The sequence below is a fragment of the Paenibacillus sp. NPDC058071 genome (assembly GCF_042885235.1).
Lineage (GTDB): Bacteria > Bacillota > Bacilli > Paenibacillales > Paenibacillaceae > Pristimantibacillus.
Map to the genome: position 1 here is coordinate 94,131 of NZ_JBHVSK010000010.1, position 57,671 is coordinate 151,801.

General features: G+C 51.6%; 53 protein-coding genes, 4 tRNA genes and 1 riboswitch. Of the genes, 35 read left to right on the plus strand and 22 right to left on the minus strand.

The window, feature by feature from the left end; translation table 11 throughout:
- The first annotated feature begins 784 nt into the window (after positions 1–784).
- The 6 genes from ACFVTB_RS17460 (at position 785) to ACFVTB_RS17485 (ending at position 9,781) form a co-directional block, all read left to right on the plus strand.
- Positions 785–2,425 carry a type 2 periplasmic-binding domain-containing protein gene (locus ACFVTB_RS17460; protein ID WP_387751673.1) on the plus strand — a complete coding sequence of 547 codons (1,641 nt, stop codon included), beginning with the start codon at positions 785–787 and terminating at the stop codon, positions 2,423–2,425.
- 65 nt (positions 2,426–2,490) lie between these two features.
- Positions 2,491–3,447 carry an ABC transporter permease gene (locus tag ACFVTB_RS17465; protein WP_387751675.1) on the plus strand — a complete coding sequence of 319 codons (957 nt, stop codon included), beginning with the start codon at positions 2,491–2,493 and terminating at the stop codon, positions 3,445–3,447.
- Between the two features lie 10 nt (positions 3,448–3,457).
- The gene (locus tag ACFVTB_RS17470; protein ID WP_387751678.1) at positions 3,458–4,339 is read left to right on the plus strand and encodes a carbohydrate ABC transporter permease; all 882 of its coding nucleotides are present in this window, start codon (positions 3,458–3,460) and stop codon (positions 4,337–4,339) included.
- Positions 4,340–4,460: 121 nt separating this feature from the next.
- Positions 4,461–5,585 carry a glycoside hydrolase family 88 protein gene (locus tag ACFVTB_RS17475; protein ID WP_387751681.1) on the plus strand — a complete coding sequence of 375 codons (1,125 nt, stop codon included), beginning with the start codon at positions 4,461–4,463 and terminating at the stop codon, positions 5,583–5,585.
- 206 nt (positions 5,586–5,791) lie between these two features.
- Complete coding sequence (locus tag ACFVTB_RS17480) at positions 5,792–8,164, plus strand: helix-turn-helix domain-containing protein (protein ID WP_387751683.1); 2,373 nt, start codon at positions 5,792–5,794, stop codon at positions 8,162–8,164.
- A gap of 21 nt (positions 8,165–8,185) precedes the next feature.
- Positions 8,186–9,781 (plus strand): extracellular solute-binding protein, encoded by a 1,596-nt coding sequence (locus ACFVTB_RS17485; protein ID WP_387751686.1) that lies wholly within the window; start codon positions 8,186–8,188, stop codon positions 9,779–9,781.
- A gap of 24 nt (positions 9,782–9,805) precedes the next feature.
- Here the strand turns inward: ACFVTB_RS17485 and ACFVTB_RS17490 are convergent, their stop codons facing one another.
- Positions 9,806–10,981, minus strand: coding sequence for a GGDEF domain-containing protein (locus ACFVTB_RS17490; protein ID WP_387751689.1), 1,176 nt, complete (start codon positions 10,979–10,981; stop codon positions 9,806–9,808).
- A gap of 128 nt (positions 10,982–11,109) precedes the next feature.
- Between ACFVTB_RS17490 and ACFVTB_RS17495 the strand changes: the two genes are divergently transcribed.
- From ACFVTB_RS17495 to ACFVTB_RS17505, 3 genes are read left to right on the plus strand one after another with little or no spacing between them, the layout of a single operon-like run.
- Entirely contained in the window at positions 11,110–12,240 is a 1,131-nt protein-coding gene (locus ACFVTB_RS17495) for a glycosyltransferase family 4 protein (RefSeq protein ID WP_387751692.1), read from the plus strand.
- 3 nt (positions 12,241–12,243) lie between these two features.
- Entirely contained in the window at positions 12,244–13,563 is a 1,320-nt protein-coding gene (locus ACFVTB_RS17500; RefSeq protein ID WP_387751694.1) for a metallophosphoesterase family protein, read from the plus strand.
- Positions 13,538–16,912: an AAA family ATPase gene (locus tag ACFVTB_RS17505; RefSeq protein ID WP_387751697.1), complete on the plus strand. Its 3,375-nt coding sequence runs from the start codon at positions 13,538–13,540 to the stop codon at positions 16,910–16,912. The genes ACFVTB_RS17500 and ACFVTB_RS17505 overlap by 26 nt, the downstream gene beginning before the upstream one ends.
- Here the strand turns inward: ACFVTB_RS17505 and ACFVTB_RS17510 are convergent.
- Together ACFVTB_RS17510 and ACFVTB_RS17515 are read right to left on the minus strand one after the other, a co-directional pair.
- On the minus strand, positions 16,850–17,896 hold the full coding sequence (locus ACFVTB_RS17510; RefSeq protein WP_387751700.1) for a YkvI family membrane protein: 1,047 nt from the start codon (positions 17,894–17,896) through the stop codon (positions 16,850–16,852). The genes ACFVTB_RS17505 and ACFVTB_RS17510 overlap by 63 nt on opposite strands.
- Before the next feature lie 256 nt (positions 17,897–18,152).
- Positions 18,153–18,863, minus strand: a complete 711-nt coding sequence (locus ACFVTB_RS17515; protein ID WP_387751703.1) for a hypothetical protein — start codon at positions 18,861–18,863, stop codon at positions 18,153–18,155.
- A 217-nt stretch (positions 18,864–19,080) separates the two neighbouring features.
- On the opposite strand from ACFVTB_RS17515, the gene ACFVTB_RS17520 reads away from it, so the two are divergent.
- The 3 genes from ACFVTB_RS17520 to ACFVTB_RS17530 all read left to right on the plus strand — a co-directional run bounded on the left by ACFVTB_RS17520 (position 19,081) and on the right by ACFVTB_RS17530 (position 20,377).
- A complete protein-coding gene (locus ACFVTB_RS17520) occupies positions 19,081–19,650 on the plus strand; it encodes a xanthine phosphoribosyltransferase (RefSeq protein WP_387751706.1) in 570 nt (189 codons plus the stop codon).
- An 81-nt stretch (positions 19,651–19,731) separates the two neighbouring features.
- Positions 19,732–20,064 carry a hypothetical protein gene (locus ACFVTB_RS17525; protein WP_387751709.1) on the plus strand — a complete coding sequence of 111 codons (333 nt, stop codon included), beginning with the start codon at positions 19,732–19,734 and terminating at the stop codon, positions 20,062–20,064.
- A 97-nt stretch (positions 20,065–20,161) separates the two neighbouring features.
- The gene (locus tag ACFVTB_RS17530; protein WP_387751711.1) at positions 20,162–20,377 is read left to right on the plus strand and encodes a hypothetical protein; all 216 of its coding nucleotides are present in this window, start codon (positions 20,162–20,164) and stop codon (positions 20,375–20,377) included.
- A 101-nt stretch (positions 20,378–20,478) separates the two neighbouring features.
- Here the strand turns inward: ACFVTB_RS17530 and ACFVTB_RS17535 are convergent, their stop codons facing one another.
- The 3 genes from ACFVTB_RS17535 to ACFVTB_RS17545 form a co-directional block, all read right to left on the minus strand.
- Positions 20,479–21,855, minus strand: a complete 1,377-nt coding sequence (locus ACFVTB_RS17535) for a family 4 glycosyl hydrolase (RefSeq protein WP_387751714.1) — start codon at positions 21,853–21,855, stop codon at positions 20,479–20,481.
- Positions 21,855–22,799 (minus strand): carbohydrate kinase family protein, encoded by a 945-nt coding sequence (locus ACFVTB_RS17540; protein WP_387751717.1) that lies wholly within the window; start codon positions 22,797–22,799, stop codon positions 21,855–21,857. Before ACFVTB_RS17540 ends, ACFVTB_RS17535 begins: the two co-directional genes overlap by 1 nt.
- A 75-nt stretch (positions 22,800–22,874) precedes the next feature.
- Complete coding sequence (locus ACFVTB_RS17545) at positions 22,875–23,804, minus strand: sugar phosphate isomerase/epimerase family protein (protein WP_387751719.1); 930 nt, start codon at positions 23,802–23,804, stop codon at positions 22,875–22,877.
- A gap of 560 nt (positions 23,805–24,364) precedes the next feature.
- On the opposite strand from ACFVTB_RS17545, the gene ACFVTB_RS17550 reads away from it, so the two are divergent.
- From ACFVTB_RS17550 to ACFVTB_RS17560, 3 genes are all read left to right on the plus strand, one after another.
- Complete coding sequence (locus ACFVTB_RS17550) at positions 24,365–25,090, plus strand: GntR family transcriptional regulator (RefSeq protein ID WP_387751722.1); 726 nt, start codon at positions 24,365–24,367, stop codon at positions 25,088–25,090.
- A 258-nt stretch (positions 25,091–25,348) separates the two neighbouring features.
- On the plus strand, positions 25,349–25,723 hold the full coding sequence (locus ACFVTB_RS17555; protein ID WP_387751724.1) for a BlaI/MecI/CopY family transcriptional regulator: 375 nt from the start codon (positions 25,349–25,351) through the stop codon (positions 25,721–25,723).
- Between the two features lie 9 nt (positions 25,724–25,732).
- On the plus strand, positions 25,733–27,037 hold the full coding sequence (locus tag ACFVTB_RS17560) for a M56 family metallopeptidase (RefSeq protein WP_387751727.1): 1,305 nt from the start codon (positions 25,733–25,735) through the stop codon (positions 27,035–27,037).
- Here ACFVTB_RS17560 and ACFVTB_RS17565 read toward each other — a convergent pair.
- Entirely contained in the window at positions 27,027–27,218 is a 192-nt protein-coding gene (locus tag ACFVTB_RS17565; protein ID WP_387751730.1) for an aldo/keto reductase, read from the minus strand. The two genes, ACFVTB_RS17560 and ACFVTB_RS17565, sit on opposite strands and share 11 nt — an antisense overlap.
- Positions 27,219–27,276: 58 nt before the next feature.
- Positions 27,277–27,363: transfer RNA gene (locus tag ACFVTB_RS17570), tRNA-Leu, on the minus strand.
- Between the two features lie 166 nt (positions 27,364–27,529).
- Here ACFVTB_RS17570 and ACFVTB_RS17575 point away from each other — a divergent pair.
- Together ACFVTB_RS17575 and ACFVTB_RS17580 are read left to right on the plus strand one after the other, a co-directional pair.
- Complete coding sequence (locus ACFVTB_RS17575; protein ID WP_387751733.1) at positions 27,530–27,952, plus strand: Rrf2 family transcriptional regulator; 423 nt, start codon at positions 27,530–27,532, stop codon at positions 27,950–27,952.
- A gap of 292 nt (positions 27,953–28,244) precedes the next feature.
- A complete protein-coding gene (locus ACFVTB_RS17580) occupies positions 28,245–29,066 on the plus strand; it encodes a hypothetical protein (protein ID WP_387751736.1) in 822 nt (273 codons plus the stop codon).
- A gap of 105 nt (positions 29,067–29,171) precedes the next feature.
- Here ACFVTB_RS17580 and tlp read toward each other — a convergent pair whose 3' ends face one another.
- Positions 29,172–29,387: a small acid-soluble spore protein Tlp gene (gene tlp / locus ACFVTB_RS17585; protein ID WP_387751739.1), complete on the minus strand. Its 216-nt coding sequence runs from the start codon at positions 29,385–29,387 to the stop codon at positions 29,172–29,174.
- Between the two features lie 233 nt (positions 29,388–29,620).
- Here tlp and ACFVTB_RS17590 point away from each other — a divergent pair, with 233 nt between their 5' ends.
- The 5 genes from ACFVTB_RS17590 (at position 29,621) to ACFVTB_RS17610 (ending at position 34,020) form a co-directional block, all read left to right on the plus strand.
- Positions 29,621–29,752 (plus strand): hypothetical protein, encoded by a 132-nt coding sequence (locus ACFVTB_RS17590; RefSeq protein ID WP_387751742.1) that lies wholly within the window; start codon positions 29,621–29,623, stop codon positions 29,750–29,752.
- A 15-nt stretch (positions 29,753–29,767) separates the two neighbouring features.
- Positions 29,768–31,063 (plus strand): MFS transporter, encoded by a 1,296-nt coding sequence (locus ACFVTB_RS17595; protein ID WP_387751745.1) that lies wholly within the window; start codon positions 29,768–29,770, stop codon positions 31,061–31,063.
- 208 nt (positions 31,064–31,271) lie between these two features.
- On the plus strand, positions 31,272–31,553 hold the full coding sequence (locus tag ACFVTB_RS17600) for an ArsR/SmtB family transcription factor (protein ID WP_387751748.1): 282 nt from the start codon (positions 31,272–31,274) through the stop codon (positions 31,551–31,553).
- Positions 31,554–31,620: 67 nt separating this feature from the next.
- On the plus strand, positions 31,621–32,688 hold the full coding sequence (locus ACFVTB_RS17605; protein WP_387751751.1) for an LLM class flavin-dependent oxidoreductase: 1,068 nt from the start codon (positions 31,621–31,623) through the stop codon (positions 32,686–32,688).
- Between the two features lie 144 nt (positions 32,689–32,832).
- Entirely contained in the window at positions 32,833–34,020 is a 1,188-nt protein-coding gene (locus ACFVTB_RS17610; RefSeq protein ID WP_387751754.1) for an MFS transporter, read from the plus strand.
- A 195-nt stretch (positions 34,021–34,215) separates the two neighbouring features.
- Here ACFVTB_RS17610 and ACFVTB_RS17615 read toward each other — a convergent pair.
- Positions 34,216–34,302 (minus strand) — tRNA-Leu (locus ACFVTB_RS17615).
- Between the two features lie 176 nt (positions 34,303–34,478).
- Here ACFVTB_RS17615 and ACFVTB_RS17620 point away from each other — a divergent pair.
- Positions 34,479–35,264, plus strand: coding sequence for a divergent polysaccharide deacetylase family protein (locus ACFVTB_RS17620; RefSeq protein WP_387752049.1), 786 nt, complete (start codon positions 34,479–34,481; stop codon positions 35,262–35,264).
- On the opposite strand, the gene ACFVTB_RS17625 is transcribed toward ACFVTB_RS17620, so the two are convergent.
- Positions 35,229–35,906, minus strand: coding sequence for an N-acetylmuramoyl-L-alanine amidase family protein (locus ACFVTB_RS17625; RefSeq protein ID WP_387752051.1), 678 nt, complete (start codon positions 35,904–35,906; stop codon positions 35,229–35,231). The two genes, ACFVTB_RS17620 and ACFVTB_RS17625, sit on opposite strands and share 36 nt — an antisense overlap.
- 194 nt (positions 35,907–36,100) lie before the next feature.
- On the opposite strand from ACFVTB_RS17625, the gene ACFVTB_RS17630 reads away from it, so the two are divergent.
- Entirely contained in the window at positions 36,101–36,298 is a 198-nt protein-coding gene (locus tag ACFVTB_RS17630) for a YqzE family protein (protein WP_387751757.1), read from the plus strand.
- On the opposite strand, the gene ACFVTB_RS17635 is transcribed toward ACFVTB_RS17630, so the two are convergent.
- The 3 genes from ACFVTB_RS17635 to ACFVTB_RS17645 all read right to left on the minus strand — a co-directional run bounded on the left by ACFVTB_RS17635 (position 36,289) and on the right by ACFVTB_RS17645 (position 40,161).
- The gene (locus tag ACFVTB_RS17635) at positions 36,289–37,230 is read right to left on the minus strand and encodes a hypothetical protein (RefSeq protein WP_387751760.1); all 942 of its coding nucleotides are present in this window, start codon (positions 37,228–37,230) and stop codon (positions 36,289–36,291) included. The two genes, ACFVTB_RS17630 and ACFVTB_RS17635, sit on opposite strands and share 10 nt — an antisense overlap.
- Positions 37,231–37,397: 167 nt before the next feature.
- A complete protein-coding gene (locus ACFVTB_RS17640) occupies positions 37,398–38,342 on the minus strand; it encodes a YqhG family protein (protein WP_387751762.1) in 945 nt (314 codons plus the stop codon).
- A complete protein-coding gene (locus ACFVTB_RS17645; RefSeq protein WP_387752054.1) occupies positions 38,335–40,161 on the minus strand; it encodes a DEAD/DEAH box helicase in 1,827 nt (608 codons plus the stop codon). Before ACFVTB_RS17645 ends, ACFVTB_RS17640 begins: the two co-directional genes overlap by 8 nt.
- 273 nt (positions 40,162–40,434) lie before the next feature.
- Here ACFVTB_RS17645 and ACFVTB_RS17650 point away from each other — a divergent pair, with 273 nt between their 5' ends.
- Together ACFVTB_RS17650 and ACFVTB_RS17655 are read left to right on the plus strand one after the other, a co-directional pair.
- Positions 40,435–43,107, plus strand: coding sequence for an adenosylcobalamin-dependent ribonucleoside-diphosphate reductase (locus ACFVTB_RS17650; protein WP_387751765.1), 2,673 nt, complete (start codon positions 40,435–40,437; stop codon positions 43,105–43,107).
- 851 nt (positions 43,108–43,958) lie between these two features.
- Positions 43,959–44,507, plus strand: a complete 549-nt coding sequence (locus tag ACFVTB_RS17655) for a hypothetical protein (protein WP_387751768.1) — start codon at positions 43,959–43,961, stop codon at positions 44,505–44,507.
- Between the two features lie 102 nt (positions 44,508–44,609).
- On the opposite strand, the gene ACFVTB_RS17660 is transcribed toward ACFVTB_RS17655, so the two are convergent.
- The gene (locus ACFVTB_RS17660; RefSeq protein ID WP_387752057.1) at positions 44,610–45,434 is read right to left on the minus strand and encodes an AraC family transcriptional regulator; all 825 of its coding nucleotides are present in this window, start codon (positions 45,432–45,434) and stop codon (positions 44,610–44,612) included.
- Positions 45,435–45,640: 206 nt separating this feature from the next.
- Between ACFVTB_RS17660 and ACFVTB_RS17665 the strand changes: the two genes are divergently transcribed.
- Positions 45,641–46,543 (plus strand): DMT family transporter, encoded by a 903-nt coding sequence (locus ACFVTB_RS17665; protein ID WP_387751771.1) that lies wholly within the window; start codon positions 45,641–45,643, stop codon positions 46,541–46,543.
- 75 nt (positions 46,544–46,618) lie between these two features.
- On the opposite strand, the gene ACFVTB_RS17670 is transcribed toward ACFVTB_RS17665, so the two are convergent.
- The 3 genes from ACFVTB_RS17670 to msrA form a co-directional block, all read right to left on the minus strand.
- Positions 46,619–47,584, minus strand: coding sequence for an ABC transporter substrate-binding protein (locus tag ACFVTB_RS17670; RefSeq protein WP_387751774.1), 966 nt, complete (start codon positions 47,582–47,584; stop codon positions 46,619–46,621).
- A 211-nt stretch (positions 47,585–47,795) separates the two neighbouring features.
- Positions 47,796–48,137: a cupin domain-containing protein gene (locus tag ACFVTB_RS17675; RefSeq protein WP_387751777.1), complete on the minus strand. Its 342-nt coding sequence runs from the start codon at positions 48,135–48,137 to the stop codon at positions 47,796–47,798.
- 29 nt (positions 48,138–48,166) lie between these two features.
- Complete coding sequence (gene msrA, locus ACFVTB_RS17680; protein WP_387751779.1) at positions 48,167–48,688, minus strand: peptide-methionine (S)-S-oxide reductase MsrA; 522 nt, start codon at positions 48,686–48,688, stop codon at positions 48,167–48,169.
- Between the two features lie 214 nt (positions 48,689–48,902).
- Here msrA and ACFVTB_RS17685 point away from each other — a divergent pair, with 214 nt between their 5' ends.
- A complete protein-coding gene (locus ACFVTB_RS17685) occupies positions 48,903–49,457 on the plus strand; it encodes a guanylate kinase (protein ID WP_387751782.1) in 555 nt (184 codons plus the stop codon).
- A 28-nt stretch (positions 49,458–49,485) separates the two neighbouring features.
- On the opposite strand, the gene ACFVTB_RS17690 is transcribed toward ACFVTB_RS17685, so the two are convergent.
- The 4 genes from ACFVTB_RS17690 to ACFVTB_RS17705 form a co-directional block, all read right to left on the minus strand.
- Positions 49,486–50,127, minus strand: coding sequence for a YdcF family protein (locus ACFVTB_RS17690; protein ID WP_387751785.1), 642 nt, complete (start codon positions 50,125–50,127; stop codon positions 49,486–49,488).
- A 105-nt stretch (positions 50,128–50,232) separates the two neighbouring features.
- Positions 50,233–50,309: transfer RNA gene (locus ACFVTB_RS17695), tRNA-Pro, on the minus strand.
- A gap of 15 nt (positions 50,310–50,324) precedes the next feature.
- A tRNA-Thr gene (locus ACFVTB_RS17700) sits at positions 50,325–50,400 on the minus strand.
- Between the two features lie 75 nt (positions 50,401–50,475).
- Entirely contained in the window at positions 50,476–50,688 is a 213-nt protein-coding gene (locus ACFVTB_RS17705; RefSeq protein ID WP_387751788.1) for a YrzA family protein, read from the minus strand.
- 179 nt (positions 50,689–50,867) lie between these two features.
- A riboswitch (cyclic di-GMP riboswitch) is annotated at positions 50,868–50,959 on the plus strand.
- Positions 50,960–51,063: 104 nt separating this feature from the next.
- Between ACFVTB_RS17705 and ACFVTB_RS17710 the strand changes: the two genes are divergently transcribed.
- The 7 genes from ACFVTB_RS17710 (at position 51,064) to ACFVTB_RS17740 (ending at position 57,563) form a co-directional block, all read left to right on the plus strand.
- Positions 51,064–52,818 carry a methyl-accepting chemotaxis protein gene (locus tag ACFVTB_RS17710; protein ID WP_387751791.1) on the plus strand — a complete coding sequence of 585 codons (1,755 nt, stop codon included), beginning with the start codon at positions 51,064–51,066 and terminating at the stop codon, positions 52,816–52,818.
- Positions 52,819–52,970: 152 nt separating this feature from the next.
- Positions 52,971–53,360 carry a GntR family transcriptional regulator gene (locus tag ACFVTB_RS17715; protein ID WP_387751793.1) on the plus strand — a complete coding sequence of 130 codons (390 nt, stop codon included), beginning with the start codon at positions 52,971–52,973 and terminating at the stop codon, positions 53,358–53,360.
- A gap of 3 nt (positions 53,361–53,363) precedes the next feature.
- Positions 53,364–54,062: an ABC transporter ATP-binding protein gene (locus ACFVTB_RS17720; RefSeq protein ID WP_387751796.1), complete on the plus strand. Its 699-nt coding sequence runs from the start codon at positions 53,364–53,366 to the stop codon at positions 54,060–54,062.
- A complete protein-coding gene (locus tag ACFVTB_RS17725) occupies positions 54,059–54,808 on the plus strand; it encodes a hypothetical protein (RefSeq protein ID WP_387751799.1) in 750 nt (249 codons plus the stop codon). Before ACFVTB_RS17720 ends, ACFVTB_RS17725 begins: the two co-directional genes overlap by 4 nt.
- 246 nt (positions 54,809–55,054) lie before the next feature.
- Positions 55,055–55,972: a prenyltransferase gene (locus ACFVTB_RS17730; RefSeq protein WP_387751802.1), complete on the plus strand. Its 918-nt coding sequence runs from the start codon at positions 55,055–55,057 to the stop codon at positions 55,970–55,972.
- Positions 55,973–56,012: 40 nt separating this feature from the next.
- On the plus strand, positions 56,013–56,762 hold the full coding sequence (locus tag ACFVTB_RS17735) for a DUF6081 family protein (protein WP_387751805.1): 750 nt from the start codon (positions 56,013–56,015) through the stop codon (positions 56,760–56,762).
- Positions 56,763–56,963: 201 nt separating this feature from the next.
- Complete coding sequence (locus ACFVTB_RS17740; RefSeq protein ID WP_387752060.1) at positions 56,964–57,563, plus strand: nitroreductase family protein; 600 nt, start codon at positions 56,964–56,966, stop codon at positions 57,561–57,563.
- Positions 57,564–57,671: the final 108 nt, after the last annotated feature.

Here is a 57,671-nt window from a genome sequence, read left to right on the forward strand (position 1 = left end):
TTGTGATGGACAGGGGGAAGAATAACTGCGTTTTGGCAGTTATTTCATTTTTCAACCCGCTGATTACCGCAAACCCCGCCATTAGCGCGTCCTCCTCGGCAAATGAGCGCCCCCCGACTAACAACAGTTATTGTGTCTCCAACATTTATGTCCGCAAAGGAAACTAGCCGCGTAAACAGTTGCACAGTTCAATCTTGACTCTACCGGATGAGCGCACCCCTTGCCGTAGTTCGTCCCCCAAGCGTTTAAGCGCAGCCCCGAATTCCCGATCACACATGCCATCTTCAGATTTGTTTAAAGAAACTCTCATCGAATGAACAATGACGGAAATACAATTGCCTCCAAATTATAAGTTAAGTACAGCCCAACAAGAGGCGCAAAAGAATTCTATCATTCAATCGCATACTCCATGTTCTCTCCCACACTCTGACACTCCAGACATTCCAGCACCTATACCCTCCAACTCTCAGCTTCCACTTCCACAGGGAATTGATTAAGCCGGCTATTTACCGCAACAATCGGCTCTACATCAAAATCAGTGCTTCCCCTCACTTATAGTCAAGCACTGTTGCGGTTTCGAGCCCAATAATCATTAAAAAGCCCCTGTAAAACGGGGCTTTTTTGTCGTTTTCGTCGATGCGATTGACGAAATCGTCACTCGTCTCCGCGCAAAATCGGAATCGTTTTTCGCGTTTTGCTCATATCGGGAAGGCGGTCCGTTGCTTACGATTAGGGTGTGAGTTGCACAGCGCAACTTCCTACCAAAACGCAAAGGGGTAAAGCGATGAGAAAACGTCTATTGGCTTCCATGCTGGCGGTTATTATGCTGGCGTCGCTGCTAGCGGCATGTTCCTCGAACGGCGGAAAAGAACAAAATACCGGAACCGGCAAAAACGGGAACGGAGGCACCGAGCAAGCCGAAGGGCCGACGACCTATCCGATTCAAACCGATAAGAAGATCTCTTATTGGGGCGAAATCAACGGCAACCTAATCGGTGTGAAAGCAAGCCATCAAGAGGTTCCTTTCTTTCAGGAGTGGCAGAAGAAAACGGGCGTATCGCTCGATTTCACGGCTCCTCCGACGGGCCAAGCGAAGGAATCGCTCAACGTATTGCTCGCATCCGGCGACTTGCCTGACTTAATTGAATACAACTTCCTGGGCGATTTCCCGGGCGGTCCGGAGAAAGCGATCGCGGACGGCTATATTTTGAAGCTGAACGACTTGATCGACAAGCATGCGCCGAACTTGAAAAAGTTTTTGCAGGACAATCCGGAAATCGACAAAATGGTCAAAACGGATAACGGCAGCTACTATGCGTTCCCGTTCATTCGCGGCGACGAGTATTTACGCGTCTTCCAAGGACCGATTATTCGTCAAGACTGGCTTGATGAGCTAGGCTTGCCGGTTCCTGAAACGATTGACGATTGGACGGCGATGCTGACGGCGTTTAAAGAGAAAAAAGGCGCTGCCGCTCCGCTTACGTTCAACAGCAAGCCGCGCTTCTTCAATGATTCGGGCAACGGCGCGTTTATGGGCGCATTCGGCGTTACCCGCGGCTTCTATCAAGAGGACGGAGTTGTTAAGTTTGGCCCTGCTGAATCGGGCTTCAAAGAGTACTTAAGCCAGTTCCAGCAATGGTACAAAGCTGGTCTGATTGATAAAAACATTGCGACGGCCGACACGAAAGCGGTTGACGGCAATATGGCGTCCGGAGCGACAGGCGCATCGGTCGGCAACGCCGGCGGCGGTATCGGCAAATGGCAGCCGCTCGTTGAAGCAAACAATCCGAAAGCAGTTCTGGTAGGCGCCCCATACCCGGTGCTGAACAAAGGCGAAGTGCCGAAATTCGGCCAGAAGCATCAAGCCTATGCATCCGAAGGCACTGTAGCAATTAGCTCGAAAGCGGCTGATCCGGTGTTGGCCGTGAAAATGCTTGATTTCGGTTACAGCGAGGAAGGCCGCATGTTCTTCAACTTCGGTACCGAAGGCGTCAGCTACAATTTGGAAGACGGCTATCCGAAGTATACGGACCTGCTGATGAAAAATCCGGACAAACTTGCTCCAGCGCAAGCGATCTCGCTCTATGCGCGCGGCAGCTATAACGGTCCGTTCATTCAAGACAAACGTTATGCCGAGCAGTTCTTCGCCCTGCAAACGCAGCGCGACGCCGTCGTCACTTGGGGCAAAACCGACGCGGCGAAATACAATCTGCCGCCGATCACGCCTACGCCGGAGGAAAGCTCCGAGTATGCGACGATTATGAACGATATCAACACGCTCGTGGATGAAATGTCGCTCAAAATTGTTTTGGGATCCGAGCCGGTAGACGCGTTCGACAGCTACATCGCCAAGATGAAGCAGCTGAAGCTTGACCGCGCGATTGAGATTCAGACGGCAGCGCTGGAACGCTACAACAATAGATAATAGGGCATGACGGGTGGGGGCGCCAGCCGCCCTCACCCTCAATTTGGACGGAGGTGTACGGCTGCATGGCAAACGCGCAGGCGCTGAAGGAAGGGAAACCGGCCGGGGGCAGTACCGGCAGAAACCGCTTCGTCCGCGATTTTCTGATGAACAAATATTTGTATCTGATGATGATCCCGGTCATAGCGTATTACGTCATCTTTCACTACGCGCCAATGTACGGCGCGATGATCGCCTTCAAGGACTATACGCCGATGAAGGGAATACTCGAGAGCGATTGGGTAGGACTCAAGCATTTCAATGATTTTTTCAACAGCTATTACTTTGAACGCATTCTTAAAAATACGATCACCATCAGCCTTTATTCGCTGTTGTTTGAATTTCCTGCGCCTATTATTCTCGCTTTGCTTATTAACGAGGTGCGCAGCAGAATGTTCAAGCGGGTGGCGCAGACGATCACGTACATGCCGTATTTTATATCGCTTGTCGTCATCTGCGGCATCATTACGGATTTCACCAACGCGGACGGCATAATCAACCGGCTGTTCATGCTGTTCGGTTACGACGGACAGGCGATGCTGCAGAAGCCGGAGCTGTTCCGGCCGATCTATATTTTATCGGAAATATGGCAGCGCATCGGCTGGGAGTCGATTATTTATATCGCCGCGCTAATGAGCATCGACCAGGAGCAGTACGAGGCGGCCCGAATGGACGGCGCAAGCCGGTTCAAGCAAATCATTTACATTACGCTGCCGGGCATTCTGCCGACGATTGCGATTATGCTCATCCTTCGCATGGGCAATCTGCTCAACGTCGGATTTGAAAAAATCATACTGCTGTACAATCCCGTTACCTACGAAACCGCCGACGTCATATCGTCGTTCGTATATCGCAAAGGGCTGCTCGAATTCGGTTGGAGCTACAGCGCCGCAGTTGGCTTGTTCAACTCGGTCATTAACTTGGCACTGCTCATAACGGCCAACTATGTCAGCCGCAAAGTCAACAAAACAAGTCTATGGTGAGGTGAAGCGAATGAAAAGGGAACACGGAATCGGGGACCGGCTGTTCGATCTGTTCGTCTACGGCATACTCCTCTTTCTAGTAATCGTGACGCTGTATCCGCTGCTTTACGTGCTGTTCGCTTCCTTTAGCGACTCCGGGCAGCTGATCGGTCACAAGGGCATTCTATGGAAGCCGCTTGGCTTTAGTCTCGAAGCGTATAAAAGCGTAATAAACAATCCCGGCATCGGGATCGGCTACCGCAATACGCTGTTCATCCTCTTTTTCGGCGTCATTGTCAATCTGTTTATGACAGCGCTTGGCGCTTATGTGCTGTCCCGCAAAAATGTGCTCTGGAACAATGCGTTTATGATGATTATTGTATTTACAATGTTTTTCAGCGGCGGCCTCATTCCGCTCTATCTCGTCGTCAAGGGCGTCGGACTGCTTGATTCCCTTTGGTCGACGGTGCTGCCGTTCGCGATCAGCACATTCAATCTGATCATTATGCGCACGTCGTTTATGGGCATTCCGGACAGCTTGGAGGAATCCGCCAAAATCGACGGAGCGAATCATTTCACCATTTTGTTCAAAATCATCATTCCGCTGTCTATGCCGGTTATCGCCGTCATGATTCTTTATTACGCTGTCGACAAGTGGAACGGCTGGTTCTACGCATCGGTGTTCATCAAGAGCCGGGAGCTGTTTCCGCTCCAGCTTGTTCTGCGTGAAATATTGATTGCGAACGCGACCGACAGCATGTCGGCGGGGGCCAGTGCCGGAGATCGCCATCAAATCGGTGAAACGATCAAATATGCGACAATTATGGTCGCGACAGTGCCAATCCTTTGTGTCTATCCGTTTGTACAGCGCTTTTTCGTCAAAGGCGTCATGGTCGGGTCGCTGAAAGGCTGACCGGCGCTTAGTCGGCAACGGTAAGGCTATGCAGCAACGCCACTCACTAATGCGAAAGCAATTCACTAATGCCAATTCAACAAGCAAACAAACAGGCAAGTCATTCGGAGGGAGAATCAGCATGCAGACAGTAGGAAAAGGTTGGGACGCAGCGGCGATTTGGGAACGTACGTTGAAAAAAGTAAGCCTTATGAATGCGGCTATCGGCGGCAAATCGCCGCATGTCGCCCGCGAGGACGGCAAATATGACGATTTGCGCATTGACTGGTGGACGAGCGGCTTCTGGCCCGGCATCCTGTGGATCGCCTACGATATGACGGGCGAGGAGCGATATAAGGATGCAGCATGGAGCTGGGACGAGAGGATGGAGCAGCATATGCTCCGGCCCAACTCGTTCGACCATGACGTCGGCTTTCAATTTTTGCCGACAGCGGTCATCAAGCATCGTCTGACTGGTGACGAGGATGGGGAGCGGCGGGGATTGTTTGCGGCCAATTTCCTTGCCGGACGCTTCAATTTGAACGGCAAGTTCATTCGGGCTTGGAACAGCGATATGCACGGCTGGTCAATCATTGACACGGCGATGAATTTGTCGCTGCTGTACTGGGCGTCGCAGCGGAGCGGCGATCCGCGCTTTGGCCAAATCGCCACCGCCCACGCCGATACGGTGCTGCGCCATTTCATCCGGGAGGACGGCTCGGTGCGCCATATTGTCTGCTTCGATCCGAATACCGGACTGTTCGACGAGGCGCTTGGCGGGCAAGGATACGCGCCGGATTCCGGCTGGAGCCGGGGAACGGCATGGGCGCTATATGGCATGGCGAATACGTTTCGTTATACAGCGGATCGCGCCTACCTCCGAGCCGCCCAACGCGTCGCCCACTATTTTCTCGCCAGCCTGCCGGAGGACAGCGTTCCGCATTGGGATTTCCGCTCCGCCGAGCAGTTGGAAGGCGAACCGCGAGACAGCTCGGCCGGAGCGATTGCCGCTTCGGGCTTGCTGGAGCTGGCCGAATTGCTGCCGGCCAAGGAGGGCGCCGTCTACCGGAGGGCGGCGGAGCGAATTTTGCAGTCACTGCATGACAATTACGCCACTTGGGACGACGACGGCAGCGAGGCGCTTCTGCTTCACGGAACGGGTCACAAGCCTGCTGGACAGAACGTCGACGTGTCGCTCATTTACGGAGATTATTTCTTTATCGAAGCGATTGCCAAGCTGAACGGCTGGAAGCATCGCATCTTCTAACCGTTTAAGACGCATTGGCAAGGCGACAGCCCGAGCGAAATTTTTCGCTCGGGCTATTCGGGCTGTTTCTAGGCTTCATGCGGCCTCCCGGCGAGCGATTATCATTTTTGTCAATTGGATTTACCGAATTAGGCATTCCTTTATCTGAAAAGTAAGCGCTATAATAGGGTTCTGGCAAGCCGATTCTGAATAGGCGGGGAGATCGTTTGAAACTGACATCCTTATGGAAAAAAAGAAAAAGCATCGTGTTTACCTGGCTCGTTTCCTATTCGGCGGTGTTGATCGTTCCCATTCTGATCAGCTTAATTATCTATTCGCAATCCAGCGCTGCGCTGAAAGGGGAAATTCACCGCGCCAACGATTCACTGCTGAAGCAGGTTCGTTATACGATCGACAATCAGGTCGATCTAATGAAGCGGCTGAATATGGAGCTGACCTGGAACGCCAAGCTCCAAGCGCTGATCGCGGGAGGGAGCGAAACGAAGGATTCGAAGTTCAACGCTTATCAACTGGCGAAGGATTTCCGCATGTACAAAACGTCCTATGCCTCGATCGATGAGTTTTACGTTGCCTGGGAGCAGGGAGCCTCGGTGCTGCGGTCCGGCAACGTCAGAGACTTTCGGACAGCGTTCCAAACGATTCACGACACGAAGGAGATCTCGTACGAGCAATGGCTCGATGCGATACGCCAATCGGCCAACAACCAGTTTGCCCTGCTTCCTCGTATGGACGCGCCGGGAACAAAGCAGTCGATCGCGTACATTACCCATTTGCCCAAAGATTTAAGCGGACAAGAAACGGGCACGGTGATCGTCATGGCCGATACCGTCCGCTTTCAGGCGGCGATCGAGAACATCTCCGGCTTCAGCGGCGGGCAGGTGCTCATTCTGAATGCGGCGGGCGACGTACTGCTGTCCAATATGCCGGTGACAGATGAGGTGTCGGAAATGACTAGGCGTCATCTGGAGGGAGAAACGGCCGAGTACGTCTCCAAGACGGAAGGGGAGCTGGAGCTGTTCTACATGCCGTCGACCGTGTCCGATCTGAAATACGTCTTGCTTATCCCAAGCAATATGTATTGGCAAAAAGCCGAATATGTCCGCAAATTTACGTATATAAGCATATTTATTAGCGTAATCGGCGCCGGTATCCTGACGCTTTTCTTCATGCGCCGCAACTATTCTCCAATCAAGCAAATTGTGCAATCGCTTACAGACCGCAATCCTCATGAGGAGGGAGGCGACTGGAACGAGCTCAACCTGATCGAGCGGGCTATTTCGCGAACGCTCAGCGAAAAGGAGAAGATCGCTACCGAGCTGCAAATTCATCGGCATGTGCTGCGCTCCAATTTGCTGAACCGGCTGTTGAAAGGGCGAATCGATGCGCTCGTATCGAACGAGAAGGCGTTCGAATCATTTGGCATCGAGTTGCAAAGCGATCGGTTCGCGGTTATTTTATTCGCCGTGGAGAACGGAGAGAGCATCTCCTCGGAGCTGCCCGGCATGGACGGCGGCTCGAAGCAGAAGCTGCTCACCTTCATTATTACGAACGTTGTGGAAGAGCTGGCCAGCAGCCACGGCTGCAGCGGTTACGTCACCGAAGTGGACGAAATGATAGCCTGCATCATTAATTTGGCCGAGGGCGATGATACGGGCACGTGTTTGAAAGACGAGCTGCAGGCGATCGCTTCCGAAGCGCAGCGCTTTCTCATGCGGTTCCATATGGATCTGACCGTTTCGATCAGCGGCACGCATATGATGCTTCCCGGTATTGCGGAGGCGTATCAAGAAGCGGTCGACGCGATGGAGTACAAAAGGGTGCTCGGCAAAAAGGGGATTATCCATTACGACGATATCCGTCCGGATGGGGCGGATCAGTTAAAATCCGGCTATTATTACCCGCTGCAGTTGGAGCAGCAAATGATCAATTTCATCAAAGCGGGCGATTACGAGCAAGCGTCAAGTTACATGAACGACATTCTGGAACGAAATTTCAGTCAGCCGATTATGTCGCTCACGCTCGCAAGGACGCTTATCTTCAACCTGGTCGGGACGATGGCGAAGGCGATCAACGAACTAGGAGGCGAAGGCGAGAGCGAAAGCAGTCTGCTGGGCGACAACCCGCAATGGATGGAAAAGATTATTGCCGGCGACACGATTCATGAAATGCATAATGAGCTGCGGACGCTGTTAAATGACGTATGCGCCTATGCGGCCGTTCGCAATGAGAGTCAAATGTCGCAGGAGCGCGCGGAGTCGCTGCGCGGACTTGCGCAACAAGTCGTCAGCCATATCGGCGAGAATTACCGCGATCCGAATTTGAACGTCAATTTGATCGGCGAGCAATTCGGACTGAAGGGCAGCTACTTGTCGCGGTTGTTCAAAAGTCAAACGGGCGAAGGGCTTCTTGACTACATCCACCGTCATCGAATCGGGGAAGCGAAGCGGCACATCGAGGCGAAGAAAAGCTCGATAGCGGAAATCGCGAAGCAAGTCGGGTACAATGAGGCGGCAACGTTTATACGGGTATTCAAAAAGTACGAAGGGGTGACACCGGGCAAATACAAAGAAATGCTTTAATAAGCCGGAGGGGGTTAATAAATGGGCGCGACAACGCGAAAAAGACCTGTTGCCGGGCTGCTTGGTCTACTGGCTGCCGCTTTGCTGCTCGGCTCTTGCGGGTTCGGCGGCATGGCGGATCAGCCCGATCGGCGCACGGCGGAGCCAGGCGAGAGGCTGACCTATTGGGCGGAGCTGAACGGCAATGCCTCCAGCGTTAGGCCGACATTTCAAGAGGTGCCGTTCTTTCAGGAATGGCAAAAGCGGACGGGGGTGCAGCTCGATTTCATTCAGCCCCCAGCCAATCAAGCGCAGGAGGCGATCAACGTGCTGCTCGCATCCGGCGAGCTGCCGGACATTATGGAGTACGAGTGGAGCAATTTTCCCGGGGGACCGGCCAAGGCTCTGTCCGACGGCTATTTGCTTCGCTTGAATGAGTCCATCGACAAATACGCTCCGAACCTGAAAGCTTTTCTAGAAGCGAACCCGGACATCGATAAGCAGATTAAAACCGATGACGGCAGCTATTATATGTTCCCGTTTATCCAAGAGGATGACAGGCTGCGTACGTACCAAGGCCCGATTGTTCGCAAGGACTGGCTCGATGAGCTGGGTTTAGCTGTACCCGAGACGATCGAGGAATGGCATGAGGTGCTGCTCGCGTTCAAGGAGCGGAAGGGCGTCGTTGCTCCGCTGACGTTTCTTGGCGTGCCGAACGCGCTGTTCGGCATCGAGAACGGCGGTTTTATCGGCGCGTTCGGTATCAAAAGAGGCTATTACTTGGAAGAAGGGCGAGTGAAATTCGGCGCGATCGAGCCGGCGTACAAGCAATTTCTTGCTCTATTTCGACAATGGTATGCAGAGGGATTGATCGACCCGAATATTGCGACGGTCGACACGAAGACGCTGGATGCGAGCATGGTGTCCGGAAGATCGGGCGCAAGCATCTGGAATGCGGGGGCCGGGATTGGAACTTGGCAGCCGATTTTGCAGGGACTGGACCCTAACGCGAAGCTGGCGCCGGCTCCTTATCCGGTAATGAAGAAGGGCGAGAAGCCGAAATTCGGCCAGCGGGTACATCCCTTTAACAGCGCGGGCGTAGCGATATCGGCTAAGAGCAAACATGTAGAAGAAGCCGTGCGGATGCTCGATTACGGCTATGGCGCGGAGGGCCATCTCTTGTTCAATTTCGGCATTGAAGGCGTCAGCTACGAGATGGATGGCGGCCAACCCCGCTATACCGATCTCATTCTGAACAACCCTGATAGGCTGGCGCCCTCCCAAGCGCTCGCCATGTACACGAGAGCGAGCTATTTCGGTCCGTTCGTGCAAGACAAGCGCTATTTAGAGCAGTACTATTCGCTGCCTGAGCAGCAGGAAGCAGTGGCGATCTGGTCTAATACGGACGCAGCAGAGCATCAGTACCCGCAGACGCAGAAAACAGAGCAGGAAAGCGCCGAGCTGTCGGCTATCATGCAGGATGTTCAAACGATGGTCGACGAGATGTCGCTGAAAATTATACTGGGTATCGAGCCGCTGGATGCATTTGAGGGCTATGTAGAGCAAATGAAAGCCATTGGCGTAGAGCGTGCCATCGAAATTCAGGAAAATGCGCTTGAGCGGTTCCGGCAAAGGTAAAGAAGCCGCTGGCGCAGCTTAAGGCTACACCAGCGACTTCTTCTTGGCGGCCGGCAGCGCTTGGAACATCGTCACCTTGTTCTTGCCGGTCGTCTTGGAATGATACATAGCTTCGTCTGCGAGTTTAATCAGCTCTTGCACGGCCGACCCGTCCTTCGACGTGCTGACGCCGACGCTCACGGTAACCATCGTCTCTTGCTCAACCCGTTTGCGGATGGACTCCGCGACCCGGTCGGGCTTGACGCGATCGGTGCCGATGCAGGCAAGCAGCTCTTCTCCGCCATATCGGCCGGCAGCTCCAATGCCGGCCGATTCTTCTTTCATAATCTCCGCTACCTGCTTGAGCACACCGTCCGCTTTGTGATGGCCGTGCGTATCGTTCAGCTTCTTGAAGTTGTCGATATCGCAAAAGATGACCGCCGTGCCGCGCTGCCGCTTAAGCAGTTGCTCCGCCTTCAATTGAAAATGCCTCCGGTTGTAAAGCCCTGTTAAACCATCCGTTATTGAAGACTGATACGTAGACATCAGCCTCTCGATCACCCATTCGAACAGCAAAAGAAACAACTGCGTGAAGTAGACGATCGGCAGCAAATGGCTCAGCAGAAGCAGCCACGAAACCGAACCGTGAAACACATAACCATCGGCGATTCGCGCCAGCTCGGTGATGAAATAGGTAATCAGACTGGCTGAATAGCGCGTGTTCATCTCGATGCCCTTCGTATCGAGCAAAATGAGGAACGTCACGATCAGCGAATAAAAGTCAAGGCTCAGCAGCCGATACTGCCCGCCGGTTGCCGCGGCGTCCGCAAAGTCGGGGAACAAGAAGGCTTGCGCGCCTGCGATCGCGAACGTCAAGCCGACCATAATGTAGAAAGGCAGACTTTTTAGCTTCGCGCTCCGATGAGTATACAATTTCATGAAAACAAAGTTTATAATAATAAAAGAGACGATTTGAATGATCGTTGCTGCCAGCTGGAGCCAAGGAAGCTTGTCCTGTCCGGGATAGGCAAGCACGGCGAGCAGCAAATGCTGCACGATAAACATCGGCAGCGTTATCGTCAGCAGCCGATAGATTCGTTTGTTCCGGTAGCTGGCGTACAGCCTCATCGACATGAAGATCATGAGCGTCAAAATGACGATGACGCAAGCGGAAGAAATAAGCTGTCCATTCGGACCGGCGAGCCATTGAAACATTGTCATGTAGGTTCCTCACACCGATTCATTAGAGTAGTTGGAATAGCTTTACAGAAACATATGTTCTAATATATCATGATTTACGGCAAGCGAAAAGATTGCCACGGCAAATTGGTTACTGGGAGGCAGAGCATTTGAACATTTTGCAGGCATTATTTTTCCCTCCGGAGCAGCCGGGGGGCGTGTCCTCCATGGTTCCTTACATTCAAGAGCGTTTTCTGAAAATAGGCTGGCAAATGGAGCTTTTCTCCTTGCCGAAGCGGGTAAGAGCCAAAGGACAGGAAGATCTCATCTTTGACACATTCGACGTCAAACAATTTGAAGGCAACGTCATCGTTGATAAATATTTGCAAACGATCCGAGATTACATTTGGTGGACCAAGCTGCGCATTAACCGGTCCTACGATATTATTCACGCGCATCATCCGATCGCCGCGCTCGTCATGAAACAGCTGTTCCCGGACACGCCCGTGATGATGACGATTCACTCGAGCTACGAGCGCGAACTCATTTTGAACGGCAAAATTGCGGAGAACGGCCCTGAGCACCGTTTCCTTACATCTTTATATGGAGAGCTCGAAGCGAAGGTCGATAAGCTGTTGACCGTATCTGAATCGTTCCGTTCCTACATTTCTCCTTATATAAAAGACGCAAGCGCCATTAAAGTCATTCCGAACGGTTTCGACGAGAAAAGATTTAAACCGATTGCGCACGAGAACGCCGTTACGCAGCTCATTACCGTCTGCCGTCTCGTACCCGCGAAAGGACTCGACGTTTTGCTTCACGCCTGCGCGGAGCTCAAGCGGCGCGGCCATCCGTTCGTGCTGCATATTATCGGGGACGGCCCGATCCGCAAAGAGCTGGAGCAGCTGGCTGAAAGCCTCGGCTTGTACGAGGACATTATTTTTTACGGTTATATGCTGCATCCGGAAGAGTTTATGCCGTTCTTCGACATCTTCGTCCTGCCGTCGCGGGCGGAAGCATTCGGTTCCGTCTTCGCGGAAGCGGCTCTGTGCTGGCTGGCGCTTGTCGGCACGAACGTCGGCGGCATCGCCGAGCAGATTGACGACGGGGTGAATGGCCTGCTTGTGCCGCCGGAGGATCCTGCGGCGCTGTCGGACGCGCTGGAGAAGCTGGTTACCGATCCAAGCTTCCGGTACAACATCGCCCGTTCCGGCTGGGATAAGGCGAAGAAGGAATACTCGCTGCAAAGGGTTATATCGCAGCTCAAAAAAGTGTACGTTTCGATCAAGCAGGAGGGATAATCCATGTCGGTTCCGTTTCGCTTCATACATGCCGCCGATTTGCATCTGGACAGTCCGTTCCGCGGTTTAAGTCAAGTGCCGGAGCCGCTTGCGGCCATGCTGGCGGCGTCTACTTTTTCCGCGCTTCGGGCGCTGACAGAGACGGCGATTAACGAGCGGGCCGATTTTATTGTGCTGGCCGGCGATCTGTACGATGATGAGAATCGCTCGCTCAAGGCGCAGCTTCAGCTGGTTAAAGAGTGGGAGAAGCTGCGCGAGAGAGGGATCGCGGTGTTTGTCGTACACGGCAACCACGATCCGCTTAACGGATCCAGAGTGGATCTGAAGCTGCCGGACAACGTGACCGTCTTCGGCTCCGATCGGATGGAATACCGGCCGGCTTACCGCACAAGCGGCGAGCTGGCCGCTTTCGTTTACGGCCGATCCTTCGGCCGGCGGCATGTCGTCGAAAATATGGCCGAGTCTTACGAAGCGGACCCGGAAGGGCCGTTTCATATCGCCATGCTGCACGGCAACGTCGGAGGAGACGCCAGCCATGATCCCTATTCGCCTTGCTCGCTCGCTGAGTTGACAGGCAAGCGGGACTTCGATTATTGGGCGCTTGGCCATATCCATAAGCGCCAAGTCCTGCATCACTATCCGCATATCGTCTACCCGGGCAACGCGCAAGGCCGCAATCCGAAGGAAACGGGAGCGAAGGGCTGTTATGTCGTCGACGTATCGGCCGCCCGGGAAGTGAGTCTTCGTTTCGAGCCGCTCGACGAGGTGCGCTGGCTGGAAACGGAGCTGCCGATCGGCGGAATTGGGACGATGCAGCAGCTATTGGCGGAGCTGGCCGATGCGGTAGAACGGCTTGCCGCCGATGCGGAAGGACGGTCGTCCATGATTCGGCTGCGATTGACCGGGCGGGGGTCGCTGCACGCGGAGCTGACGGGAACGAACGCGCTCGCCACGCTGCTTGGCGAGCTGCAGGAGCTCGGCAGCATGCCGTCCGGCGGTCAGTGGACGTGGGTTTACGATTTGGAGGCGCATACCGCTGCCGAGTGGAATGAGGATGAGCTGGCGGGCTCGGACAGCTTTGCCGGCGAACTGCTTCGGCTGGCGGAGCGGCTAGCCGCCGACCCGGACGCCTGGCGCAAGGAAGCGTCGCAGGCGGTGGCGCCGCTAAGCGGACATGCCAAGCTGGGCAGGCTGCTCTCGTCCGAGTGGAGCGGCCTGCCGGAAAGCTGGCTGGCTCAGGCGAAGGAGCTTGCGCTGGGGCTGCTGGCGGAGGACAAGCGAGAGGGGAGGAACGACCGTGAAGCTGCTGGAGGCGAGAATTGACGGATTCGGACAGCTGAGCGGACTCGTCTGTCCGCTGAATGCTCCTTCCGTTGTCCTGTATGGACTGAACGAAGCTGGGAAAAGCACGTTGTTTCAATTTATTCGAACGATGCTGTACGGCTTTGCCCGCCGGGGAACGGCGGAGCGGATGGAACCGGTCCGAGGAGGCTCGCACGGCGGCTCGCTGCTGTTCGAGGATGAGGCAGGCCGATCGTACATAGCAGAACGTTACGCGGGTGTGAACGGCGGCAAGCTGAAGCTGCGCAGCATAGACGATGCTGCAGCCGAGGCACAATCACCGGATGAGAGCTGGCCTTCCCAGGAGGAGTGGGAGCGCCGTTTTCTCGGCGGCACGAGCGAGCGCCTATTCCGGCAATGGTATGCGATCACGCTGAGCGAGCTGCAAGAGATTGGGACGTTATCGGGTGAAGAGCTCAGCCGGCACTTGTATCATGCCGGCTGGGACGGCGGCCGCGCGATTGCGGCGGCTGAGAAGAAGCTGCGGCAGGAGATGGATTCGCTGTTCAAGCCGAGAGGCAGCCAGCAGATGAACCGGGAGCTGAAGAAGCTCGAGCAGATCGAGGCTGAGCTTCGCAAACGAACCGACGCTATTGCGGCGTATAACGGCTTGAGCCGTGAACTGGCCCGGACCGAAGCGGAACTGGCTCGTTTGGATGCGGCGCTGCCCGGCCAGTCGTCCGAAGCGCAGCTGTTGGACAAGGCGGTCGCGATTCGGCCGCAATGGCTGCGGCGCATGGAACTCGGCGCCCAGCAAGAGAAGCTGTCTTCGGCTTCGGCAATAACAGAGGAAGCGGAGCATCGCTGGAATGAGCTGCAGCGCGAGCAAACGGCTTGCCGCGAAGAGCTTGAGCAGGCGGAGCTGGAGCTGCTCGTGGAAGAGAAGCGGCGGGAGACGTTGTCGTTCGACGAGCAGTTGCTCGGTCGTATAGAGGAAGCGGAGGCGCTGCTGCTCGCAAGCGAGCGGATGGGCATGCTGAAACGGGAGCAAGCCGAGCTCGGCTTCGAGCTGCGCGCCGATGAGGAGACAATCGGTCGGTTGATCGGTCGTATTTCGCCGGAATGGACAGAGGAGCAGCTGCTCGGCCTGTCCGCCACCGTTGCCGACCGGGAACAGGCGCGCGGCTTTCGAGAGGCGTCTTCCGAAGCGGATCGTGCGGAGGAAAGGCTGTCTGGCGAGCTGCGGCTAACGGCCGAGCAGGAGCGAGAGGCGGTTCTGTCGCTGGCCGACATCGACGGCGAGTTGGAGACCGTTATGCGGGAGCAGGCGGCGAAGAGTGCGGAAAGCGGAGTTGGATTTCGGCCCCAGACGAGCGAAGCGCTGCAGGCGGCTTGGGATAGCTGCGAAATGGCACTGCGCGACTGGGAGCAGGAGCAACAACAGCAATATTCCGCTAGCCGAGGAGCGGAGCGGGACAGCGGGCCAGGCCGAGGCGGTGAGCTCGCAGGGGCCGCGCTCTGGGCCGGAGCGGCTGCGACTTCGGCGATTGCTGTAACGCTTGGGGCGTTCGCGGTTGGCGGCGGAGCGGATACATCCGCCGCTCCGCTCGCAGCGGGAGCCGCCGGAGCCGGGGCGGCCGCATTCGCGTTCGCGACGGCGGCCATCGTGCGCGGACGGGGACGCGCACGCGCGAAAGCGAAACGCGCGGGAGGCGCTTTGCGGCGCGCCGGCGCCGGGACGCTCGCGAGCGTGAGCGACGGCAACGGCGAGGCTAAGCCTTATGCGCGCGGGACTGCTGGCAGCGCGGCAGCAGCGCGTGCGGATGCGGCGTTGGCGGCGCTGCTGGAGGCGCCGGCGCAAGCGGCCGCGGCGTTGTCTGCCGCCCGCACGCAGCGTAGCGTGCATGCGGCAGGCGAACTTGCCAGCGAAGCGGTCGCTATGCGCGAGCGGCTGCGCCCGGCTGTGCTGGCGCGCCTTGACGGGCTGCGGCGCAGCGAGCGGCTGGCCGTCGGGCGAGAGGAGCAGGCCCGCCGGCTGGAGCGGCTGCGCGCGTCGTTGGCGGCGCGACGCGACGAGGCGCAGGAAGAAGCGCAGCGCCGGGAAACGGCTGCGGACGGCTGGAGCGGCTGGCTGCGCGAGCGGGGGCTGCCGGCGTCCATGTCGCCGGATGCGGCGCTTGCCGCGTTCGAGCTCACCGAGCAGGCGGTCGGCCGCCTGTATGAGCGCGACCGCCGCGCAGCCAAGCGCGCCGCGGCAACCCGGCAGCTCGCTGCTTTCGAGGCGAAGGCGGCGGAGCTTTGCGCCGCCGTGCCCGAAGCTGCGGCGCAGGTGCCGGCCGATCCGGGGCTGGCGCTCCGGCTGCTGCAAGCGGAGCTTCGCCGTCAGACGGAAGCGAAGCGGGAGGCGACCCGCTTAGACGAGCGGCGGCAATCGCTGAGTCTTCGTATCGGCGCGGCGGAAAGCCGCTTGATGCGGCTGTTGGAGGCGCAGGAAAGGATCGCGCAAGCGGCGGGCTTGGCTAACCGGACTCAGTTTGCGGCGGCGCTGGCGCATCGGCCGGAGCTGCTCGGAATCGAGGCGGAGTTAAGCAAGCTCGCGATCGAGCTGGCCGCAGGCGTTCCCGATACGCGATTGGAGGAGCTGGAGCGGCTGCTCCGCTCCCATGACGAAGAAGAGCTGAAGGCGAAGCTATCGGAGGCGCGAGAACGGACTGGCGCGGCGGAAGATGAAAGAGCGAAGCTGTTGGAGGAGAAGGGACGAATTCGCCAGCGGCTGGATCATCTGGCAGGGGAAGAGGAGCATCAACGTCTGCTCGCTGGCCAATCGATGTCGTTGGCGCGGCTTGCGCATGATGCGGAGCGATATGCGGTACTTGCTGTCAGCGCTCAATTGATTCGGGCAACGAAACGAGTGTATGAGGAGGAAAAACAGCCGGTCGTCCTTCGGCTAGCCAGCAGCTACGTGAACGAGTTGACGGAAGGCCGTTATATCCGCGTACTGTCTCCGCCGGGAGAGAGCGGACTGAAGCTGGAGACGGCCGACCGGCGGTTGATCGACAGTGCGGCGCTCAGCAGAGGAACGGCGGAGCTCGTCTATTTGGCGATGCGGCTGGCGCTTGCCGAGGAGGCTGCGAAGACGGCCCGGCTGCCGCTCTTGCTTGACGATCTGTTCGTTAACTTCGACGGCGGGCGGATGCGGGCGGCCGTCAGGCTGCTAGGCCGGCTGGCGCAAAGCCGGCAGTTGCTACTGTTCACCTGTCATGAGCATATCCGAGACCGATTTGTGCTAGCATTGCCGTCAGCGGCGGCGATCGAGCTTCGAGGGCCGTCAGAGGCCATTGTGCGCCATCCTTTTACGAATGATCAAATAGAGCCAACCAAGGCTGATTAAGCCAAACAACGGGTAGAGCGTCGACAGCAGCGGACCAAACCCGATCTGGCTGGCGATGAAGCAGCAGGCGAGCACGATCAGCGTCAGCACGGAACGCGGCCATTTAAGCCGTTCTTGAAGCTGCAGCGTCAGGCCGTATATGTCGGCGATCAGCGTCGTAAATATTTCGGCAAATATTAAAAAGACGTAGATCAGCTGCACCATATGCCCCAGCTGCTTGGCAATGCCGCCCATCGGGATGGCGTACTGCAGTACGTTCGGCATATGAGCGGATAGAGCGATATGGCCGGCAAGCAGCATGAAGCCGATGCCGATGCCGCCGATCCAGGAGCCCAGCACAATGACCTTACGGTCCTGTATTTCCGCGCCGAGCGGAACGAGTACCGCTTGCGACATCGACAGGTTGAAGGCCGTGTACAGAAAGGGAGAAGCCCAGGCGGCTAGAATGGACTGGTCGGTCGGCAGCGTAGCGAAACGGGTTGCTCCCGGCGATTGGAACGTATCAACGATAACGAATACCGTGAACAATAGCATGAGCGGAACGACAATCGCGTTAACTGTAAGAATGGCTTTCATGCCTTTGCGGAGCAAAAAGTAGCAGCCGACAACCGTTATAAGCAGGCCGGTCTGGTAAGCGATATTCCAGTTTTCATAAAAGATGGTGCCGGCGCCGGCCAGCATGACCGCGGTAACGCCGAGCAGCACGAACAGCATGAAGTGGCTGATCCAGCTGCCGTATTTGTCGCCGAAAAGCGTTTTGTTCAAGTCTTCGTACGACTTCGCTTTAATGTCGCTCGCAATGAGCATCATTTTGCTGCCGAGCCAAATGAACAGCGCCGTAGCGATGACGATGGTCAGCGCTCCCCAGTAGCCGAATCGGGTGAAAAATTGCAAGATTTCTTGACCGGTCGCAAAGCCGGCCCCGACGATCGTTCCCATATAGGTCGAGGCGATTTGCAGCACCTTGCCGGTACGCTTCAGCATATAGGCCTTCCTCCGTTCGAGTTCGAGAGATGCTTCTATATTATGAAGGTATGTCCAGCGGCGGACGAGCATGACAAGTTCGATCTCGCAGCGCAAAAAATAGATAAATTGGCCGCTCCTCCTTCATGACAAAGCCGAAACGCTCTGAATCGGAGAGAAAGGGCAGTAAGCGCAAAAAGACGCGCACCGTTTCTGCAACGGCGCGCGTCTTTTTGCGCTCTTTATTCGGTTCGATATTGACGCATACTGCGGCGGATTACGCTTGCGAGTAGGCGATTAGCTTGATCGATACGATTTTGCTTTTGTCCGGGTCGAGGTCAAGCTTCAGCAGGCTGCCTTTTCCTTCGTAGGTCAGCATGAAATCGGTTTGCGTATCGGGCTTGCCCAGCGTCTTGACGACGGATTCGGTTTTGTCGCCGACGCGTACGCCGCTAAGCTGGGCCGATACGTCCCGATCGTAGATTTCGACGTACTGCACTTTGCTCTTCGTATTGAGTCCGACCGCAAAGCCTTTATACTCATAGACCTCAATCTTTTCTTCTTCGTCCTCGAGGGTGTATGTATCATCAGGCTCGCCGAACAGCTTAACGGCTTTCGCTTTGCCGTCGCCGATCGACAGTCCGAGAATGGCAGGCTTGGCGGCATCCCATTGCGGTTCGCTGCCGCTTGCCGCGCTTTTCGCCGATCCGGAGGCCGGCGCTTTCACATTCGATTCGGCGCTGGTAGCGTCGCGGCCGGGCTTAACGCCCGACGTATCCGGCTCGGCAGATGCTGATCCTGCCTGCATATATGATTTCTGAGGCGTGTCGCCGTGCAAGTATGAGTTGGTTTGCCCTTCCGGCATGTTGCCGGTAAGCGCCGGCAGTTCTTTTTCAACGCCGCTTTGGCAGCCGGCTGCCAGCAAGGCGAGCGTAAGAGCCGCCGCCCATTTCGCTCCCCTATAAGGTTTCGATTTGAATTTTGTCATATCGGTCTCAGCTCTCCTTGCGCAGGCCGACCTGGCGCTGCGAGTATTGTATATAATAGTAGACGGACGAAAATGGAAAAAGTTTCTTCCTATTTGGAAATTGCCATTGTTTTTTTTGCATTTGCTCGCTGAACGATGCTCTCGAACGGTTGCGCTTGCTGCCGTTCCTATGGTAACTTAACGAAAAGGGATTTTTGGCGGAAGGAATGAAGATGGGATGGATATTTTAAAAGAACGAATTTTACAACAGGCAATGGTGCTGTCGAATGACGTGTTGCGACTTGATTCCGTCATCAATCACCAGGTCGATCCGGCGCTGATGATGGAGATCGGCCATGAATTTGCGAAACGGTTCGCAGGTGAACAGATTACCAAGGTGCTGACAATCGAATCCTCGGGCATTCCGGCTGCATTTGCCGCCGCGTATGTGCTCGGCGTTCCGCTAGTATTCGCCCGCCGCAAAAAGACGCTTATCGCCGATCCGGACGCTTATTGCGAACGAGTGCCTTCTTTCACGAAAGGGATGGTTACTGACATCCTGGTATCCAAGCAATATTTAACGAGCGACGACAAAGTGCTGTTCATCGACGACATTATTGCAAACGGCGATGCAGCGCGTGGGCTTGTCAAAATTATTGAAAGATCCGGCGCGCATTTGGTCGGCCTCGGCATATTGGTCGAGAAATCGTTCCAAGCAGGCGGAAGAACGCTGCGTGAGCAGGGCGTTCGGGTGGAGCCGCTTGTTAAAATTTCCTCGCTGGCAGGCGGAGAAATTACGTTTGAGTAACATGTTCCAGACATATGCTCTTTTCTCGTTCGGAATTATAGCATATAATATGACGTAAGTGACCGAGAGGAGGCATAAGCTATGGGGAACTTGTCTGCAGATTTCATGAGCGAGAAGCTTCTTGATGCGAAAGTTCATTTTGAACGGGCGCTCGATTGCAAGCATACCGAATTCGATGATCTTTATCCTTATATGATTGAGCATCCGCAATTTTTCTGGTATAAGCGTTATGTCGCGTGGTCTGAGCTGTTGACGATCGTGAAGCTGAGCGAGGAAATCGAGCTCGAGTGGCGCAGCGCGTTTACTGAACGTCAGGCGGAATACATCGCGAAACGTGTGATGTCCTCGAAAGTGTTGGATGAATGGTACGAGACGGAGACGAACGAATCGGAGTCCAAGAAACACGTCGGTTAGAGTAATTAGCAATAACCTCAACGGCCTTAGGGGCTGTTGAGGTTTTTTTCGACATACGGGAAAAGCTGAAGTGATAAACAGAAGGGAGGACAAGCCTATGATTAGCGAAGAAGAATTGGATCAATATCGGCTGAGCGGGGAGCTAGTAAGGGCCGTCCGCGACGGGATGGAGGCGAACGACGTTATTGGCATCGTCGTGGCATGGGACGACGAAACGGTCGTCCTGCGCAAAGCGAGCCGCCGCGTCATCAAGCTGAGCAGAAGCTACCGCTATGAGCTGGCGTCAAGCGAGCGAAGCGCCTTCGAGGTCTGATCGGCAATAATCGCACATTGTACGTACACGATATAACTATGAAACGGGAAAGAAGCCTCGATGATGCCATCATCGAGGCTTCTTTCCCGTTTTTCATTATTTTATTGAAATTGCGGCAAATAAGGCTTATGCACTTGCAAGTATTCGTCGAGAATCGATTTGGCAACTGTGAAGGACGGCACCATCGGGTGCACGGTGAGCGCGTTCAGCGCCGCCTGATAATCTCCTTTTACGGCAGCTTCGACCGTCAGGCGCTCGTACGTTTTGATCGGTTGAATCAGAGACATAGCCAAATCGGATACTTCGCCTACTGTCAACGGGGTAGGTCCGTTCTGATTAACGAGGCAAGGCACTTCAACCACATCATCATCCTTAAGACCATGAATGGTGCCTCGGTTCGGCACATTCAGCGTAAGCACCTGCTGCTTATTTAAATGAATGCCTTTAATGACATTGATGGCAAGTCCTTCGTAGCCTTCTTCTTCGAATTGGCTGTGAGCCGGAGCTTCGTTTTCATGAATGTTGTGCAGCTGTCCGGATGTTTCCTTCGACATATACGTGCTGGAGCGCTTATCGAGCGTTTCGTTATAATCCTTCCATGCTTCCGCAAGCTTTCCTTCGCGGACGAGCGGAGCAATACGCTCCAGAAGCGGACGATTCAGCTGTACGATCTGCTCGCCCCGCGTCTCATTCGTTTTCAAAATATGATTAACCGATTGATCGTGGTAGTAGAAGTAATATAAATACTCGTTCGGGAGCATCCCGATGTTGCGGATCAATTCGGGCTCGAAGAAGCTGAACACATGAGCCGACTTCGCGAGCTCCTCGAAACGGTCCAGCAATGCCGGCATTTGATCGACGCCGTCCAAGTATACCTTTGGTATCCAGCCCAAATGATTCAGGCCGTAATAATCAACCTGCAGCCGCGAATGATGCACCTGCAAAAATTTGCTGAGCGCGTTTTTCATTCCCGCATGAGCGTCGCATATGCCGATTACTTTGCAGTGGCCGTAATTGTTCATGGCTTGCGCCAGCAAGCCGGACGGATTGCTGAAGTTGAGCAGCCATGCATTAGGCGCAACTTCGTTAATAATTTTCGTGTATTCGAGCATAACCGGGATCGTGCGCAGCGCCATTGCGAATCCTCCGGGACCGGTCGTTTCTTGTCCCAGTACGCCGTGCTTCAAGGCGACGCGTTCATCGTGAACCCGGCTTTCTTCCTGTCCGACGCGCACCGCTGAGAAAATGAAGTCGGCGCCTCTAACCGCCTCACGGATATCAGTCGTAAACGTGACCTTGAACGCCGCGCCTTTCGTTTCTGCGACATACTTGGACAAACCGCCCATAATGCTCAAACGCTGCTCGTCGTTATCAAACAGAGCTACCTCGTCGAAGTGAAGCTCCTCGGAATGCCGGATCAATCCGTTTACAAGTAGGGCTGTACGCATTCCCGCGCCGCCTAGTATAGCTAGTTTCATTATTGTTTCCTCCCCAAGGTCTTATGATGATTGTTCAGTTGAAATTCGGATTCGACCTGCTCCCAGGCAGGCGAGTTCGCGTTTCCGCCTATGCCTTGCACGGACTGAGCGCCGCAATAGTTGCCGAGCCGGATAGCATCGGTGAGCGACCAGCCTTTAAGGATCCCCGCAAGCAGTCCTCCCAAAAAGTTATCGCCCGCCCCGGTCGTGTCGACGGGATTGTCTATCGGAGCGCCGGGCACATAGCGGATTCCGTCATCCGCTTTGTACATTGCGCCGTCTTTTCCGAGCTTGATGATCGGCGTCGTGACTAAACCGCTCAACATCTGAAGCGCTTCTTCCGGCTGGTCCTTGCCCGAAATGGCGAGCGCTTCCGGAAGATTAGGGGTAAACCAATCTCCCATGCGAAGCAGCTCCTTCAGCTCCTCGCTGTAAATCCATTCATCGTCCCAGCCGAGATCCAGCACGAGGGTCATTCCTTTGTCATGGGCCTTTCGAATAACGGAGGCGAACTCGGGCCGCGCGTTGACGATCAACATTTCCGTTTCGACGCGGTCAAGCACTTCCAGGACATGGGCGATATAGCCGTTATTCTCTAGCGGGTCCTGGTAGGTAATGAACGCCCGGTCTCCCGCACAATTGACAGCGGCGGAAACTTGGCGGAACGATTCTCCCGCCGGATAAATAAGCGAAGTAGTCAAACCTTCCCGGTGCAGCTGCTCTTTCGCGAAGCCGCCGAAAATATCGTCTCCGAGCGGAGCCAGTACGCCCGCCTTGATTCCTAGCCGCGCCAAGGAAACGGCTGTAATATAGGCGCTGCCTCCGCATGCGATATCAAAGCCTTGGCTGAATACTTCCTCGCCCGGCGACGGCATGCGCGAAACGTCTGTAAAGATCAAATCTGTAAAGATAGGGCCGCAAATGAGCACATCGTATCGTTCCATCGTTCACTCTCCTTTAGTAAGGTGTAGGCCGGCGGCTCCGGACGGCAAACGGTTTTTTAACCTGGTTGGACTCGTCTATCGGGACAATCGCTTTTTCATATCGACAGTGGACTCTTTAAAATGAGGATAAAGCCGGAATTCGATTTCCATATTTACAATCCCCTTGTAGTCCGCAATCCACTCGAATACTTCGTCATACGGTATCGAGCCCCAGCCTACCGGAAGATGCAAATCGCCGTATCCGTACGGTAAATTGCTCATATAGCTGCCGGCATCTTTCAGCTTTCCGAAATTGTCGTGTACATGAAGGTGCTTCGCATAAGGGAGAGCAGCGAGAATCGCATCCTTGAACGGATAGTTGTAGGCTATAGAAGTCAAATAACAGTGTCCGATATCTAAAGTCATCCCTACATTATTCATGCCGATTCGTCTGACATGCTCTACGGTATCCCTTGGATGAAGCCCGTACGTATAATCGGTTTTAATATCGTACCAGATGTTGTTCTCGATTCCGATTTGGATGCCGGATTGTCCAGCCAGATGTCCAAGCTGCCGCAATCGGTCGGCGTCTTCCCCGAGCAGGATGGCGAACAGCCGGTCCCGGCTCATTTTTCCGTATTTAGCGAAATAATGGTCAAGATTGGTTTCGGTCAGTACGGCGTAGGAGCTGTGATATACAATTGTATCGATGCCTACAGCTGCGGCGAGCTCAATTCCGGCTTTAAAACCGCGATAGTAATCCTCGCCTTTTTCCAAAGACATCAAATTCATTTCATATGGAAGATGCAGCGTATAGCTGAGCTTAAATTGACGCAATACTTGAAGAACCGCCTCCAGCCGCCTTGGATGCACATTTCCGTCGATGACGACATCAAGGCCGTGCATAATCAGTTCGGCATAATCGCACCCTGCATCCGCAATATATCTCAAATGCGTCTCTAAAGCGGTCAGATCGCCGTTCACCATATCGGCGTTCAAGCTGATTCCGATTCCTTTTACGTTCATTCGGCACTTCCCACCTTGTTTGCAAAATTGTAAGCAAGTCCATCGCTCCGTACGGTCGAAGGTGAATTGTAGTAATAAGCTTGTGGTTTTAATTATTATTCTAAGTTGTTACTACAAATTTATTGTATTATCACTACAAGTCCCTGTCAATCCTCTCTTTGCATTTTTACATAAACGTCGGGGGAAAGACCCTCTAAATTGAATAATCTCGGCTCAAAACCGGAATCAGTGCTGGACTTTAAGTGAGGGAAAGCGCTGCGGGTCAGAGGGTTCTTCCGATCGCCATTAAAGCCTGATTCCTTTATTTTATAGAGATATGCGGTAGGAATCTGGCTTTAAAAGCAAACACTATCGCTTCTCCAGAATCCCTCTGACCCTTCGCTTTACTCACCTTTTTCGTCAAGTATTGATTTTAAGTTTGATCTATAATTTTATAGTTGCAGTTGTCATTATCCGTTCTTTCGGTTTAAAATAAAAAGGAACAATCCAAATACCATTTAAATTTGTCATGACCTTTATAGAGGGATTGGAATTCATAAACGAGGGGAAGGCGTGTAACAATGGAAGGGAAGCAAGGAGCGGCTTTATATATAATCGTAAAAGAAAAATTGCTTGCTCTCATTAAATCGGGCGTCTATGCGGTGGGCGACAAGCTGCCGACCGAATCGGAGCTTTGTCAGGAGCATGAGGTTTCGCGCACCACCATTAGACAGGCGCTGCAGCAGCTTGAAGTTGAAGGGCATATCCAGCGTGTGCAAGGGAAGGGGACGTTTGTTGCCAAACCTAAAATTCGAGAATCGCTGACGAGGGAAATACGAACCTTTATGGAGCAAATGAGGGACCTCGGGTTAAGCTCGCATTCGGAAGTATTGGAGCTTGTTGTCATTCCGGCTGATGAGGCATTGGCTGAAACGCTGCATCTTGAGGCGAAGGACCCGGTCGTCAAGCTGGTCCGTCTGCGCTTTGCAGATTCCGAGCCTTTGCAATACGTCACTTCCTATTTGCCTTGGCGGATAGCCCCGGGTCTTGCAAACGATGATTGTTCGGGCTCTCTGTTCGATCTGTTGCGCACCAAGTACGAAGTGAACATCCATCGCACAGTGGAGTCTATCGAACCGGTCCTTATTGAGGCAACGATCAGCGACAGGCTTGAGACTGCTCCTGGATCGCCCGCTTTTTCGCTGGAATCGCTGACCTTCAACGAGAAAGATCAGCCCATCGAGTATTCCAAAGGAATCGTTCGCGGCGACCGGTTCAAGTTTACGATGGAGCGTTCGATGAAATAGGTGGAAGCAAACTTGTAAATCCGGCCTAAAAAATGACTCCTAGTGCGTGGCAATGCTGCGTGGCAGAGGGTTCTTCCGATCGCTGTTAAAGTCCGATTCCTTTATTTGATCGAAGTTGTGGTAGGAATCGGGTTTCTTTTAGTTTCTTTTTAAGGGAACTATTTACAATCACTACATGATGTAGTAGTATTTAATTACTACATTATGTAGTGATTAGGTTGTTATGGACGCATAGCAATCAACAGTGAGGTGTACACCGTGAAACCTGTTCAAAAATTATCTGATACAGAATTGGAACTCATGGAAGTGATATGGAAGTCTGAGCCACCCGTGACGTCAACGGAGCTATTGGGTATTTTCGCTCGCAAGGGTAGGGAGTGGAAGGCACAAACGATCTCTACTTTTTTATCACGCTTAGTTGAAAAGGAAGCTTTAATCGCGACGCGACACGGTCGGACTAATTCTTATGTTCCTTGTTTTTCGCCTGCAGACTACAAACTGTGGGAAACGCAAAATGTGTTGAACGGACTATACCAGGGTTCCGTAAAAAATTTGATTTCCGCGTTGTATGACGGCGACAAGCTTTCAGAGGAAGACATTGCAGAATTAAAGCAATGGTTCTCTGAGAAATAGGGGCGGCCTATGAGACCATATCTGGAACTGCTTATCACGCTTACAGTTGCGGGCAGTACGGTCGTAATCTGTATACTTTTGCTACGGCTCCTCTCACCTCATATTTTCTCCGCAAGATGGCACTTCATCATGAGCAAATTGGCCTTATGTTCTTATCTATTACCTGTGTCCTTTCTTATAAATATGCATATGGGACATTTTACTTCAAAACCAAGATTAAACGCTTCTCTACCCGAAATAGCATCTGCGTTCACCCAAGAAGAATCGGTTCAAGGCTTAGCAAGTTTGTTTTCGGGGCTATCGATCTCTGCTGAGATGACATTGGTCATTTTGTGCGTATGGGGGATTGGGGTTTTGTCCTTAGGCGGTTGGCATATCTTTTGTTACAGGAGGTTCATTAAGAGAATTCAAAGTACAAATGTGCCTGCCCCCGAGGACAGTACTGCGGTTAAACAACTCGCTCTGCAAAAAAGGGAGCTTGGGATTCGTGAAAACGTACAGCTTGCATTTAACTCTATTGTCAGGAGCCCCGTTCTCGTCGGATTGCTGAAGCCAACTATTTTGCTTCCTTTGGGTAGTCGAGTCGACGAGGGATTAAGCATGATTATTCAACATGAGCTTGTACATCTGAAGCGGAAGGATCTATGGGTAAAAATGCTCGTTTTGCTTGCCAGCGCCTTGCATTGGTTTAACCCCTTCGTTCATCTGTTACGCAGAGATATTCATATGTGGAGTGAGTTTTCTTGCGATGAAGAAGTTGTGAAGGAAATGTCGTATGCCGAACGGAAAAGATACGGCGAAACGATTCTCAATGTTATGATCGGCTCAAAGGAATTGCCTGTCAACTTTTGCGCTTCATTGTCCGCCGATGGAAAGCAATTAAAAAGGAGATTATCGATGATGCTGAACGTAAGGAAGCTGAAAAAGCGTTCTGTGATGATGTCGGCAGCAATCCTTATTGTCATTGGAGCTGTCGGCTGTTCCATAGCTGTATGGGCAGCAAAAAACACGCCGGATATTAAAGGGACTGTGTTAAACAACATACCTGCTCCTGATTACCCCGATTATAATGAAAACAGCTTCGCTGATTTGAACGAGCACGATTATACGTTTGGAGCGTTAACGCCTGAGCAGCAAAAGCTTGTCACAAAGGAAATGGCGTACTATTACTTGAACGTGGAAGGAGACGTTGTCTTTGTAAACCCAGAGACGGAAAAGGTTCCTTTCCGTTTACTTACTAAAGAACAACAAAAACAAGCCTCGAAGAAATTGGGTCATTTCTCGCTTCGTGAGGTAAGGTCACTCAGCCAGTAAAAACGTGGAATGGCTGCAGCGCCAAAAAGATAAATATATCTTTATTTTCCTTGATTCGAGCACGGTTCGAAGACTTTGGAATGATGATGGTATTGCGGTTTAAATGCCAGTGTAATGCAACTTGTCCAATCGTCTTTTGAAGATGGCGGGCAATCACTTTTAACGTGTCATTTTCAAACATAACAAAAAAAGCTCCTGAACTGTCCTAGGACAATTCAAGAGCTTGTTCATTTGTAAGATGGTGCGGTCGAGAGGACTCGAACCTCCACGGCTGTTACACCACTAGAACCTGAATCTAGCGCGTCTGCCAATTCCGCCACGACCGCATGTGTTGTGTCAACAAAAAATATAATATCATCTTTATGTGGATATAGTCAAGCATAAATTTTGTAATGAGGTTTTCGGCTCATTGACATTCCTGCTGCTTGTAACTATAATCGTCACATGATAGAACGTCAGGAACGGTCGTTCGGCCCGGGAGGTGGACGCTAGATGAACAGCAACCGATTTGCCGTTGCCGTGCATATTATGTCTTTGCTGGAGTTGAATAAAGGAACCCGCATTACGTCCGAATACATTGCCGGCAGCGTCAATACGAATTCGGTCGTCATCCGCAGAATTATCGGCATGTTGAACAAAGCGGGGCTTGTGCATACAAGCGCAGGAGTTGCCGGAGCAGTGCTTGCCCGTCCGGTCGAGCAAATTACGCTGCTGGATATATACCGTGCGGTGCAGTCCGAGGGGCAGGAGGATTTGTTCGCGATCCATGAGAAGCCGAATCCCGAATGTTCCGTCGGCCGGAATATCCAAGCGTCGCTCGAAAGCGTTTTTAACGAAGCACAGCAGGCGATGGAGAATAAACTGGCCGCGATTACGCTGGATCGGGTTACGACCGATTTGGCAAACCGGCCATAAATAAAATGTAGGAATGAAAAACGAGCGTCCGAAGCGATTTGAGGGCGGCTCGTTTTTTTGCGTTATCCGTCTGCGGATGTGTTCTTCAACGGAAAACATGTTGTATTTTATGGAATTGGGCAAGCCGCGTTGCGGAGCAGTGATGGAGATGGTAATTTGATTTTGAAATTACATTTTATAGAAAAAAGAGGGTGGTCGAGGGATTTGCCCAAAGAGCGGTCCCGTAAAGCGGCATTGGGCAGAAAGCCGGGCGAACCGGGAAAAAATAACGTAAAGGCAGGTGTATGATGAAATGAAAAACCGTTTTATGAAAGCGTTTTTAAGTTTGGTGTTGGTCGTATCCTTGATTCCTGTTCTAACAGCGCACGCAGCGCAGAACGCCGTAGCAACTAACGTGACGGACACTTCACTCCGGTTGACCTGGACGTTCCAGCCGGGGGAGAGCTTTGTGCAAATTTACAAAAACGGCGTCTATTTGGACTCCCGCGCAGGGTATAACGTTCTGGACGTAACGGGCTTGACGCCGTGCACGCCGTACTCGTTCCTGGTATCCTCGAGCTACGGCAGCTCGACCGCATCGATTGTGACGCTTGGCTGTCCAACGGCCCCAGTTATCTCCTACACGACGACGCCAACTTCGATCGAGCTTAGCTGGACCGCCAGCAATGCGGTTAGCTATGACGTATACCGGGACGGGTCGCTGCTCGGCAGCACGTCCGGCACCACTTTCTCGGTCGGCGCTTATTACGGTCATACTTATTCGATTAAGGTGGTGGCTAAGAACGGTTCGGGAGCATCCGCTCAGTCGACCGTTAATGTAACGGCGCAATCGTTCAGCGCGACCTACACGCAAACGAATTTGTCCGGCAATATTCGGGTCGGCGGCGCTTTTTCCAATCCCCATCCGACAGCCAGCACGACAATGCTTATGACGCTGTATCGGATTACAAGCTCCGGTGATGTATACGTTGGCAGCGCAACGGCAGCAATCGCTCCAAGCTCAACAACCGGCGGGTGGTTTCCGATTGCAACAAGCCAGCCGCTCGGCGATTATAAAGTCGTGCTTTCTTCGCAGTATGCCTCCACTTCGGGTATCTCTATCGGAACTTACTAAGGCCGTACGACAAAATCCCCGCCGATATTGGAAACGGCGGGGATTTTTTTGTGCATGTCAGCTTATCGCTGGATGAAGCCGGCCAAAGGCGGCGCTTGTAAAACGTTATTGCTGCGTCTCGTCCTGCAGCTCAGAAGAAAACTCTTCAATGCTCGATTCGCGCCGCTCGTTCTTCGCTTCGATCGACTGTTTGTCGGATTGGCTAATCTCGTCTTCATGCTCCGATAAATAGTCTCGAGCCTCCTGCAAGTTTTCTTGCGTATTCTCGATATGCGCTTGCAGATGAACCGCATTGTCTTCCCGGTTATCCGGTTTTGCCACCCTGTTCCCCTCCAATCTTGTGCATTCGGAATCTATTATGAGCAGGGGGCGCTCATTTTATGTCTTCATTTTACAATTTGCAGAAGGAGTGAAAGTCCGTGTTAGGATTGACGATACGAAGAGGTTCTGTTTATAATTTGCCACGGGCCTTATTGCGTATACGCCGCACCGGCGGTTGAAAAGATTGTGACAAGAAGGCTTATGTCGTACCGTTTGGAAGAAGGGGGATACGAATGGCAGGAATATCAGGCGCAAAAGCATTAATGTCCAATAATATAGATATAACACTAAGGATACCAACGCTGCTGGCAGGCGCAATCAGCGTTTGGCGTTTGCGCGAAACGCTGCCGTTAAACGAAAAATAAAGGGGCTCTCCTATCATGAATGGGCATAATAGACAGCAAGAACAAGAGAAAAACCGGATTCATAGCTATGTTCAATCACACGAAAAACAGCGTCAATTGTATAAAAGAACGATGATCATTGTCATTGTTTCGCAAATGTTCGGAGGGGCGGGCTTGGCTGCCGGTATTACCGTCGGCGCTCTGCTTGCGCAAGAGATGCTCGGAACGGACAGCTACGCCGGTATTCCGACCGCGTTGTTCACATTAGGCTCAGCTGCGGCTGCGTTTTTAGTGGGCCGCCTCTCGCAGCGTTTCGGACGTCGAACCGGACTGGCCGCCGGTTTCATAGGAGGCGGCGTCGGCGCGGTTGGCGTCGTTCTAGCCGCGGCATGGCATCATTTGCCGCTGCTGTTTATTTCGTTGTTTATCTACGGCGCTGGAACGGCTACGAACTTACAAGCGCGATATGCGGGTACGGATTTGGCGCTGCCGACGCAACGGGCGAAGGCGATCAGCACTGCCATGGTATTTACCACCTTCGGCGCGGTTGCCGGTCCGAATCTTGTCCAAGCAACGGGTCGAGCCGCTGCTGCTATAGGCGTTCCATCACTAGCGGGGCCGTTTATGCTTGCAGCAGCAGCGTATTTGATCGCCGGGTTGGTCGCTTTATTTTTCCTCCGGCCGGATCCTTTTGTCATAGCTAAAGCGATTGCGGAAGCGCAAAGCGAATTAGAGAGCGGAAGCGGCAAGAAGGAAGCGGGCGGCACCGAATCACTTGTGAATAAACGGGGAATTATCGTCGGGGCGACGGTAATGGTGCTGACGCAAATTGTAATGGTTGCGATTATGACGATGACGCCGGTTCATATGAAGCATCACGGCCATAGCCTTGGGCAGGTTGGAATCGTCATCGGCATTCATGTGGCAGCGATGTATCTTCCTTCGCTCATTACCGGCGTGCTTGTCGATCGATACGGTCGTAAAAGGATGTCTTACGCCGCCGGCGTGATTTTGCTCATGGCCGGCTTGTTAGCCGCCTATGCGCCGGGCGATTCGATGGTGCTGCTTGTCGCCGCGCTCGCCCTGCTCGGGCTTGGCTGGAATCTTGGCTTCATTAGCGGCACCGCAACAATTGTTGACGCTGCGCCGCCGGCCATCCGCGCGAAGACGCAGGGTGCTGTCGACGTGTGGATCGCTTTATCCGGCGCGGCAGGCGGAGCGCTGTCGGGGATGGTTGTCGCTCACTCCAGCTACTCATCATTATCCTTATACGGAGGCTTCTTGTCCTTGCTGTTAATTCCGGTTATCGTGTGGTCCCGTAGCAAGAAGTAGAGGTTCAGCTCGAATCGTATGCATACGCTAAATCGAAATGCTCGCAAATGATTAACTTACTCATTTGCGGGCATTTTACAATACGACGCCAACCGTTATAAGCCGTCTAAACAGAACAGCGATGAACCCTCTTTACTTTTGACCGGCTTGGTGATAATATGGACTTCGACAGTTATAGAACTGAAGAAGGGCGGGGAGGTTTATAACAATGACAGAATATCAGCAGGATATGGGGCAAGCGGTTAAAGTGTTTAAAGCTTTGGGAGAACCCACCCGGCTGAAAATTGCTTTACTGGTCGCGAACGAGAGCAACTTATGTTTCTCTGCTATCGGCGAAAGGCTTGAAACGGTTGCAGGCTCCACGCTATCGCATCACTTGAAGCAACTGACGGACTCTGGTTTAGTTGATTTTCGCAAAAATGGATCTTTTATTCACTATAGCGTCAATCGAGAATTAGCTGAAAAATTTGCGCCCTTTTTGCTGGCGTAATTTTTTTAACCATCAGTTCTATATATTTAGAACTGTGGAATTCTATATTTAAAAAGGAGAGAATCTCATGAGCGAGCAAGCGAAAACGATGGAAATTGGCATTAGCACATTCCTCCATGCAAATCCCGAAAAAGGCGGTGTATCGCATGCCGAGAGACTGCGCCAATCGATAGAAGAGATCCAATTGGCAGATCAAGTCGGCCTTGATGTCTATGCCATAGGCGAGCATCATCGAATCGACTATACCAGCTCGTCGCCGGCCGTTATTCTGGCCGCCGGAACAGCTGTAACGAAACGGATTCGGCTCTCAAGCGCAGTGACGGTGCTCTCTTCGGATGATCCAGTACGGGTTTATCAGAACTTTGCAACGCTGGACGGCCTGTCCAACGGTCGATCCGAGATTATGGCCGGACGGGGTTCATTCATCGAATCCTTCCCGTTATTCGGTTATAACCTGAATGATTACGAGGAGTTGTTTGATGAAAAACTGGAATTGCTGTTGAAGATCCGCGCTTCCGAAAAGGTAACCTGGAACGGCGGTCATCGTCCCGCAATTGACAACATGGGCATTTATCCTCGTGCACAACAGGAGCCGCTGCCTGTCTGGATCGGTTCGGGCGGCAGCCCGGAATCGGCTGTTCGAGCCGGTTTGCTGGGACTTCCGATTGTTTTCTCTATCCTCGGAGGGATGCCGCAAAGATTCGCGCCTTTGGTGGAGCTTTATAAGGAAGCCGCCGTGCGAGCTGGTCACGATCCGAATAAGCTGCAAATTGCTACGCACTCGCATGGCTTCATTTCGGATACGACAGAAGAGGCAGCTGAAAGGTATTACCCGGTTATGGCTGCCCAAATGAATCACATTGGACGGGAACGGGGCTGGTCTCCTTATACGCGTGACACGTATGATGCAGCTCGCAGCCTCGACGGTGCTCTTTATGTCGGAGATCCAGAATATGTAGCAGAGAAGATCGTACTGCTGAATAAAAATCTTGGCTTGACTCGATTTATGATGTATGTCGATTTCAGCTCGCTGCCGCATCGCGACTTGCTGCGGACAATTGAGCTTCTTGGCACAAAAGTTGCGCCGATTGTCCGTAAGGAGCTCGCCCGTCAGGCATCTGGTCTTAACGCTTAAAGCTGAAAGTTAAAAGCTGAGATCGGTGTGAGCGCTTGGAACGAAAGCATGATTGAACCGAGTAATGACGGCGGAGAATGCCATATTTTTTTAAATAAGAGTTCAATAGATTTAGAAATGTAGAAATAAAAAGGAGAGAAACAAATGAGAAATTCTTGGAAAATTTATATCCTGGCCATTGTCAGTTTTTTAGTCGGAACTTCGGAATTCGTAATTTCAGGCATTTTGGATATGCTTGCCAGCGATATCAATGTGTCGATAGCGGCGGCCGGACAGCTGATTACGGTATATTCGCTCGCCTATGCGATCGGCACCCCAATTCTGATCGCACTCACGGCAAAAGTTGATCGAAGAAAGCTGATGCTGTCGGCTTTAGCACTATTTTTTATAGGGAACCTGATCACGGTCATAACGACCGGCTATGGCATGCTGTTAGGAGCAAGAGTTATTTTGGCGATCGGTACAGGGGTATTTATGGTCGTCGCCCTAACTGTTGCGGCCAAAATTGCTAATCCTGGAAAGCAGGGCGGCGCTATCGCTACGGTTCTCTTGGGCTTCAACCTCTCGCTTATTCTAGGGGTCCCGCTTGGACGGATCATCGCAGGCGCGCATGATTGGAAAATCATCTTTACGGGTATTGGATTGCTCACCTTGATTGCGATGCTGGTTATTCTGCTGTCGATTCCGAAATCGGAAGGAGAGGCTCCCGTGCCTATTCGCGAACAGCTTGCCCTGTTGAAAAGTCCTCGAATCACTGTCGGGCTTTCCATCAGCTTCTTCTGGATCTTGGGATATACGATTCTATATACCTATATTACGCCGTTTCTTCTGGATGTTACGGGGATGAGCGAGCGGATGGTCAGCATCGGGTTGTTTGCATTTGGGCTGGCCAGTCTCATTGGCTCCCAAGTGGGCGGCTATGGTGCAGATAAATGGGGAATTCCCCGCACGATGATTGGAGCATTGCTCCTTCACTCCGGGATCTTATTTTTACTGGCGGCGTTCGCCCATTCGTCCATGGTGGTTTTACCGTTGCTTATGCTATGGTCCTTTTCCGCTTGGTTGAGCGGGCCGGTTCAAATGGGTTATTTAATGGGCATGGCTCCGCAAGCTTCGGGGATCATTTTAAGCTTGAACAATTCTATCGTCCAGCTGGGCATGGCTGTAGGAGCTGTAATCGGCGGCGTCGTTGTGGAGGGCCTCTCGCTTACGGCAGCCGGTTGGATTGGCGGAATTGGCGTTGCGCTTGCACTCATTCCAGCTATTATTTCATTATCCATGAGTCGCCGTTCTGCATTAGCGGAACTAACACTGAGCGTAACCGATAAATAACAATCGGAAGCTTAAACCGGCTTCATAATACAACAAAGTATGGAGCAGCTCATGCGTTGGAAATAAGAAGAAAATCCCTCCTGTTTATAGACCCAGTTCTCTCGGGTCTATAAAACAGGAGGGATACTTTGTTGTAGGAAAACAAAAAAGGCTCTGAACCGCAATAAAGCGATCAGAAACCTATTGTTAACGAGATGGTGCGGTCGAGAGGACTCGAACCTCCACGGCTGTTACACCACTAGAACCTGAATCTAGCGCGTCTGCCAATTCCGCCACGACCGCATGTCAATCACGATCCTTATCGTAGCACGGCAGCTGAAGACAAGTCAAGCTTAGAAAACAAAGTTGCAAAATTCAGCATATTTTCCCTTGGATGGACAAACAATGAATAGACATGTTCGATTTAGTTGGGGGTGCTGTTTTTGAGAAATGCAGGCAAAGCATTATTTTTGCTTGGGATGCTGACGGTTTGCGCGTCGATTCCGGCAGGCGGCGTTCGATTCGCTGTTGCGGCTGAGCCCGTCTCCGAGCCGGGAAAGCAAATGGCTATCGTCATCGACGATTTCGGCAACGGCAATCCGGGAACGCAGGAAATGTTGAAGCTGCCAGTTAAAATTACGGTCGCGGTCATGCCTTTCATGCCGAAAACGCAAAAAGACGCAGAAGAAGCGCATCGTCTCGGTCACGACGTTATTGTCCATATGCCGATGGAGCCGAACAAAGGAGCAAAAAGCTGGCTTGGTCCAGGAGCTATTACAGCCGATCTTAGCGACGAAGAAATTCGCAAGCGGGTCGAGGAAGCGATCGACAATGTGCCTTATGCAATTGGCATGAACAATCATATGGGATCGAAAATAACGGCGGACGAGCGCATTATGCGAATTGTGCTGACCGTCTGCAAGGAACGCGGACTATTTTTTCTAGACAGCCGGACAACATTCAAGACGGTTGTGCCGAAGATGACGAAGGAGGTAGGCGTTCCGCTCGTCTCCAACGACGTTTTTCTGGATGACTTATATACGGAATCGCATATTTCCAAACAAATCGGCCTCGCCCGAAAGCATCTTGAGTCTCATGACAGCTGCATCGTTATCGGCCATGTAGGTCCGGCAGGGAAAAAGCTTGCCGCCGTGCTGTCCCAATCGATACCGTCCATGGAATCGGATGCGCATATAACGTTCACGAAGCTGCCGGGATTGCTGGCGCCATTAATTGGCGATCCATTTATACTGCCGAATCCCTGAGGCGATCGCCGATGCAATTTGCAGCTGGCGTCGCGGATCGGTCAACATCGTCCGGTCCTCCTCATTGCTGATGAAGCCCATCTCGACGATGACAGAAGGTTGGTCGACTCGGCGCAGCAAATAAAACGGCTTGCCTTCTTTCGGATAAAAGCCCGTATCCTGCTGCCGGTTCAGCGCGTCCTGAATACAGAACGCAAGCAGGGCGCTTTCGCCGTTCTCCTGATGCAGAACGAGCGGGCCTTTTTTGGAGCGATTTTTCGTCGAATTCACATGCAGGCTGACGAGCAGCTGCGTATCGATTTCATCTGTCAATTGCCTGCGCTGCGATAAATCCCGGCGATGTCGAGAGCGGCTCAAATGCCAGCTGTTCTCGTCGCTAAGCGCATAATCGCCGGTCCGGTTAAGTACGGAAGGGATGCCTTGGCTGTTCAGAAGCAAGTAAAGCTTTTGCGCAATCGCCAAATTGATGTCCTTCTCAAGCGTATCTCCGACTGAAGCGCCGCCGTCGATTCCGCCGTGTCCGGCGTCGATTAGAACGGTAGCCGACGGTACGGCCCATCCGTCTCCTTCCGGCGTATGGGCCAACTCGTCGGGAGCGGGAGCGGCGGAGTAGGCGGGCATTCCGTTAAACAATTGCAGCATCGCCAATAATAACGAAACAGACAGCCATCTAGTGGTTATCAAAATGAGATCCTCCTCTGTACGATCAAGCTTGGCCGGTTTTAACCGTAACGCCTCATCGTTATCGTGGCTTTTTGAAGGAGAACTCATTCATGTTTAAGAATAACGCAGCGCGGGCAAACTGAAAGCAATCAATCACAAGGGAGGGGTTCGGCATGGCAAGCGGCAACGACCTGATCAAATATATGACGGTTCAAGTGGTCCAATATATGGAGACGCCTAGAGCCGAGCGTAAGCAGGCCAGAGCATCGGCGAAAGCCCAGCGCGAGCATTGGCTGACCCGCTGGTTCGGCGTAGGCGCAATGAGCCTGCTCATTTGGCGGCGCAGCAAACGGGAAGAAAATCAGTCGTAAAAAGCGCCGAATTCCGTAAGCAGCGCGAGCGGAACGAAACGTTTTCCCGTCTCGGAATCGTCGCTTTCCAGCGCGGCGTACACGACATTGTTTTCCCAGCGATGGAAACCGGTAACGGACCATACGTATCGCATTTTATCGTCGAAACGTTCCGACGTATAACGAATTTGCCGTTTTTCCTCCAACGCTCGAACGATAGCTTTTCCATTGGAATCGGCAGACAGCGGAACGGCGTTGGTTAGCCACGGAAGAAGGCCGTACGGATCAAAGGAAGAGTTGGATACAGCGCGGGCGAGCTTTGCCGCGGGAGGTACAACAGACAGAAGGGCAGCCGAGCGCTGCTCTTCTTTTTTGTATAATTTCAACCATTGGTTTTCGGTCAGAGGCAGCGATTCACCGCTCATGGCGTCGGTTAGAAGAATGGAGCCTTTCGCCGGCTTGTTTTTCCATACAGCTAGCAACGGATGCAGGTACAAAGGGGAACCAACCGACTCAGATGTCTCCTCTGTGCCGTTCGTCGCTTGCGCCACTCCTCGTTTACGTGTAGCTTCGTCGTACAAGTATTGGCCCAAACCATATTCTTCGATTGCGTAACCGCCGCCTTCTTGCACGGCTTGCACGACGATATAACCGATAACTGCGCCTGTCGGCTGCTTCACCAAAACGAGCCAGCTGTGTGTGCCCGGACCTAACGCCGTTATTTCCGGCTGCGCTCCTCGCCATGCTTTAAATCCGGGCTGCTTCGCAATTTCGGCGATCCAGCCTGAGGCATGTACGGCAAGCTCTGTCTGACGGTCTGAAGAGGAAACAGAAACATGAGCAGCGGTGAGCTTGTCCGCGTGAGCTCCGGATGCGTTGCCCGCAGCCGCAAGCAGAGGGGTTAACATTAATAAAGCTGCCGATAGCAGCAGTCGCTTTGCGTTCGCGTTCATTGGAATCATCCTTTCGCCGTATGATGGAGCGGATAGCGCCGCAGGGACGGCGCCATGCCTACATTGTAGCCGGACAAGCCCGGAAAAGCTGTTGGTTTATGTCGCGCTTGCTACAATTCGTACCGCACTAATTTTGACGGATCGGTTCGAACCGCGTCTGATTGGCTCTATTCGATGCCTGCCAAATGAAAGATGCCGCAATTAATGGCGGATGCGCGCACCCGAGGCTCATACTGCCATCTCGTTTCCTGCTGGCGCTGCCGGTATTGATCCTCGATCGCTGCCTTGGCTGCCTCGTCCACGGCATGCTTGAGCTGCGGCTCGTAGTAGGAATGGATACGCTCCAGTTCTTCATCAAGTCTCGCGGCGGCATCGGTCGCCCATCCATAGTCGTAAGCTCTCAGCTTTTTCTCTAGCGTCTGTTCCATAATGCTGAGCGCCTTGGCATGGCTGATGCCGTTTCTCGTTATATGGACGTTAGCGGGGAGCCGCGGCGTCAGCTTGAGCGACAGCAGCCGGTCATGAAAATGCTCCGTGCAAAAACCGGTTGCTAATGAAATTCCGAAGCTGTGAATTTCCTCTCTTTTACGGTCGCTTGCGAATTCAACCTTTACGTTTACGCCCAGCCATGCCGTATAAGGGGTCGAATGAAAAGGCGTTGTATTCCGTTTATCCGGTTCTTGGAACATATTAACGAAGCTGCCGATCGTTTTTGCCGCTTGAAACAGCTGCTCCAGCTTACGGGAGCCGAAATGCAAATCCTCGCGGGGCATCCGTGTTTGACTGGTGTTTAAGTTGCCTTGCAAAATGCCGTATGTTCGGCTGAGCGCGGCGTCAGCGGCTGCCTCCTGAGGTGAAGGAGCGCCTGATCCAGGCTTCGGGCTTTCAGCTTCGTCGTATTTTTGCTTGTCGGTTACGAATAGGTAGGTCATCGTTTCAGGCGGGGCGCCGGTCCGGTCAACAAAGCCCCAATAGTATGGGCGGTTCGTTAGTTCCCGGTCGGCGGCAGGCGATAGCTTGACTGTAATATGAGCCGGCGATTTTTCCAAAATGGCACAATCGGCCGCCTCCAAATAGCGATGCACGAATTTATGAACCTGTTTCTCATTCACGCTTTATTTCCACCTTCCGTCCCAGTGCCGTCATTTGCGATAAGATCGTAGCCGGTTTTTCACCCGCTTGGCTTTCATTTGTTTCGTCTGCAGCTTCGTTTCGCAGCTTAGCTAAAGAGGAGCCAAGATCTTGCATTTGGGCGGCCAGATCGACTCCGCTTCCGCCGGATTGCAGCAGAACGCGAGCAAGCTGCTGCTCCAGCGAGCCTTCCTTCTCGAGTTTTTCCAAAATTAAATCAAGCTCGCCGATGACGAGTTCGAACAGGTTGATTTTCTCATGCAGCAAATTGACGATATGCTCCTCGATTGTGCCCATTGTACATAGGTTGTAAATGTGGACGTCTTCCGTTTGCCCGAGCCGATGGACGCGGCCGATCCGCTGCTCGACCCGCATCGGATTCCACGGCAAATCGAAATTGATCATATGGTGGCAAAATTGCAAGTTGATGCCTTCGCCGCCCGCTTCCGTCGCGATCAGCACTTGAGCGCGGCCGCGGAACAAATCCATCATCCAATCTTTCTTGCCGCGGTTCATGCCGCCTCGATAGGGGACCGCGACCAGGTTGTTGGCGCGAAAATATTGCAGTAAATATTCCTGCGTCGCCCGGTACTCGGTGAAAATGATCACCTTCTCGTTCATCTGCCGGACCAGCTCTATCGTTTTCTCCGCTTTCGTATTGGCTTGAATATTGCGAATGAATTCGACCAGCTCCCATATTTTCGCGCGGACGGGAGAGTCCTCGGCCGTTTTCTTAAACAAATTGACGAGCGTTACGAATACGGCGTCACGGCTGCTGCATACTTCCCGTTGTAAAGTAACGAGCGACAGCATGCTGCTAAGATCGCCGCCGCTTTCGTCATAACGCTCTTTGACAAAACCGGTAACCGCGTCGTAAAGCGCCTTTTCTTCAGGCGACAGCGTGAGTGGAATATTTTTGACATGCCGCTTTGTGAAGGCGATGCCTCCGTCGCCACGGCGGTTGCGGATCATCACGGTAGACAGCGCATCCTGCAGCTGGTCTTCGTTTTTGGGCAGCCGCTTGTCGACGACGAATTTGGACGCGAAATCGCTCTGCCCGCCCAGTTGTCCCGGCTTTAGCAGCGTAATCAGGTTGTAGAGCTCGTCGAGATCGTTCTGCATCGGCGTCGCGGTGAGCAGCAGGCAATATTTTTTGCGCAGCTGGATAACGAATTGATAGTTGGTCGTCTTTTTGTTTTTCAGCTTATGCGCTTCGTCGATAATGATCATGTCGTAGTCGTGACCCAGCACGATCTCCCTGTGCGGGTCGCGTTTGGCCGTATCGATGGAAGCGACGACGATGTCGCTTTGCCAGTGGTATTCTTTTTTTTGCGCGACGGCGGCGATGCCGAATTTTTGATTCAACTCGCGCACCCATTGGAGCACGAGAGAGGCGGGGACGAGAATGAGCACTTTGCGGACAAGTCCGCGAACGATATATTCTTTCAGCACCAGACCGGCTTCAATCGTTTTGCCAAGTCCGACTTCATCGGCGAGTATGGCTCTTCCGCCCATCTCGTGCAGTACTTTGCGTGCGGTGCTGAGCTGATGGGGCATCGGCTCCAAAGCGGGGAGCGTCCGCATGCATTGCAGCTGTTCGAAGCTTTCGACCCGCTTCGCTTGTTCGGCCTCCATCGTCAACTGGTACATTGTCCAATCGTCCCAAGCGCCGTTTTTGGCGATTCGGCTTTGCAGCTCCTCGAACCACGAACGGTCGCATTGCAAATCCACAAGCGGATGCAGCTTGCGTAAGTGAACGGAGGAATCCGAGCTGTCGGTCGGGCGGTTTGTAGATGACAACAAGTGGTGTGCAGCCCCTTTCTGGCAAAAAAGCGATAGATAGGAGTAGTATGGCCCTAATGCCGTTTTTTCATAAGATAGCGTTCAAATCGGCGAGCGGACAAGCTAGAGGACGAATGCGGGGATGTAAACGGGATTATTTGGCTGAAATCGGCCTAGAGCACACTTTTAATCAATATGTAGTATAGTATAATGGTATTTACACACAATATATTGATTATTGTTCATATAGTAAAGGGATGTCTGAGATGAGGGAATGGGAGGAAACAAATCGTGGATACGAAAAAAAGGAATCGTTTATCCGGCCTTAGCGAAAAGATCTTTTTGGATCGTTACGCCTGGAAAAACGCCGACTCCAACGCGGCTAAATTGGGAGACACCGTGCTTGTGCTAACGAAGGACGACCCGAAGTTCCCGGCCAAAGAAGTCGGGGAAGTGATCGAGCGGGAAGGGCAAACGGTTAAGGTTCGCCTCCGCAGCGGGGAAACGGTAGACGCTGATGTCGAGAAGCTGACGCTGACCATTGAGAAATCGCCGGAGGAAATGTGGGGCCGCCTTGCCGCGGCAATGGCGGGAGCGGAGGAAAGTGCGGACAAAAGAGAGCTGTGGACGGAACGCTTCCGCTATATTTTAGACGACTGGAAGCTAGTTCCGGGCGGCCGGATTGCGGCTGGAGCGGGTGCAAGCGAGGAATTGACCTTATTTAACTGTTACGTTATTCCGTCGCCGGAAGACAGTCGAGGCGGCATTATGAAGACCCTCTCGGAAATGACAGAAATTATGGCTCGTGGCGGCGGGATTGGCATTAATCTGTCGTCGCTTCGTCCGCGGCGCGCAATAGTAGCCGGCGTAAACGGTTCTTCGAGCGGCGCGGTTTCCTGGGGCGGGCTGTTCAGCTACACGACGGGGCTGATTGAGCAAGGCGGCAGCCGTAGGGGCGCGCTTATGCTGATGATGAATGACTGGCACCCGGATGTGCTCGATTTTATTACCGTCAAACAGACGATGGGACAAGTGACGAATGCCAATCTGTCCGTTTGCGTCAGCAACGATTTTATGAGAGCGGTGAAAGAGGACCTGGATTGGGAGCTTGTATTCCCGGATACAAAGGATCCCGAATATGACGAGCTGTGGCGCGGCGATCTTGAGGATTGGCGCAGCCGGGGCAAGAAGGTTGTGCATTACAAAACGGTGCCGGCACGGGAAATTTGGCATACGATCATTGAATCGGCATGGAAGTCGGCGGAGCCGGGCGTCGTATTTATGGAATACTACAACCAAATGTCCAACAGCTGGTATTTCAATCCTATCATCAGCACCAATCCCTGCGGTGAGCAAGGCCTTCCCGCGTGGGGCGTCTGCAATTTGTCGGCAATCAATTTATCGCGGTTTTATGATGAAGCGAAGCATGACGTTGATTGGGAAGAGCTGTCGAAAGTGACGCGGTGGTCGGTACGATTCCTGGACAATGTAATTGATACAACGCCGTACCACTTCGAGGAGAACGAGAAAAACCAGAAGCGGGAACGCCGCATCGGTCTCGGCTCGATGGGACTAGCGGAGCTGATGATTAAGCTTGGCATCCGTTACGGCAGCGCAGAATCATTAACTTTCCTGGATAAGCTGTACGGGTTTGTTGCCCGCGAGGCGTATTTGGCTTCGACGGAGATAGCGGCGGAGAAAGACTCTTTCGAAGCATTTGACGCCGAGAAGTTTCTGCAAAGCGGCTTTATGCGCAATATGACGGGCGAGTTCCCGGAAATCAGTGAAGCGGTGCGGAAACGCGGCATGCGGAATGTCACTGTTATTACGCAAGCGCCGACGGGCAGCACTGGAACGATGGTCGGCACCTCCACCGGCATCGAGCCGTATTTTGCCTTCGAATATTATCGTCAAAGCCGCCTAGGCTATGATAAGCAGCTCGTGCCGATCGCGCAGGAATGGCAGGACGCTCATCCCGGCGAGGAGCTGCCGGATTATTTCGTAACGGCGATGAATCTATCAGCGAAGGATCATATTCGCGTCCAAGCGGCTATTCAGCGCTGGGTGGACAGCTCCATCTCGAAGACGGCCAATTGCCCGAACGACTTCACCGTCGAGGAGACGAAGGAGCTGTATGAGTTGGCGTTTGATCTCGGCTGCAAAGGCGTAACGATCTATCGCGACGGCAGCCGCGACGTGCAGGTGTTGTCGACGAAGGAAGAGGAGAAAGTGGAAGACTCCTCCGATATCGCTACAGCGACCACCGCCGCTGACGAATCCGCACAGGCTGATTCTGATTCTGATTCTGGCGTGACCTCGGAGCAGCTGGAGTCCGCCGCTCAGGCCGCCGTGCTTGATAAGGCGTACAAACGCCGTCCGCAGGTGCTGCGCGGCGCGACGTACAAAATCAATACGCCTTTCGGCATGGCCTACATTACGATCAATGATATAAACGGGACGCCAGGCGAAATATTTCTGAATGTCGGCAAAGCGGGTTCCGATGTATTCGCTATGGCTGAAGCGCTCGGGCGGGTATGCTCTTTATTCCTGCGCTACGGGGATCACGGCCACAAGGTGGAATTGCTCATCAAGCATTTGAAAGGCATTGGCGGCTCCGGCGCAATCGGCTTCGGCGTCAACCGCGTCGAATCGATTGCCGACGCCGTCGCTAAGGCGCTGGAGATTCATCTCGAAAGCGCAGACGAGCAGGCAGCAGCGAGCGAAGATGCGGTAGCAGCGTCGTTGCCGTCTTCGTCCTCGGCTGAGCCTGTAGGGAAAGCAGTGCTGCAGTCTGCGACTCCGGCCGTGCCTGCGCCTGTGCTTGCTCCAGAAGCGGTCATTGACGGGCTTAAGCAAGGCGAGGTCAGCTCTCGCGATCTATGTCCATCCTGCGGATCGGCAACGCTGCTGAACATCGAAGGGTGCAAGGAATGCACGAACTGTGGATATAGCAAGTGTAATTGAAATCTAGGCATAGTGGTATGTTAATGCATGATGCGATATTCCAAAGAGATAATTAGAAAACAGAGCCCGTAAACCCGCGTGGCTTGAACACGAGCTCGGCATAGATGCAACTATCGACTATAAGGCTGGCGAATTGGATGAGCAGTTAAAGGAGAATTGTCCAGAGGGTGTAGACTTGTTCTTCGACAACGTAGGCTGGCACATACTTAGAAGCTGCATTGGACGCAATGAAGTTTGGTGGTCGCATCATCCTTGGTGGGAATGCGTCTCAGTACGACTGCGATCACCCATGGGTCAGTCCGAAAGGCGTGCCACTCTCCATAATTTTGAAAAATCTTACCATGCAAGTTTTCCCGTATGGGGCCTACAGCCAACTCTTCAGCGAAGCAGAGCGTAACCTAATGGTTCGAATCGCGGCATGGCCATGGTCCGCGTCTGAGAACCCAGACATTAACCAAGTCCTATGCACCTTGCCATTTTCCTACTGGCTCAGGAGACACTGTGCAAGACAGATCAAGAAAGCAGCGGCAGTCTAGGACTTATTTTCTTGTCTAAGACTTACCGCTGTTTTATTGTTTTGCCATTCCACCTGATCCAAACACATGTTTTTGTTGTTAAAAATTTTGACTTGAGCCGTAATCTCTCGGAAGACCTTGCAAGCGCTACCGACTGCCATTACATCCTATTTAAGTACTTATAAGTCATTATAAGTGTTTGTCATACATTTTCAACTTGTCTTCTTAAGGCATCATCTGCTACAATGATCACAACTTATTAAAAGCATTTAAAAAGTATTGTGCTCTTTTTCCTTGCAGTACAGTATGCATTGTGATGAAAGGTGGAAGAATACATTGGACATAACGAAAGAAAAAAATATTTCCAGTTGGAGACAACACGGCTTTGTTGTATATCCCCAAGTCGTGACTCATTTTTACGTTCTCCGTTATCTGCAATGGTTGGTAAGAGGCGGAATGAATGCCTCATATTCAACTCATCATCAATCGTTATGGGATATTCGAATGTATGAGCCTGTCTATAATGCCTTCAGTGAAGTTCTCGGCAATCAGGCATTAATGGTTAGTCTCGATCCGAAGGAGACCAATAAAATTTATGGAAGAATATGTTTGCAAACAGAGATAACAGTTCATAAAAGCAACAGCCCTCAGAGAATTAATATGTGCGACCTCATTATTTTCGATGCGGAAAGATGTCACCTTGATCTTGATTTAGACTTCGATTCATTTTGGTTTCCCCTGACAATGATTCCAGCTAACGAATTCGATGACGTGACAATTAAAGAAAGAGTCCAGTATTGGCATGCGAAACCGTTTCAGACATTCCTCTCCCCATTAGGATGCAAATTGCTAGGACTGGAATCTTGGGAACCTAGCTTACTATGAGCGCAAGCTTGAGCAATAGGTACCAGTTCTCCTACTGAGCAAGTTCTCTTGTGTTGTCTGTCAGTGGGCAAGAACGTTGGGATAGAAATAAAAGGAACTTTTTCACATACCATTTATACGGAATTCCTTAGGCGTAATGTCGCGATGCTTTCTAAAAGACTGGATAAAATGATTGACATGATTGAAGCCGACTCTTCTGGCAATTTCGGTTATTGTATATTCCGTAGATTTTAACAGTTCGCAGCTCTTATTAATTCGGTATTGAACCAAGTAGTAATAGGGAGTCATATGAATGCTTTTTTTAAAACTGCGAGTGCACTCTGACACGCTCAAATGCGCAACGTCAGCAATCTCCTTCAAAGTTATGTTGTCTGTATAGTTTTGGTGGATAAAGCTGACCATTAGTTGCATTCTCTCTTGTTGCAGTCTGTTGTGTTTTGCTGATTCCTCAGGAGATAGGGAAATGTTGGATATAAGAATAAGCCACAACTGAGCCGTTTTGATGGAAACCTCATACTGCCATCCCCAGCGCTTTTTCATTTCAAAGTCCTTCTTCATTTGAGAAAGGATTTGCAGGATTTGATTTTGCCACTCCACATCCCCTTTGATCTCGATGGATAATAAATAAGAATTGGTAAAAGGGAGTACATAGCTTTTTTCCATGGCACTATCTGAATAAAAGGCGAGAATCTTCTCCGGGAAATTAAAACTGACATACTCGCCGTCATGAGTTAGATACGTAACAATGTGAAGGATACTCTTGTTTATAAAAATGGCTTGACCTGTTTCTAAGTTATAGTCGATTCCATTAATTTGTATAGTTAGTTTCCCTTTGGTCACTAAAGTAATTTGTAATTCTTCGTGCCAATGCAGCTCGTTAACTCCTCTGCCATCAGGTACAGATCCATGATTGGTATGCGTGTACATGATGTATGGGAATGTCTCGTCGGGATATTGAATGGCTACGTGTATATTTTTATTCAAAGTGCCCGCTCCTTTACTTGACGATAAATCAATATAAATTAGAGATATAGTTACACAAAAAGGACATTGATGATGATATTATTATATCCAGCTTCGGCTTATCTTTACAATGCTGTGCACAGGCAATTGTCTATCCGCTTGGAGGAACTATGGTTAAAGCAACAAGATTTTCTTTTCTTTCTCATCCGTTTGTTCTGTTATTTATCAGTATATTGTCCATCTCTATGTCTTCCATCATGATTAAATATTCAGATACCCCTACTTCAGTGGCGGGAATGTACAGATTGTTTATTTCTGTTATCATCATGCTCGTTTTTGTTCCTTGGAAAAGGTTTCGCTCCCTAGGGCTGAATAGAAAGGAATGGCTTATCGTTATTTTAGCCGGTATTCTTTTAGGGCTGCATTTATTATTTTGGATGGAGTCTTTGGTCTATACGTCCGTTGCAAGCTCTATGGTCATCTTGTCCCTGCAGCCCTTAATTGTGATGATCGGTTCATACTTTTTGTTTCAGGAAAAAGTTAATCGGATGACGTATTTTTGTTTGTTCATTGCTCTGTTGGGTTCAATCAGTATAGCTTGGGGAGACATTGGGGTTTCGAAAGAAGCGCTGATTGGAGACGGCTTATCGTTAATAGGGACGTTCTTTATTTCAGCCTATTTTTTGGCAGGGCAGAAGGTAAGCCGGAAAATCGATACAAGTGTGTATAGCATTATTGTTTTTGTGATTGGCGGTATCGTCTTGCTGATTTACAATCTGATAAATAACTACAATTTACTTGGTTACGATTCTACTGACTGGACTTACTTTTTGTTGCTCGCAATTATCCCAACGATTCTGGGGCAATCCATTTTTAATCTGCTGTTAAAATCAATTGGAGCAACAACGGTATCCGTTGGTATTATTGGAGAGCCTGTTCTTGCCATTATTTTGGCGTACTTGCTGTTAGGAGAAACCATCTCAGTATTTCAATTCTTAGGCGGTATGATGACTCTATTCGGCATGGGAATGTATTTTTGGTCAAAATCTTTAAAGTACCATGTTCAAAAATAATTAAACAAGCGTCATATAAAAAGACGACCGTTTGCCTCATTGCAGGCGAAACGGTCGTCTTTGCGTTACTCAGCTTTATTTAGCTTCCTGCAGCAGCTTGGTGGCTTCATCAAGCTGCACTTCTACATTATGCGGTGTATAGCCCAGCCAAGTATCCATGTCTATAGAGTATACCCGATTATTTTTGACGGATGAAAGATTTTTCCAGAGCGAGCTGTTTTTGATCCTATTAAATTCTTGTTCTGTTTCTTCGGTTCCAAGTGTAGTGACAAAGACGTAATCGGCGTCATATTGAGGCAGCACCTCGAGCGAGATTTGAATTCCCCACAGATCGGGATTTTTATCGAGTTCTTTTTGAACAGAAGCCGGAGGGTGCAGGCCTAATGCTTTGTACAAAGTGAAGCCGATGTTGCGCACACCGTAAACCGAAAATTCCTTCGGATCAACGCGGTAGATCGCTACCGTCTTGTCTTCTCCGATTGCGCCAATAATTTTTTCCCGAGCTGCAGCGATCTTCTTATCAAACTCCGCTTTCCATGACTTAGCCTCTTCCTGACGGTTCAGAATGTCTCCCATAATTTCGACATGGCCGAACAAATCATGCGCCATCCATGGAACGACGACTGTTGGCGCGATTTTAGACAGCTTATCGTAGACGTCCTGTTCAAGATCGCCTGCAATAATCAAATCTGGCTCCATTGCAAGCATTTTTTCGTAGTTAATCGCTTCGCGCGAGCCGATTGATTCAATTCCATTAAAATCAGGAAATTGATTATCCAGCAAATAGTCTACAGCCCCGATCGGCTTCAAGCCGACAGAAATCATTTGGCTGGCATACTGTAAAGTTATGACGCGTTCAGGCTTTACCGGAATTTCCGTTTCTCCCATAGCGTGCTTGTACAACCGTGTTTCTTTTTTACTGCTTTGCTGTTCGTTATTGGCTGGTAAAGTTTTTTTGTTACCATTGCTTGCTGCACTGCAAGAGGTAAGCAGTAAGGCAATCAGAGTGAAGCTGATCCCCAAAATGAAGCGTTTTTTCAATTCGATTCTCTCCTTTTGATCTGTATAAATCGTTGGGCAAAGCGGTTCCGCTTAAAAAGATAATCAACAGTTCGATTTCATTGATAAAGATTATCATTATTAATTAGACTGGTCAACAAGTTTTAATAAATCCAATTAAAAAAAGCCCCGAAGGGCTTATCCAAAGTTATTACTCGCCTATTCAGGCATCTATTTGTAAGAAGACACTGCTTTATTCAACAACAACCCTGTCCCCATGGCTGGTCGGTTGGGATATAACGAGAAATTCAATATCCCGATCCGACTTGTTGAACATTTGATGGACGGTCAATGGAGCGACCTCGACCCCTTCATGCGGTTCAAGTACGATCTCGTGACCGTCTATTACAATCGTTGCCGTACCCGACAGGACAAAGAAAAATTGGCGGGAGACTTCATGATAATGATTTACTTCCGAGCTATTGGCCGGCATTCTTTCGTGAATGACGCTCAAATTCGAACCCTTCGCCAAATGCCAGCCGTCGCATTGGCTGCCCCAGATGTAATGCTCGGCGTTGGCTTTGCTTATTTTCATCAATGATAGACTCCCTTTGTATGCTTGATTTACTTCGTCTCCCAGTGGCTGCCGATGAATCGGTCGCGACCGGACAACTCTCGGTCTTCCTTATAGTGCTTCGGATTTTTGCGATGATAGTCCTGATGGTAATCCTCGGCTGGATAGAAAGTAGAGGCTTCCGTAATTTCGGTTACAATCGGCTTGTCGAAGCGGCCGCTTTCCGCCAATTCTCGTTTGGACGCCTCAGCTTCCTCCTGCTGCCGCTCATTATGATAAAAAACGGCCGTACGATACTGGCTGCCCCGATCGTGGAACTGACCGTCCGGATCAGTTGGGTCGATCTGCATCCAATAAAGCTCCAGCAGTCTTTCATAGGGGAATAGAGCCGGGTCGAACGTAATCTGAACGACCTCTGCATGCCCCGTTTCACCGCTTTTCACTTGCTCATATGTCGGATTGGCGGTATGTCCACCCATATATCCGGAGACGATGCCGGCGATGCCCGGCAGCTCGTCAAACGGGGTAACCATGCACCAGAAGCATCCTCCGGAAAATGTCGCTTTTTCCATTTCGCAGCACCGTCCTTTTGAATGTAATGACATCTTTTTATGAGCATAAACGTTAACGCCTTCGCCTGTAAAAGTCAATGTCTCTCCGCCAGCCGCCAGTCGATAGCCGCCGAAATAGAGGAGGTTCCCTGCTCCGCCTTCTGGTAAACTGTAAAAACGGACAACGGGGACAGTGGACGAGTAACTCTACAATTAAACAACGGAGGGGTAAGCGATGAAATGGCATTTGATCGTCTTTCAAGGACCAAGCGCTTCGGGGAAAAGCTCGCTGCAAGCGATGCTCGGTGTGCCTAGAGTTGTGACATGGACGTCGAGACCGCCAAGAAGCGGGGAGGTTCAAGGGCAGCATTATTATTTCGGAACGAAGGCGCAAATGGCCGTTATGTTGGAGAAGGGAGAGCTGCTTGAGATGACTGAGTATCAGGGGCATTATTACGGAACGCACTTGGATGCAATCAAAGAGGCGGTAGAGCGGGGAGAGACGCGGTCGATCGTCTTGGATGCAAATGGCGTCAAGAAGGTCAGAGAGCAGTTCGGACAATCAATTCTCGTTATTGGCGTCAAAGCGGACAAGGCGCAATGCCGCGATCGGCTTCTCAAGCGGGCATCCGACGAAGCCGACGCGACCCGGCGATTGGCTTCCTTCGATGATGAGATAGAGGCACTGGTCGATTGCGATCTGGTCATCTATAACAGCGACGATAACAAGGAGAAGTCGGACCTTCTTATCCGCTATATAAAGGAAGGTCTGGAACGAGACTACAGCTGAACGCAGTCATTCATGCGCTGATACGCATCTAAGAGCCGGGAAATGAACGAAATGGAGATGTAACGGTAAATCCGATCTCATAGAACGTTTCCCTGAAGAGGAAAGGCAGCTTCGTCCGTAAGCTTTGATAAGCGGAATCGGCCGCCGGCGATGAGTAGGCTTCCATGCCGAAGCGATGCGCCATCGTCATCGCTCGCTTCATATGGAGCGGATCACTAACGATCAAATAGCTGTTTAATCCGTTCCTTGCAGCAATTTTACGGGAATAGAGCAAGTTTTGTTCGGTAATAGTCGACTCGGTCTCAATAAGCATATCTTTGGGAGGGACGCCAAGCAATTCTGCGTAGGCAAACGAAGCTTCCGCTTCCGACGGCTCGCCTTCGCTCGTGCGGCCGCCCGTGAAAATGATTTTGCCCGCCGAGCCCTGCCGGTACAGCGTAACCGCATGCTCGATCCGCTTCTTAAGCACCGGAGAAGGCTCGCCGTTCCATACGGCTGCTCCGAGTACGATGGCGGCATCGGCTTTCACCGAATCAGAAACATTGCCAAAGGTCCATATGCGATAGGCGGAAACGCAAAACAATAGGCAGCAAAGGAAAGCGAGGCCGGCAGCGGTGAAGATTACTGTTCGCGGGCCTCGCCGATTACGATTTTTATTTGTTTTCGTCATCTTCATCTTCCTCATACAGGGATAGACGCAGCGTCCGGTAGAAAGTTTCAGGGTACAAAAAAGGAAGCTTAATCGAAATTAAGCTTCCGTCTAGTTCGCTTTTAATGGTCGGGACGACACGATTTGAACATGCGACCCCCTGGTCCCAAACCAGGTGCTCTACCAAGCTGAGCTACGTCCCGTACTAAGAAAAAAAATGGTGCCGGCGATAGGAGTCGAACCCACGACCTACTGATTACAAGTCAGTTGCTCTACCAACTGAGCTACACCGGCGCATATCAACAAGCGACAAAAAGTATTATGCCATAAGCATAGCCCGTTATGCAACCCTTTTTTTTCAGAGCTGTATTATCCCTTTTTTGCTTTGAAATGAACAACGGCGCTGTACTGCATTTTCCCGCTGTTCGGATTGAACACGACCTGATGCTGTACATGATGCACGTCAAGCAGTAAAGCCTTGTTGTTTTCGATTTGCTGATCGACCTTCAGCTCCAGCGTCCTCAAGTCGCCCGCCTCGAAAAACTCAATTTTGTTATCGATTAAATCCAGCCGGAAATCCATTGCACACTCTCTCCCGTTCGTCTCTAATTAGCCCTATTATAAGCGAGTTTGTCGGTTTGCGTCTATTCCGCTTGCAGACGTGCAGGCGATTATGGTTATGGAAGGCAACTATTTCAAGATTTTGTTTTACAAATTGGCAAATTTGACCTAAACTAGAGAGGTGTCGAAGACAGTCGAATACTGTAAAATGGCAAACTTATCGAAAGATAAGGGCGCAAAGTTATGGGCCTAATGTCGCACAGCAGGCGACTACGGCTGCCAGACCGCCAGTAAGAGGACTAGCCAACTAGCATTGCTAAGCTATTCGCCCCTTTTTGCGGCCGAATAGTTTTTTTTTGCCTTGTTGGACCTACATCAAAAGGAGAGAACCGACAGATGATTCAGAAGGTAAAGAAATGGCCTTCGATGGCCGCTCAGTTTTTAGGCAAGCAGAAGATTACATTTAAGCTCCTGTTGATTACCTCAGTTATTACGTTGTTTAACGTGGGGGCAGGCGTATTTATTTTTACTCAAAATTTATCAGTATCGAACGCCGTGGATGATTCCAATACGCTGAACGAAGCGAACAGGCAATACAGAGAAGTATCCGACACGATGCTGCGCTCCATGCTACATATGATCGACGTGATCGAGAATTCGGACACTTCGCAGATTGAATCGATTCAAGAGATGCTCGCAACCGTTCCTGATAAAATTGCTAAACTGAAGGATACGTTTAAAAAGATTGACGAGATGTTCCCAGCCGACGAATCGAATTTGACGTATTCTAATCAAATTGCGGTATTCGAAATGGCCTACAACAATTTGATGACGACGGATTTGAACACGAAAGACTTAAGTACGGAAATGAAGTCTTTCCGCGTAAAAAATCTGATCTCCGTCTATACGATCACGCTTAGCTATGCGAGCGAGTCGGTGGACAACAGAATGGGCACCGATCTTGGCGAAACGGAGAAGCGTCTGAGCCGCAGCATGGATGCGGCGAATATGATCATTCTGATCAACGTGCTCGTGCTGGCCGTCATTCCGTTCCTGATGTCGTACACGCTCAACCGCAGCATCAGAAAAGGTTTGGCCGGCATTATGGGCCGAATCGAAGCCTACAAGAACAGCGACTTCACCTTCAACAAGAAGCTGGAACGCCAGGACGAATTCGGAGATATCGATCGTTTGCTCGCCGATATGGGCGGCAAGCTGCGCGATACGATTAAGTCGACGCTGGAAGTAAGCAGCACGGTGCTGGCGATGTCCAATTCGATGGGCGATATGGTCGACCGCAACCGGATGGCTTCGGAGCAGGTCAAAGGACAAATTACGGACGGGCGGAGTATCCTGCTCTCCCAATATGATGACGCTTCTTCGATTTCTGCTGTAACAGAGCAAATCTCGGCCAGCTCGGAAGAGATCGCAGCTTCTAGCGATTATATTAATAATGATATGCAGCAAATGAAGAACGCTTCGCAAGAAGGCTCCCGCGATATGGAAGGCGTTGTACAAATGGCCAATCAGGCCGTTGAGCAATTCCAGCTCGTAACGGAAGCGTTCAAGCGTATTACGGAGCGTTACGGACAAGTATCGAAGTTTCTGGACGGCATTCAAGATTTGAATACGCAGACGAACTTGCTGTCGCTGAACGCTTCGATTGAATCGGCTCGCGCAGGTGAGCACGGACGCGGTTTCGCTGTCGTCGCTGATGAAATTCGCAAGCTATCCGGCCAAACGAACGATATTTCGAAAAATATTACGAAAGAGCTGCACTTCATTCAGAACGACGTTGCGGAGAGCGGCGAACGTTTGCTTGCCTTCGCGCAAGTTATTACAACGACGAAGGAAGCTTCTGTAACCGCGAGCGACATGTTCAAAGGACTGGAACGTCAAAGCAGCGTCTTGTCCGAGCAAATTAGCGAAATTTCAACTGCCATCGGAGAAATTACGGGAGGCATTACCCACATCGTAACGGCGGTAGACAAGCTGCTGCAAACGTCTTCGGATGTAAACGGAAAAATGGAAGATATGTCCGGTCTATCGAACGATCAATACGCCATTTCCGATCAACTGGGCAACCTGGCGGGCGAGCTGAAGCAATCGTCCCGCGATTTGAAAGAAAAAGCAGGTATCTTTAAAATTTAATTGGTTAAGCCGTTCGACCGTCTTGTCCCTGTGGGGATGAGACGGTTTTTTTATTTTTTGGAAAAATTATCTTTACACCTTTTCTGTCATAGTGTACTATTTACCTATAACACTAATACAATGTGACGTAGATGAAAGGAGGATCGCTTATCGTGACGATGACGTTCGATAACAATCAGCCGATATATTTGCAAATTATGAACCATGTCAAACGGCAAATTATTACCGGCAAGCTTAAGCCGGGAGATAAAATCGAATCGGTGCGGGAGATGGCGGCCGAGCTGCAAATCAACCCGAATACGATTCAACGTACGTTTCAGGAGCTGGAGCGGGAAGGAATTGTAGAGACGAAGCGCGGCCTTGGCCGCTATGTAACGAGCGAGGAGCTGACGATTATGCAAATGAAGAAGGGTATGGCCGGCGATCTTCTGGATCATTTTGTACAGGGCATGAAGGAGCTCGGCTTCCGCGAGTCGGAAATTGTGGCGATCGTCTCGGATGCGGTCGGAATGGACAAAGAAGAAACCGGGCGGGAGGCGTAACGAATGGAACCTATAGTAAAGCTGACCAATGTAACGAAGCATTATGGCGCCAAAAATGCGGTGCGGGACGTCACGCTCGAGCTGCAGCCGGGTAAAATCGTCGGTTTGCTTGGCAGCAACGGCAGCGGCAAAAGTACGCTAATGAAGCTGACGGCGGGGCTCATCCGTCCTGCCTCCGGCGAAATTGCCATTGGCGGTGTGCCTGTTGGCCTGCAGACGAGGGCGATCACTTCGTTTATGCCCGACCGGCCCGTAACAGAATCATGGATGAAGGTAAAAGACGCCGTTCGCTACTACGCCGATTTTTACGCCGACTTCGATGACGTCAAAGCGAGAGAAATGCTCGCCTTTATGAAGCTGACGCCGTCCGAGAGCGTCGCGTCGCTGTCCAAAGGGATGCATGAGCGGCTGCAACTGACGCTGGCTTTGTCCCGAAACGCCAAGCTGTATATGCTGGACGAACCGATCGGCGGCGTCGACCTCGTCGCCAGAAGCAAAATATTGGATGCGATCGTTCAATACTATAGTGAGAACAGCTGCCTTATTGTATCCACTCATTTGGTGACAGACCTTGAGCGTATATTCGACGAAGTGGTTCTTATTAAAGACGGCGCGATCGTTCTACACGATGACGTGGAATATATTCGAGTTCAAAAGGGCAAAAGCGTTGAACAATTATTTAGGGAGGTGTATGCGGAGTGATCGGAAAGGTGATCAAATACGATTGGAAGCTTAATGCGAATCGTTACGTTTCTATCGCCGCCATCCTGATCGTTGCTGAGCTTTTGCTGCTGCTCAGTGCTATTTTCTCCGGATGGGATAAATTTCTGCTGTACGCCTTAAGCGTTACCGGCTTCGTCGCCGCTTTAATTGCGGTCTCGGTCACCGTCTGCCAGACATATGCGAGAAATTTAAGCGCCTACGGACGCATGCTGCTTCCGGTTCACCCGTTGGCAACGATTTTATCGCCGATCGTGATTGGCGCAGCGGGCGTCGCTCTGCTAGCGGCGGCGTCATACGGACATCAGGTGCTGTATGGGGCCGCAACCGGCATTAACTTATCCGGCCTCGGCTTCCGGGTCAGCATCAATACCGCTTCCGCAATTAGCGGTATCCTAATGACGACAACGATGATGCTGCTGCTCGTCGTCAACATTTTCTTCAGCATCACGATCTTCAAGACTTCACCGTGGCGCAAGCTAGCGCCTTGGATGGGCATTCTCTCTTTTTTCCTAATTAACTGGCTGGTCAGCGCGATCGAGAATCTGCTATTCCCGAACAGAAATGATGCGGGGTGGATCGAGCCTAAAGGCAGCGAGTCGGATTGGTTCATCCAGATTCAGTTAGCAGATGGCAAGTTTTTCGCTACCGCAGCTTTCGAAGTTGTCGTAATCGCGATATTGGTATACGCCATGACTAGATTGATCCGTTCCAGACGGCATATTTAGCAGAGCCGAATGGTAGGCGAACGAACAGCTGCAATCAAAAAGGTTGCAATCAAAAGGCTACTCAAAGCTTCGGCTTTGAGCAGCCTTTTTTTGTTATTTTCTGAGCGATTCGCCCGATTCTTTCAGTTGACGGACTTTCGCGGAAAGTGTTCTAATTGATATAGTGAAATGAATCACAAAGGTTATGCCTCGGTCACCGACATCCGGTTCGACCGTTTAACAGAGAGACAGCGAGGGGAATAGGCAATGGGCATCATACAGCAATTCAAGAAAGCATCACGGATATCGGTTTTGCCGGTTATCCTGATCCCAGCCGCGCTCGGAGCGCTTGGGGCGTTTGTCTGGGACGAACAATTCAATTTTTGGCTTTTGCTTCTCACCTTGATCGGGTCGGGAGCTGTGCATTTATTTTCCAATATGATCAACGATTTATGGGATTACTACAACGGCACCGATGAAGCGGCAAAACAGGCGGATGGGGCGATTTCCACCAACTCCGGCTTTCTGACCAACGGAACTTGGTCGGTGCGCACTTTCGCTGCCGTTACATGGGGATTGCTTGCCGTCGCCGTGATTTGCGGAATTGGGCTGGCGTTCATAAGCGGCTGGATGGTGCTTGTGTTCGGCGCACTTGGTGCTTTAATCGCTTATTTCTACGTCGCGCCGCCGATTAAGTTCGGCTATCGGGGCAAAGGCTACAGCGAGATTGCGATTTTGCTGTCGTTCGGCGTTTTGCCCGTTATGGGTTCTTACTATGTGCAGACGTCTCAGCTTGATTACCGGGCGCTGCTGCTGTCGCTGCCGATCGGCCTGCTGACGACGCTTATTTTATTCAATCATCATTTCCTGCATTGGCAGGCCGATCGAGAAGCCGGTAAAAAAACGCTGGTTGTCGTGTGGGGAGAGCGGCGCGCGCTTATGTTCTCCCGCACGCTGCTGTTTCTTGGCTGCCTCGCGCTAATTGCTTGCTGTGCAGCGGGTGCGCTGCCAGTATACGCTCTGCTTGCGCTGCCGGCCGTTATTCCGTTATACGGAGCGTACGGCAAATTAAAGGATACGAATCCGAATGCCGCCTATGCCCCGCTGATGGGCGCTTCGGTAAAAGCGACGTTCCGGTGCGGCTACCTCATGCTTGCCGCCCTGCTTATTCAAGGCTTGCTGTAATAGTTTCGTTAACATCATAACAATCGGAGGATGAGAGACGATGGAAAAACAATGGGTGCTGGGCAGCTTTGACACGATTTTGGACGAAGGAAACGTATGGACGGTCGGCGGCTTCCAATTGCCGGATGGATCATTTTGGCAATATCGCGAGCCCGAGGCTGTCGTTATTGTACGCAATGGCATTTTGTACGTGCGGGCGCCGCTGAGTCGCCAGCATCATCAAGTGCAAATTTTGGACAACGCCAAGCATATGTATTATTCGGCCAAGCCGGTCGAGATTCCGCAAACGGGAGAAATCAGCTTTGAAATTCAGCTTCGCGCACGCACGCGGAACACGGCGCCGAACGATTTGTACGACGGCTATGTTTCTTTTCATCTGCTTGATTTTACGACGGGGGCAGCGCTCGATTTCTTCGCTTCCGAGGACCAGTACGCCAGCGTCTATGCGATCTTGCCGTTTCCGGGAGTGCAGGTGCCGGAGACCGACAAAACCCGCTATTTCAGCATATTCAAGGAAGGCTCCGACTTTAATGCCGGCGAATTCAACACCTATAAAATTACGTACAGCCGCGAAACAAACGAAGCAGTGTTCTATTTGAACGGCAAAGAAGTGCGCCGGGAGAAAAACATTCCGGTTCAGATGAACCAGTTTACGATCGCGCTCGGCATTATGACTGAAAAGGATCTATCGTCGGAAGGAAGCGTCTCTGTACACGGTCAAACGGTAATCGCTGAATATTCGCCCATTACGATTACAGTGAAAGACGTCAAAGGCGAAGCAACGGAATAAGCAACAAAATGAACGATTTATATGCGAGACAAGCATGCCGGTTCCTTCGCGGGGCCGGCTTTTTCATAACCGCCGTGCTGCAAGCTCCCTGTATCAGCCAGTCATATTCTAGCCTGGGCGTGGGATTCTAACGAAGACGTATGGGCCTGCAGGCTCATGCGGATCTTGATGAATGCGGGAGGATGAACATTGGCTACAACGTTGTCTAACGGATTTCTCGAGGCAGTCAAGAAGAGGCGTTCCTATTACGGAATCAGCAAGCAATCGCCCTTATCCGACGATCAAATCGTTTCGCTCATTCAAGACGCGGTGAAGTATACACCGGCGTCGTTCAACTCGCAAAGCGCAAGGGCGCTCGTCCTGCTCGGTCAGCAACATGACCAGCTGTGGGATTTGACGAAAGAGACGCTGCGCAAAATCGTGCCGGCCGAACATTTCGGAGCGACTGAGGGGAAGATGGACGCCTTTAAAAGCGGCTACGGCACCGTGCTCTTTTTCGAGGACAATGCGGTTATTGAAGGCTTGCAGAAGCAATTCGCCGATTATGCGGAAAACTTCCCGAAATGGTCGCTGCAATCGAGCGGCATGGTCCAGTACGTTGTCTGGACGCTGCTTGAAAGCGAAGGATTTGGCGCTTCTCTGCAGCATTATAATCCGCTGATTGACGATCAGGTCAAAAGCAAATGGGGCGTTCCCGCTTCCTGGCAGCTCATTGCCCAATTGCCTTTCGGCAAGCCGACAAGCGAGCCGGGGGACAAAGAGTTCCAGCCGATCGAAGAACGCGTGAAGGTGCATAAGTAACGCATCTGATCGAAGGATGTGTAAAGTGCATAAATAACGTATTCGACAGAAGAAAGAGCTTTGGCCAAATGCGGCCAAAGCTCTTTCTCATTGCCGGAAAAAGGCGTT

Coding starts and splice junctions, on each gene's coding strand:
- ACFVTB_RS17460 (WP_387751673.1), top strand. CDS start 785: ATGAGAAAACGTCTATTGGCTTCCATGCTGGCGGTTATTATGCTGGCG.
- ACFVTB_RS17465 (WP_387751675.1), top strand. CDS start 2,491: ATGGCAAACGCGCAGGCGCTGAAGGAAGGGAAACCGGCCGGGGGCAGT.
- ACFVTB_RS17470 (WP_387751678.1), top strand. CDS start 3,458: ATGAAAAGGGAACACGGAATCGGGGACCGGCTGTTCGATCTGTTCGTC.
- ACFVTB_RS17475 (WP_387751681.1), top strand. CDS start 4,461: ATGCAGACAGTAGGAAAAGGTTGGGACGCAGCGGCGATTTGGGAACGT.
- ACFVTB_RS17485 (WP_387751686.1), top strand. CDS start 8,186: ATGGGCGCGACAACGCGAAAAAGACCTGTTGCCGGGCTGCTTGGTCTA.
- ACFVTB_RS17490 (WP_387751689.1), bottom strand. CDS start 10,981: ATGACAATGTTTCAATGGCTCGCCGGTCCGAATGGACAGCTTATTTCT.
- ACFVTB_RS17500 (WP_387751694.1), top strand. CDS start 12,244: ATGTCGGTTCCGTTTCGCTTCATACATGCCGCCGATTTGCATCTGGAC.
- ACFVTB_RS17510 (WP_387751700.1), bottom strand. CDS start 17,896: ATGCTGAAGCGTACCGGCAAGGTGCTGCAAATCGCCTCGACCTATATG.
- ACFVTB_RS17515 (WP_387751703.1), bottom strand. CDS start 18,863: ATGACAAAATTCAAATCGAAACCTTATAGGGGAGCGAAATGGGCGGCG.
- ACFVTB_RS17520 (WP_387751706.1), top strand. CDS start 19,081: ATGGATATTTTAAAAGAACGAATTTTACAACAGGCAATGGTGCTGTCG.
- ACFVTB_RS17525 (WP_387751709.1), top strand. CDS start 19,732: ATGGGGAACTTGTCTGCAGATTTCATGAGCGAGAAGCTTCTTGATGCG.
- ACFVTB_RS17530 (WP_387751711.1), top strand. CDS start 20,162: ATGATTAGCGAAGAAGAATTGGATCAATATCGGCTGAGCGGGGAGCTA.
- ACFVTB_RS17535 (WP_387751714.1), bottom strand. CDS start 21,855: ATGAAACTAGCTATACTAGGCGGCGCGGGAATGCGTACAGCCCTACTT.
- ACFVTB_RS17540 (WP_387751717.1), bottom strand. CDS start 22,799: ATGGAACGATACGATGTGCTCATTTGCGGCCCTATCTTTACAGATTTG.
- ACFVTB_RS17545 (WP_387751719.1), bottom strand. CDS start 23,804: ATGAACGTAAAAGGAATCGGAATCAGCTTGAACGCCGATATGGTGAAC.
- ACFVTB_RS17550 (WP_387751722.1), top strand. CDS start 24,365: ATGGAAGGGAAGCAAGGAGCGGCTTTATATATAATCGTAAAAGAAAAA.
- ACFVTB_RS17560 (WP_387751727.1), top strand. CDS start 25,733: ATGAGACCATATCTGGAACTGCTTATCACGCTTACAGTTGCGGGCAGT.
- ACFVTB_RS17565 (WP_387751730.1), bottom strand. CDS start 27,218: ATGTTTGAAAATGACACGTTAAAAGTGATTGCCCGCCATCTTCAAAAG.
- ACFVTB_RS17575 (WP_387751733.1), top strand. CDS start 27,530: ATGAACAGCAACCGATTTGCCGTTGCCGTGCATATTATGTCTTTGCTG.
- ACFVTB_RS17580 (WP_387751736.1), top strand. CDS start 28,245: ATGAAAAACCGTTTTATGAAAGCGTTTTTAAGTTTGGTGTTGGTCGTA.
- ACFVTB_RS17590 (WP_387751742.1), top strand. CDS start 29,621: ATGGCAGGAATATCAGGCGCAAAAGCATTAATGTCCAATAATATAGAT.
- ACFVTB_RS17595 (WP_387751745.1), top strand. CDS start 29,768: ATGAATGGGCATAATAGACAGCAAGAACAAGAGAAAAACCGGATTCAT.
- ACFVTB_RS17600 (WP_387751748.1), top strand. CDS start 31,272: ATGACAGAATATCAGCAGGATATGGGGCAAGCGGTTAAAGTGTTTAAA.
- ACFVTB_RS17605 (WP_387751751.1), top strand. CDS start 31,621: ATGAGCGAGCAAGCGAAAACGATGGAAATTGGCATTAGCACATTCCTC.
- ACFVTB_RS17610 (WP_387751754.1), top strand. CDS start 32,833: ATGAGAAATTCTTGGAAAATTTATATCCTGGCCATTGTCAGTTTTTTA.
- ACFVTB_RS17620 (WP_387752049.1), top strand. CDS start 34,479: ATGCTGACGGTTTGCGCGTCGATTCCGGCAGGCGGCGTTCGATTCGCT.
- ACFVTB_RS17625 (WP_387752051.1), bottom strand. CDS start 35,906: ATGCTGCAATTGTTTAACGGAATGCCCGCCTACTCCGCCGCTCCCGCT.
- ACFVTB_RS17630 (WP_387751757.1), top strand. CDS start 36,101: ATGGCAAGCGGCAACGACCTGATCAAATATATGACGGTTCAAGTGGTC.
- ACFVTB_RS17635 (WP_387751760.1), bottom strand. CDS start 37,230: ATGAACGCGAACGCAAAGCGACTGCTGCTATCGGCAGCTTTATTAATG.
- ACFVTB_RS17660 (WP_387752057.1), bottom strand. CDS start 45,434: ATGTACACGCATACCAATCATGGATCTGTACCTGATGGCAGAGGAGTT.
- ACFVTB_RS17665 (WP_387751771.1), top strand. CDS start 45,641: ATGGTTAAAGCAACAAGATTTTCTTTTCTTTCTCATCCGTTTGTTCTG.
- ACFVTB_RS17675 (WP_387751777.1), bottom strand. CDS start 48,137: ATGAAAATAAGCAAAGCCAACGCCGAGCATTACATCTGGGGCAGCCAA.
- msrA (WP_387751779.1), bottom strand. CDS start 48,688: ATGGAAAAAGCGACATTTTCCGGAGGATGCTTCTGGTGCATGGTTACC.
- ACFVTB_RS17685 (WP_387751782.1), top strand. CDS start 48,903: ATGAAATGGCATTTGATCGTCTTTCAAGGACCAAGCGCTTCGGGGAAA.
- ACFVTB_RS17690 (WP_387751785.1), bottom strand. CDS start 50,127: ATGACGAAAACAAATAAAAATCGTAATCGGCGAGGCCCGCGAACAGTA.
- ACFVTB_RS17705 (WP_387751788.1), bottom strand. CDS start 50,688: ATGGATTTCCGGCTGGATTTAATCGATAACAAAATTGAGTTTTTCGAG.
- ACFVTB_RS17710 (WP_387751791.1), top strand. CDS start 51,064: ATGATTCAGAAGGTAAAGAAATGGCCTTCGATGGCCGCTCAGTTTTTA.
- ACFVTB_RS17720 (WP_387751796.1), top strand. CDS start 53,364: ATGGAACCTATAGTAAAGCTGACCAATGTAACGAAGCATTATGGCGCC.
- ACFVTB_RS17730 (WP_387751802.1), top strand. CDS start 55,055: ATGGGCATCATACAGCAATTCAAGAAAGCATCACGGATATCGGTTTTG.
- ACFVTB_RS17735 (WP_387751805.1), top strand. CDS start 56,013: ATGGAAAAACAATGGGTGCTGGGCAGCTTTGACACGATTTTGGACGAA.